The organism is Clostridium sp. NkU-1 (genome assembly GCA_001312405.1).
Genome location: BBDR01000013.1, coordinates 1 through 57,017, shown reverse-complemented (window position 1 = coordinate 57,017; position 57,017 = coordinate 1). Strand labels below are relative to the sequence as shown.

Genomic DNA, 57,017 nt, shown 5'->3' with positions numbered 1-57,017 from the left:
CTTATATCATTATCCTTTTCAATACGGCTTATTGCCTGTTGTGTTAAACCTGTACGCTCACATAATTCTTTCTGTGTTATATCCTGCTCCTTCCTTGCATTTGCTAACTCACGTCTTAAATTGCATTCTGCCTCAAATTGTTCGTATGTTTCTTTTGCTTTGGGATTATTTTCTAATATTTCTTTGATTTCTGTCGCTTCATCGATTAATATAACCTTTGTCGTGTTTACCATTGGCATTTACGTTCACATCCTTTTTTTCTTTTTCCTCAAATAATTATGTCTAATTCAATCTATCTTTGCAGGTGGATTTTACTGCCGCTCAAACAGTAAAACCTTCCTCCTTCGCTCTCTGCAATGCTTTTTCTAATTCAAACTTTTCTGCTTTTCCCTTTTGTTTTCGGCAAGCATGTATAAAATAGATATTATCTTTATCAGCCAGAATATACATGATTCTATTCTTTGAAAATTTAATTTCACATAACTTTCCCCTTAATTGTCTGGTATTAAGTTCATTTAATGCATCAGTTCCATATAAAACCAATTTATGCCTTATACCATAACCTTGAACCCTTTCATCTTCTGGCAAGCTACTTAAATATTCTTTTATTAAATTCTTTCCGCTTGCTGTGCAATAATCAAAAATTTGCAATTTTTATTTACCTCTCTTTAGTATGTTTATACTTTACATCATATTTGATGTATTTTCAAGTATTAATGTTATTTTTTTAATATCGCATTGGATCCAAATAAAAAACTATCATATCGCACACTAAGGAATTATTATAATTTCTTACGGTCTTTTCTTTTAGGTTGTCATCATACCCCTGCTACCCTGCCCTCTATTCTTCGAATGTATAAATCTCATATTTGTTCTTGCGTATAAAATACCGATATCTTATAGAATCATATTTCACACCTACCTGAAAATAAAGAAAACCCCGAAAGTATAAGCACTTTCGGAGTCTTCGCTGTTTTAAATAATTTGCATTTATTATCGCTTTGAGAACTGTGGAGCACGACGAGCTGCTTTTAAGCCGTACTTCTTTCTTTCTTTCATTCTTGGATCTCTTGTTAAGAAGCCTGCCTTCTTAAGAATCGGACGATACTCTGTATCTGCCTGAAGTAAAGCTCTTGAGATACCGTGTCTGATTGCACCAGCCTGTCCAGTGAATCCGCCGCCGTGAACGTTTACAAGAATGTCAAACTTATCAACTGTCTCTGTAGCAACTAACGGCTGACGAACAACAAGCTTTAATGTTTCAAGACCTAAATACTGGTCAATATCTCTCTTATTGATGGTGATCTTACCTGTACCTGGTACTAAATATACTCTAGCGATAGATTTTTTTTCTTCTACCTGTTCCGTAAAATTTTGCATTAGCCATGATAACTTCCTCCTTTCAGCGCCTCTGATTAAAATTTGAACTCTAAAACTTCTGGTTTCTGAGCAGCATTGTTATGTTCTGCACCTGCGTATACGTGAAGTTTTGTTATCATGCTTCTACCTAAAGGTCCCTTTGGAAGCATACCTTTAACAGCCAGTTCAATTACTTTTTCAGGCTTCTTAGCATCATTTCTCTTAAAGTTGTTTCTCTCATACCACCCACATATTCAGAGTGGTTGTAGTAGATCTTCTGATCTAATTTCTTACCGGTTACGGTAATCTTATCTGCGTTTACAACGATCACATAATCGCCGCAATCCATATGCGGTGTGTAGATCGGTTTATTTTTACCTCTTAATACTTTAGCTACTTCTGAAGCCAAACGTCCTAATGTATATCCTGTAGCATCAACTACGTACCATTTTCTTTCAATTGTTGCTGGACTAGCCATAAAAGTCTTCATTGGACAACCTCCTGTAAATTATGGTGTTTTTAAGCATAACTATATTACAAAATGCTCACTCCGGGGCTTTGGCTGAACATTTTCGTCTAACGTCACAGTTATACATTATATTACATTCAGCCGGATGTGTCAACCTCTTTTCCCATAAAATCAAGGTTTTTCGGCTTATTTTTGCGTCACGTACCACTCCTGGTTCTCAGGATCAGCCTGAAAAGTATAAAATCCATAGGGCTTTCCCAAAATGATCCTTCCATCCTTTTCCTCGTCCTGTACAAATATGGTTTTAGCGCCGTTTTGCACCGCCTGATGGACCACACGGATTAAAAGCCTTTCAAAATCCTCTTCCCTGCACCGGTGAATATGAAGCCAGGCCTTTCCTTCCGAAACAATCTTATCCTGGAAAAGAGTATAGCTCCATTCCTTATTCTCTCCCTGGATCTTTTTCTTAAGTTCCTTTTCATAATCAAGGCTTACCAGAGTAAGCCCCTTTGCCGCAGCCTTTGGCCCGGCCACCATCCGGTCCCTGGCATCGAGGATCTCTTCCACATGGGCTGGCGGATACACTCCCATGCCGACCTTCATCAGGGTCCCGGCAATGATCCTCACCATGTTGTATAGAAAACCGCTTCCCTTGATGCGGATTGTGATGAGATCCCCGGTCTTTTCAATGTCCAGGCTATAAATGGTACGTACGGTTTCTTCCGCCTGTCCACGGGCCGTACAGAAGCTTTTAAAATCATGTTCTCCCACCAGGTAAGCCCCGCCTTCCCGCATCCGCTCCACATCCAGGGGAAAATAACAGAAATAGCTGTAAAGCCTCATGGTAGGCACTTCAATTTTCCGGTTCATGATTTTATATTCATAGGTTTTAACGCAGTTCTGCTTTCTCGGATGATAATCCGGCGCTACCTCCTCAGACTGCAGGATCCGGATATCATCCGGCAGCCTCTGGTTTAAGGCAAAGCATATTTTATCGGCAGGCATCCGGTTTTCCGTATCAAAGACTGCTACATTTCCCTCAGAGTGAACCCCAGAATCGGTTCTGCTTGCCCCGATTACGGTTATAGGCTCCTTTAAAAGAGAGGTCAGCCCCTTATTAAGGACCTCCTCAATGGTGATTCCATTATTCTGGATCTGCCAGCCGCAGTAATTGGTACCGTCATAGGCCACAATCATTTTAACCCGTTTCATACATCCTCCTATTTTATGGGAACCTTATCCCATGATCCGAAGTCCTGCGATAGCAGCCAGATATACCAGAAACACCAGATAGGCGATCCCGTCCTGTTTTCCGTACCGGAGAGGCTTCATTTTAGTCCTTCCCTCTCCTCCCCGGTAGCATCTGGCCTCCATGGCCATTGCCAGATCCGTGGCGCGGCGGAATGCGGAAATAAATAAGGGAACCAGAAGAGGTATCATATTTTTTGCCTTCTGAATCAGATTCCCTGTTTCAAAATCAGCGCCCCTTGCCATCTGAGCCTTCATGATCTTATCGGTTTCTTCCACAAGGATGGGAATAAATCTTAAGGCAATGGACATCATCATGGATACTTCATGGACCGGAACTCCCACTTTCTTTAAAAATCCCAGGCTCTTTTCCAGGCCGTCGGTCAGCTGGTTTGGTGTGGTGGTAAGGGTCATGATGGAAGAACCCACCACCAGGTAAATGAGCCGGACTCCCATGAAGAGTGCCGTTTTCACACCTTCCCTTGTCATTTTTAAGAATCCCAACTGAAAGATGGGCTCTCCCGGAGTCAGAAACAGATTAAAGCTGACGCTGATGAGCAGCAGAAACACAATTGCCTTTAACCCCCGTACCATGAACCGAAAGGAACCTGACTGAAACGGATCGCTGTGATAAGAAAAAAAGTGGCGATCAAATACGCCCATATATCATTTGCAATAAAAAGGGATATGATAAAAACCATAGTCCCAAACAGCTTTGTCCGTGGATCCAGCCTGTGCAGCTTTGAGTCCACCGGATAATACTGTCCTAAAGTAATATCTTTAAGCATAATATCTCCCGATCTATTTTCCAAGAAGCCGTAAAATCTCGTCTCTGGCTTCTTCTACGGTTGTAATGTTATCATCAACAGGGACTCCGTGATCCCGCAGTGAATGGACCACATAGGTGATCTGAGGCGCTGCAAGACCAATGGCTTCCAGTTCCTTATAATGCTTGAACACTTCCTTGGGAGTATCATCAAACACCTTTTCCCCATGATTCATAACCAGAATCCGATCCACATACCGGGCAATATCCTCCATGCTGTGGGAAACCAGAATTATGGTCATATTCCTTTCCTTGTGGAGCCGCTCAATCTGGTCCAGAATCTCGTCCCTTCCCCTTGGGTCCAGGCCGGCAGTAGGCTCGTCCAGTATGAGTACCTCCGGCTTCATAGCCAGAACTCCTGCAATGGCGACCCGCCTTTTCTGTCCTCCGGAAAGCTCAAAGGGCGAACGGGCATAAAAGCTTTCATCAAGCCCTACCATAGTGAGTGCTTCCCTTGCCCGTTTCTCGGCATCCTTTCTGGAAAGTCCCTGATTCTTTGGCCCAAAGCAAACATCCGTAAATACATTGATCTCAAAAAGCTGGTGTTCCGGATACTGGAATACAAGTCCTACTTTGCTTCTTAAAGCCCGCAAATTGTATCCTTCCTCATAAATGTTTCTTCCATTATAATAGATGGCGCCGTCAGTGGCTTTCATCAATCCGTTTAAATGCTGGATCAGGGTAGATTTTCCGGAGCCAGTGTGCCCGATAAGGCCAACAAATTCCCCATCCTTTATTTCCAGATTCACGTCCTTTAACGCACGCTGCTCAAAGGCTGTTCCAAGCCCGTAAACATAATTCAAATGCTCTGCTTTAATTGCCATCTTTTACTCCATTCTCCAGGGTCACCTTTCCGGGGAAGCGCTCTGCGAACTTTGGCAGAAGATTTTCCATCAGTTCTTCCAGTGTCAGTATCCCATCCGGTAAGTCCACACCATTCTTCTGAAGCTCATAGGAAAGCTCTGTTACCTGGGGAACATCCAGACGGTAGGATTTAAGCTCCTCAACCCTTGAAAAAATTTCCTTTGGAGTTCCGTCCATGACCACCTTACCGTTGTCCATGACAATGACCCGGTCTGCGTCTGTGACCTCCTCCATATAGTGGGTGATCAGCAGGACCGTGATTCCTTCCTTCCTGTTTAATTCCCTGACCGTTTTCACAACTTCCTTTCGTCCGTTAGGATCCAGCATGGCTGTAGGCTCGTCTAAAACAATGCACTGAGGCCGCATTGCCATAACACCGGCAATGGCAACCCTTTGCTTCTGGCCTCCGGAAAGCTTATTGGGGGACTTTAAACGAAATGCAGCCATTCCAACACTCTCCAGGCTGTCATTCACCCGCTTCCATATCTCTTCCGTAGGAACACCCAGATTCTCAGGCCCAAATCCTACGTCTTCCTCCACAATATTTCCGATGATCTGATTGTCCGGATTCTGGAATACCATTCCGGTCTTTTTCCGGACCTCCCACAAATTCTCTTCCACGGAGGTATCCATTCCCTGAATCCACACAGTTCCATCCGTTGGAAGCAGAATCGCATCCAGCTGCTTTGCAAAGGTAGACTTGCCGGAACCGTTGTGTCCAAGAATGGCTACAAACTGCCCTGCCTTAATATCCAGGCTGACGCCGTCAATGGCACGTTTAATCTCTTCAATATTTTCTTCCTCATCTCTTCTGATATAATCATATATCAGCTTTGAAGTTTTTATTATTCCCATAGCAGACCTTTCTCTGATAAATTCAAACAATCATATGCCACATAATTTTAGATGAATATTTCACAACAGTCAAGCATCGGCGCGAATCTTTTGCAAATTCATATTGATAACAAGACAATATAATGAAGGTTTTGGTGGATTACTGCCGAAGGAAGAGGAATAAAACAGGTAAAAAAAACAGCACAGATGCAGCCATCTGTGCCATTTTTATTACGGAACCCAGAGCCCGGAAGCGTCAATGTGGTAAACACCATCAACCTTCGTATTCACTGCCAGGCTGCCGTCACTATAGAGATAATACCATTTTCCAGGCTGAGGCTGGATCCAGCCGATAGCCATGTCACCGTCAACATTTAAATAATACCACTTTCCGTTTATCTGCTGCCAGCCGATCATCATCTGGGCGTTTGCTCCCATATAATACCATTTGTCACCTATAAACTGCCAGCCAACAACTGCGTAGCCTTCCTTATTAAAATAGTACCATTTTCCGCTGATCATCTTCCATTGGCTGACAACGTAATTGCCGTCCTCGCCCCTGTACTTTTTCCCGTTCTGATACTCAGCCAGGTTCCTGAAGTATCTCCCAGCTCCTGAACCACAGAATCATCAGAGGTGGTCACTTCTCCTTCTTTTAAATAATCTTCCTCAGAAGAATCCTTTAGGATTGCCTTTACGGTATAGTAGTATTTATAGCCACCCTCCATATACTGCAAAAGGTCCACAGAAGTAGACGAAGTGGTCAGGCTCTTGATCCAGATGCCGCCTTCCTTATAAAGAACCACCTGATACCTGGATGCAAAAGGAACCTTTTTCCAGGAAGCCTTCGTCTTTGCGCTGTCACTCCAGCCTGCCCTTTCCGGGCTTTCCAGCATTGCTACCGGAACGTAGGAGACCTTTATTTCGGTTTCCCCATCCTCTGCCTTTACAGAAACCAGGTTTCCACCATAAATAGTGCAATCAGATCTAGTAAACGTACCGTCCACTGTTATGGTGCCGGTGATCTTCTTACCGGGAACCCAATCATCTACATCCGCCTTGCTCCATTTCGGTTTTACCTCGGAATAGTTGACAGTTACATCCGGGACCTGTATTCCTGCTGTCCAACTGATCCTGCTCCCATGATCAAGGCGTATCTTCAAGCTTCCGGAAGCCGGTACAGTCATCCCTGTTCCAAGAACCATGAAAGCGCATAAAAGCACCAGCCACTTCCCTTTCCCCTGCATCCATTTCATTGATATCTACTTCCTTTCCTCCTATTACTTGCGCCAGATACCGTTGCCATCTACCGGGAAACCACTGATTGTGGTATTGACAGCTTTTGAGCCCTCTCCTGGATAGAAGTAGTACCAGTTTCCGTCTACCTGCCTCCAGCCTTCCTGCATGGCTCCGGTGGAATCCGTATAATACCATTTGTTATTGTAATTGATCCAGCCAATGAGCATGGCTCCCTCTACTCCGCTTGTAGTAGATGGATTTAAATAATACCATTTGTTATTAGAAACAATCCAGCCGGTCGTCATTGCACCATCGTTATTTAAGTAATACCATACATTATTTCTCTGCTGCCAGCCAGTGACCATAGCGCCGTTGGCATCAAATAAATACCACTTATTATTGATCTTAGCCCAGTTGTTCTTCTGATAGGTTCCATCAGGATAGCGGTAATACCAGACGTTTCCGGTCTTGATCCAGCCAACCTGCCCGTTTGCTGCAGCATTGTCATCCTGGCCGCTTCCATCAGATACCTTTTCCTGAGGTACATATACTTCGTTAGATTCTGTCCAGTCACTGTTCTTTCCATACTTCTGCTCGCTTTCCGTATATGATACAGTACGGACTTTAAAGCTATAGGTACCCGCTTTCGTCATATAAGGATAGAAATTGTAGCTGGTGGCCTTAAGCTTCTCCACCTTCTTCACCACACTGCTTCCACGGTACAAATAAACATCATAGGCGCCTGAACTATTATCTACAGAACTCCACTTGGCATTGCCGTATCCGGACTCCCTCCAAAAAGCATCCTCCGGTGAATCATAAGTGCCCTTTATTGGCTTAAAAGTAAATGTAACATATAGAGTATCTGATCCTGAACGGCTGGCAGAAACATAGGTTCCTCCCTTAATGGATACGTTACTGGACTGATAGCCGCCCTTAAAAGCATATTCATCGGAGTTTGTGGCTCTTAAAGTTACCTTCATCTTTGGTTCGGAACCAACCTTCATTTCCTTGGTATCAGATGTGACCCAGTCCAAATCCGTCACTTCGTATCTGTCGTTATTGGTATAAACGTAATTTCCAGTTCCTTTATTCGTCTCAAAACTACTCTCCGCTGGCAGAGTCTCTCCTGAGTCAATCTCCTCCAGTCCTGCGTAAATGGTCACTGATGGTATGGTCTTTACAGCAGCCAGGGATTCAAATGGGATACTAAGTCCCAGCAGGCTCACCATAGAAGCCAAAGCAACCAACCGTTTAAAATGTCTCATAAAAAAACCTCCCACTATAAATTAACGTAATTTGACAAAACAGTCATCTACTTCTACTACTGACATTATATCCCTAAAAGCAATTATCCGTCAACTTACGATATTCTTTCTTTATTCTTGCATTTCTGTTTGGATTAGAAGAAAAACAAAAAAATCCCGATATTGGCTGTGTTCCAATACTGGGATGGGGCGCAATGCAAGCTCACGGGCATTCGCCCTATGAAGAAAGGTCCGATAAGATTTTCTTATGTGCAAGCACAACGAAAATTTTATCGGACCTTTCTTCAGCACTGCTCATTGCTTACGTGCAGATTATACCAGTTCGAGAACCACTGCCATAGCTCCGTCACCTTACGCTGGCCGATCTTAACGATACGTGTGTAACCACCGTTGCGGGATACGTACTTTGGTGCAACTTCCTCAAACAGTTTTTTTGGCAGATCAACAGATTTTGTATTTTTCTTTCTTCCTGCAGCCTGTGCCGGAACTTCTGTTACATCATAAAGAACCTTTAACATCTGTCTTCTTGCGTGAAGTCTGGAAGGAAGGTCTTTCTTGATCTCTTTCTCTACTTCATCGTATACGGTAACTTTCTTGCCGTTAACAACTTCTTTTACTCTCTTGCCGTCTTTATCTTTACGTGCAACCTTTGCAGTAACTTTAACAGTCTCAAAGTTGTCTTTCTCTTTTACTGCTAAAGCAATGAGGCCTTCAGCCACCTTGCGGATTTCTTTTGCTCTTGCCTCAGTTGTCACGATTTTGCCATTATATAATAATGCAGTTACCTGGCTTCTGATTAATGCTTTTCTCTGGCTGGAAGTTCTTCCCAGCTTTCTATATCCTGCCATTTTAATATTCCTCCATTTGTGGAACACAGGTACACGCTTCTTCGGACTTACTGTACCGGTGCTTAATCTCCATAAATCAGCTACTTCAAGCGGTCCAGTTATACACTGGCATCATCGCTTGGGTTAAGCTGCAAGCCTAACTCTTTTAATTTGGCCAGCACTTCTTCTAAAGACTTGCGGCCCAGGTTACGAACCTTCATCATGTCTTCGGAGGTACGGTTGCACAGTTCTTCCACTGTATTGATACCGGCTCTCTTCAGGCAGTTGTATGAACGGACGGAAAGCTCCAGTTCATCAATGTTCATCTCCAGAACCTTTTCCTTTTCATTATCCTCTTTTTCCACCATGACTTCTGCAGTCTTGGCGTTCTCGGATAAATCAATAAACAGGTTCAAGTGCTCGCTGAGCACCTTTGCGGCAAGGCTGACCGCTTCATCCGGTGCCGAAGTACCGTTTGTAAATACATCTAATGTCAGCTTATCATAATCGGTAACCTGACCTACTCGGGTGTTTTCTACCGTCATATTGACGCGCTCGACTGGTGTATAGATAGAATCAACGGCAATCACGCCAATCGGTAAATCTTCACTCTTATTCTTGTCTGCGCTTACATAGCCGCGGCCTTTGGTGATAGTAAGTTCCATATAGAATTTGCTGTCAGTGCCGCCGCTGAGTGTTGCAATGATCTGCTCCGGATTCATAACCTCAATATCCGGATCCGCCTGAATGTCCGCAGCCGTTATTACGCCTTCGCCTTCAAACTCAATGTATGCAACCTTTGCTTCGTTGGTATCGCTGTTATTTTTAATAGATAAGCTCTTGATGTTCATGATGATCTCAGTAACATCTTCCTTAACACCTGGAATAGAACTGAATTCATGCAAAACGCCGTCGATTTTTACCTGACTGACTGCAGCGCCCGGTAAGGAAGAAAGCATGATTCTTCTTAAGGAATTTCCTAAAGTCGTGCCATAACCTCTTTCAAGCGGTTCAACTACAAACTTGCCATATTTCTTGTCTTCTGAGATTTCAGCAATCTCAATGTTTGGTTTTTCAAAATCGAACACTAATAGCCCCTCCTTTTGGGTATTTTGTATCGAGGGTCTTATACTCAAACCTTGCCCAGGGGGAACCCCTGGGCGAAAGCCGGCTTCAATCAACAGACTTTCAATTATTTGGAGTACAACTCGACGATAAGCATTTCATTCACCGGAACATCAATCTCATCTCTTGTTGGTAACTCTTTTACAGTACCACGTAAATTCTCATGGTCAACATCAAGCCATGCCGGAACCATACGTCCTGCGGTTGCTTCCTGAACACTTTTGAATCTTGAATTGGCTTTGCACTTTTCTTTTACTTCGACTACATCTCCAGCCTTAATTAAATAGGAAGGAATGTTTACGCATTTGCCGTTTACAAGAATGCTCTTGTGGTCAACCATCTGTCTGGTCTCTCTTCTTGTTCTTCCGAATCCCATACGGAATACTACATTGTCGAGTCTTCTCTCCAGAAGGATCATCAGGTTTTCACCCACAAGACCATTCATTCTGGAAGCTTGGCATAGTAGTTACGGAAAGGTTTCTCAAGAACTCCGTAGATGAATTTGGCTTTCTGCTTTTCTCTAAGCTGAATGCCGTACTCACTCATCTTTCTGTTAGCTCTTTTTAATTCTCTGTTTGATTTTTTTATCTATTCCTAAATAGATTGGATCAAGACCAAGGGATCTACATCTTTTAAGAACAGGAACTCTATCAACTGCCACTGTAATTACCTCCTAATTAGACTCTTCTACGTTTTGGTGGACGACAACCGTTATGTGGAACCGGGGTTACATCCTTAATGCTGGTTACCTCTAATCCGCATGCCTGAAGTGCACGAATAGCTGCTTCACGGCCTGAACCAGGACCTTTAACCATAACGTCTACTGATTTTAAACCATGTATAAGAGCTGCCTTAGTTGCAGTTTCTGCCGCCATCTGAGCTGCATATGGAGTAGATTTCCTTGAACCTCTAAAGCCAAGACCACCAGCACTTGCCCAGGATAATGCATTACCCTGTGTATCTGTTAATGTCACGATCGTGTTATTAAAAGATGACTGGATATGTGCTTGTCCGCGTTCAACGTTTTTCTTTACGCGCTTTTTTGTCACTTTTTTAGTAGTGGACACTTTTTTAGCCATTTTAAACTAACCTACTTCTTTTTACTTGCATCTGAATCCTGTTATTCCTGTTTTTAAAACATGTAACGTGATTCGCTGTTATTGGGTGTGGATATTCTTATCCCTGCTTATTTCTTCTTGTTTGCTACAGTCTTTCTAGGACTTACGAGTTCTTGCGTTGGTCTTTGTCTTCTGACCACGAACTGGCAGACTCTTTCTATGACGGATTCCACGGTAGCATCCGATTTCCTGAAGTCTCTTGATGTTCATAGCGATTTCTCTACGTAAATCACCTTCAACGATCTGAGATTCAGTAATTACTGTTGAAATTCTCTTTACTTCGTCGTCTGTTAAGTCCTTAACACGAGTATCAGGACTAACGCCAGCCTCTGTCAGAATGCGGTTTGAACTTGTTCTGCCGATACCGTAGATATAGGTCAAGCCGATCTCAACACGTTTTTCTCTTGGTAAATCAACACCTGAAATACGAGCCATTTGTGTATTACACCTCCATTATTTTTTTTAACCTTGTCTCTGCTTATGCTTAGGATTTTCACAGATTACTCTGATACTGCCTTTTCTCTTGATGATTTTGCACTTTTCGCAAATTGGTTTGACTGATGATCTAACCTTCACAGCAATTCTCCTTTCCGTTATGCGCCCTTTCCCATTGAGCATTTACCGTCTGTGTTTCAGACGTTTACGCACAAAAGCGCTCCCACACCCGTCCGGCTCTTTTACGAGCCTGGTGGCGATGGAGCTCTTTTTGGAAAGAGCCTTCTGAGTATACCCGCAGTGTGTTTTATCTTAAAACCAGTGCTGCCCGTAAGGGCATAATACACCCAGTATTTCAACAAAGTCGCTATAGCATTATAACACTGTTTATTTTAAAATGCAAGCACTTTTTCCTATATAATTATTAACCTTTACCCTGCGTGTCGCGCCTGAGAAACAGGCAGTGTTTTATAAAACAGCGCCTTATTTGTCTCTCCAGATAATTCTTCCCTTGCTTAAATCATAAGGGGACATCTCAATGGTCACTTTATCTCCCGGTAAAATACGAATGTAGTTCATGCGAAGTTTTCCGCTGATGTGAGCAAGTACCTGATGGCCATTCTCCAGTTCTACCTGGAACATGGCGTTGGGAAGCTTCTCCACAACGGTTCCTTCAATTTCAATAACATCTGCTTTTGACATAAAGCTTACCTCCTAACAACCTGTTCTTCTCTTTTGAAACATCTGATGAAATGTTTGATTTCTTCATCGGTGACTAATTTATTTTCCCGGATCTTCATTCCGGGAGAATGCTTCTCCCATAAAAGGGCTTTCACATGCTTTTTCTTTTTCTTCTTCGGGCAATTTAAACGTCTGCTTTTTCCGTCCACCAGATATATATATTCGCCTTCTTCCCGCAATATGAAGAAATAACCGCCTTTATCATGTCCCGCCGCAGATTTTACAAATGCTCCGGTACTTAACTCCATGGGCATTTCCTCAGCGGACATGGGAAACCAGACTAAGAATCTCCGGTTCACCCTCCGTAATCAATACGGTATTTTCATAATGAGCGGAAAGGCTTCCATCCTCTGTTACCACGGTCCAGTCATCATCAAGCCATACGACCTCCGGTGTTCCCCCATTGATCATGTTCGATGGCCAGGGTCATTCCCGGCTTTAATTTGATTCCCCGTCTTTTCCGTGCAAAGTTCGGCACTTCCGGCTCCTCATGGAGATGAGAGCCGATTCCATGGCCTACCAGATCCCGGACAACTCCAAATCCAAATTTTTCTGCATGGATCTGGATTGCGGCAGATATATCATTGAGATGATTGCCAGATTTTGCAAATTTAATCCCTTCAAAGAAACATTGTCTTGTCACTTCTATGAGCTGCCCTGCCTGGGGAGTGATCTCCCCGATTCCGTAAGTCCTTGCCGCATCGGAATGATATCCTTTGTAAATAACCCCGGCATCCAGGCTTACGATATCGCCCTCCATTAAAACCCGTTTTTTTACTTGGAATCCCATGAACCACTTCATCATTTACAGAAACGCAAATGGAGGCAGGATAACCGTTATAATTCAGGAAAGAGGGTGTACAGCCGTAGCTCCTTATGATTTCTTCTCCCAGATGATCAATATCCCAGGTTGTCATCCCCGGCTTCAAGGCTTTTGAAAGTTCTTCATGAGTTTTACAAAGAATCCTTCCCGCCTCTCTCATAAGTTCTATCTCTCTTGCAGATTTAATCGTAACTGACATAAACTATGCTCCTAATAGGACAGCGATGTCCGAGAACACCTTGTTTAATTCCTGTGTTCCATCAATATTCACCAATACACCAGCTTCCTTATAATATTCGATCAGAGGCTTTGTCTGATCATGGTAGACCGACAAACGCTTTTTAACGGTTTCCGGTTTATCATCATCCCGCAGAACAAGTCCTGCTTTGCACACGTCGCATACATCGGGAACCCTGCTTGGATTATACACAATATGGTATGTAGCTCCGCAGGCAATGCAAGCACGACGGCCTGCCATTCTGTCTATAATTATCTCATCCGGTACATCCACATTAATCGCAAAGTCAACCTTCTGTCCCATCTCTGAAAGCGCCTTTTTAAGGCTTTCCGCCTGGGGAATGGTTCTTGGAAAACCATCCAGCACGTATCCGTTTTCACAGTCATCAGCCTGAATACGGTCCATCAGCATGCCAATGGTCAGTTCATCCGGCACAAGAGCGCCTGATCCATGTATTCCTTTGCCTTCCTGCCTAACTCTGTTCCCTCTTTAATATTGGAGCGAAAAATATCTCCGGTAGAAATATGGGGAATCTGATACTTTTCAGCAATCTTTTTTTGCCTGGGTACCTTTGCCGGCACCAGGAGCACCTAACATGATAATTCTCATAAACAGTCCCTCCCTTACATGAAATAAGTAACTTTCTTAAGGTTAATGATAAGAAGCACGCTTTGTGGGTTTCTTATCATTACCGCGGCAGCGGCCGCATGGACATGCAAGCATGCTCATTGGGCTCGTTACACGCGTAAATAACACAAATTCCAAGAAAAACACGCCGTGCGTGTTTCTCTTGGTTTGTCCTCTAATCGTTTAAAAATCCTTTATAATAGCGCACAAGCATCTGAGATTCAATCGCCTTCAACGTCTCTAAGACTACGCTGACGATGATGATTAAAGATGTACCTCCAAAGGATAAATGGCTTACATTGAATAAACCAGAAACCATGATCGGAACGATACAGATGACCGTCAAGCCACATGCGCCTATAAATACGATATAGTTCAAAATAGAATTGAGATAATCACTGGTTGGTTTTCCTGGACGGATGCCCGGGATAAAACCGCCGGACTTTTTCATGTTATTCGCAACTTCAAGCGGATTAAAGGTAATTGATGTATAAAAATAAGCGAATATAATGATAAGTGCTACGTATACAAGCAGACCAATGGTATACAACGGTCTTTCCGGTTTGAACCAGCTGGAAGAATTCAGCGCCGTTAAAATGTGGCCTCCAATGCCGTTGTAGTTGATCTTTGTCCCGAAGAACTGGGAAATCACTACTGGGAACGACATAATGGAGGAAGCGAAGATAACCGGGATAACACCGGCTGTATTCACCTTTAACGGAATGTTGGTAGCTTGACCGCCGACCATCTTCCGTCCCTGCATCTTTTTGGAATACTGCACAGGAATTCTTCTCTCACCATTCTGAAGGATAACAACAAATACAACTATGGCTACGATAACAGCTATGATAATAATGGCTGCAACTGCTGCTATGGCAACCGCTTTTCCAGAGATAAATCTGGTATATAAGGTTGACGCATCGGATGGAAAGCTGGAAATAATGTTAAAGGTCAGGACAATGGAAATACCATTTCCCACACCTTTTTCCGTAATACGCTCACCGATCCACATCAGAAGAGCACTACCTGCCGTCATGGTTGCAACAGCAATGATAATACTTAATACGTTAAATTCTTTTAACAGACCCTGGCCGCCGAATCCAATCGCCATAGCGACGGACTCGATTAAAGCCAGACCAACTGTTACGTAACGGGTGTATTCTGCAATCTTTTTTTCTCCCATCTTCCCCATCCCGCTGCATTTCCTCAAGCTTTGGAATCGCTATGGTCAAAAGCTGCATGATAATGGAAGATGTGATGTAAGGGGTAATGCTCAGTGCGAATACGGACATATTGGTAAAGGAGCTGCCTGTCATAGCGTTGAAGAATCCAAACGCATCGTTATTCTGCCGAGCAAAAAAATCTTTAAAGAAGCTTGTTTCAACTCCTGGAATCGGCAATTGAGAACCGATCCTAGTAACCACCAGCATCATGAACGTAAAGATGAGTTTCTTTCTTACGTCCTTGATCTTGAATGCATTACGGAGTGTTTTTAACATATTAGATCACCTCGCAGGTTCCACCTAAAGCCTCGATTTTGGTTTTTGCGCCTTCGCTGAAAGCATCTACCTTTACTGTAAGCTTTTTGGTTAATTCTCCATTTCCAAGGATCTTAACACCGTCACGCGGATTCTTAACAATACCGCTCTCTAATAAAGTTTCAACAGTAATAACCGCACCATTGTCAAAGCACTCTAAAGCGCTTACATTGATGCCGATAATTATTTTTGTATTTCTATTTGTAAAGCCTCTCTTAGGAATACGTCTGTATAAAGGCATCTGACCGCCTTCAAAACCTGGTCTGGTTGCACCGGAACGTGCTTTCTGTCCCTTATGACCTTTACCTGCTGTCTTGCCGTTACCTGAACCATGTCCGCGGCCTCTTCTGAAGTTGTCGCTGTGTTTGGAACCTAACGCAGGCTGTAAATTTGATAAATCCATCGCTTGCACCTCCTTACTGTATTCTCTTAAATCTCTTCAACTTTTACTAAATGACGCACGTTAGCGATCATACCTCTTACCGCGCCATTGTCCGGCATCTCAACTGTCTTGTGAAGCTTTCTTAAGCCTAATGCTTCAACGGTTGCTTTGTGCTTCGGAACTGCGCCGATCGGGGATTTCACCAATGTGATTTTTAATTTATCTGCCATCTTCTTATCCTCCTTAGCCTAAAATCTCTTCTACAGATTTGCCGCGAAGCTTTGCAACTTCCTCAGGAGTTTTTAACCTGGTCAATCCTTCAATTGTAGCCAAAACTACATTAGTCTTATTGTTGGAACCTAAAGACTTTGAATGGATATTCTTAATTCCTGCAAGCTCTAAAACAGCACGTGCAGGACCTCCCGCGATAACTCCTGTACCTTCGTTAGCTCTCTTAAGAAGTACGGATGCACTTCCGAATTTGCCGATCAGGTCATGAGGAATACTGTTGTTCTCATCCATGGGAATTGCAACCATGTTCTTAACTGCAGCCTCTTTTCCCTTACGGATTGCTTCTGGAACTTCACCGGCTTTGCCAAGACCTGCACCTACGTGGCCGTTGCCATCACCTACGACTACTAAAGCAGAGAATCTCATGGTACGTCCACCTTTAACGGTTTTAGATACGCGCTTGATAGCAACTACTCTGTCGTTTAATTCTAACTGACTTGCATCAAAAATTGTACGTTTCACGCTGTCATTCTCCTCTCTACTTAGAATTCCAGACCAGCTTCTCTGGCTGCGTCTGCTAATGCCTGAATCTTACCATGATATATAAAACCGCCTCTGTCAAAGACAACTTCCTTAATTCCTTTTTCAAGGGCTCTCTTTGCAACTACGGAACCTACATATGCTGCAGCATCAACGTCGTTAGTTTTCTCTAATTCTGCCTTTACTTCTTTTTCTACTGTAGAAGCAGCGACTAAAGTCTTACCAACTGTATCGTCAATAATTTGAGCATACACATGATTATTGCTTCTAAACACAGCTAAACGTGGTCTTTCTGCAGTGCCTGCAAAACGGTTACGTAATCTGTTGTGTTTTTTTAACGCGAACTTCGCTTCTTGACTGTTTGCTAACCATCTTTACACTCTCCTTAATTATTTCTTACCAGTCTTACCAACTTTACGTCTGATAACTTCGTCAGCATACTTGATACCCTTGCCCTTATAAGGTTCAGGTCTTCTCTTATCTCTGATTTCAGCAGCGTACTGGCCAACTTTTTCTTTATCGATACCTTTAATAATGATGACGTTCTGTCCTTCCATGGTAGATTCGATTCCTTCCGGATCTTCCATCTCTACCGGGTGGGAATAGCCCAGAGAAAGAACAAGCTTCTTGCCCTGCTTCTGTGCTCTGTAACCAACACCATTGATTTCCAGTTTCTTCTCATAACCGTTAGTAACACCAACGATCATGTTATTTACTAATGTTCTTGTCAGACCGTGTAAGGATTTCATTTTCTTTAAATCGTTCGGTCTTGAAACAACGATATGACCATCTTCTTCTTTGATTGTCATCTCAGATGGCAACACTCTTTCAAGAGTTCCCTTAGGACCTTTTACAGTCACTTTATTATTTTCTGCGATTGCAACAGTTACGCCTGCCGGAATCGCGATAGGCATTCTTCCTATACGTGACATGCCGTCTACCTCCTTAAATTTTCGGAAAAAGCTCTGCGCTTCTTCTGTTTTCAGATGTTTCGTTAATTACCAAACAAATGCCAATACTTCTCCGCCGATGCCGATGGTGCGTGCTTCCTTATCAGTAATAACGCCCTGGTTTGTGGAGATGATAGCAGTTCCTAAACCACCAAGTACTCTTGGTAACTCTTCCTTGTTTGCGTATACACGTAAACCTGGCTTAGAGATTCTCTTAATGCCTGTAATGATTTTCTCATTTTTATCTTTACCGTATTTTAAGGTGATCCGGATGGTCTGGAATGCACCGTCTTCTACGAGATCGTATTTCTTAATGTAGCCCTCTTTTACAAGGATATCAGCAATAGCTAATTTCATCTTAGATGAAGGTACATCTACTGTATCATGTTTTGCAGTATTTGCATTACGGATTCTTGTAAGCATATCTGCGATTGGATCGCTCATTGTCATTTTGAAATTGCCTCCTTCCTTATTTTACCAGCTTGCTTTTTTTAACGCCTGGGATCTGGCCCTTATATGCTAATTCACGGAAGCAGATTCTGCAGATTCCGTATTTTCTCAAATAAGCATGTGGACGACCACAGATTCTGCAACGATTGTATTCTCTTGTGGAGAATTTTGCAGGTCTCTGCTGTTTGATCTTCATTGAAGTCTTAGCCATGGATTATTCCTCCTACTATTTTGCAAATGGCATATTGAATAATGTCAAAAGTTCACGGGCTTCTTCGTCTGTCTTAGCGGTAGTAACAAAAATAATGTCCATACCTCTTACCTTGTCAACTTTATCGTACTCAATCTCAGGGAAAATAAGCTGTTCCTTGATGCCAAGAGCAAAGTTTCCTCTGCCATCAAACGCATTAGGATTTACACCTCTGAAGTCACGTACACGAGGAAGTGCAAGGTTGATCAGGCGATCAGCAAATTCATACATTCTCTGTCCGCGTAAGGTTACTTTACAGCCGATCGGCATACCTTCTCTGATCTTAAAGTTAGCAACTGACTTTTTAGCCTTTGTTAAGACTGCCTTCTGACCGGAGATGATTTCTAAGTCTCTGACTGCAGAGTCTAAAATCTTGGCATTTTCCTTTGCTTCACCAATACCCATATTGATGACAATCTTATTTAACTTCGGTACTTCCATGATGTTCTTATATCCAAATTTCTTGATCATAGCTTCTACGATCTCTGTCTGGTACATCTCTTTTAATCTAGCCAATTTTTATTCCTCCTCTCCGAATTAATCAATTACTTTACCGGTTGCTTTTGCAACGCGGACTTTTTTTACCGTCTTTTACCTCAAAACCAACTCTGGTTGCTTTTCCGTCAACAACAAGCATTACGTTAGAGATATCAAGTGCAGCTTCTTTCTGAACGATGCCGCCCTGTGGGTTTCCTGGGCCTGGTTTCACATGCTTTGTGATCATGTTAACACCTTCCACTACCACTTTGCTATTCTTCGTATCTACGTGAAGAATTTTGCCCTGTTTGTCTTTATCTTTTCCTGCGATAACCTTTACCAGGTCGTCTCTTTTAATTTTATGCACAGTCCGATACCTCCTTATAATACTTCCGGAGCTAAGGAAACAATTTTCATGAACTGTTTCTCTCTTAACTCTCTGGCAACCGGTCCAAAGATACGAGTTCCTTTTGGAGTCCTGTCATCTTTGATAATTACGGCAGCATTCTCATCGAACTTGATATAGGAACCGTCTTTGCGGCGTGCGCCCTTAACGGAACGTACGACAACGGCCTTAACAACGTCGCCTTTCTTCACAACACCGCCAGGTGTTGCATCTTTTACGCTGGCAACGATAACATCACCAATATTAGCATATCTTCTTGTAGATCCGCCCATAACACGGATACAAAGAAGCTCTTTTGCACCAGTATTGTCGGCAACCTTTAATCTGGTCTCCTGCTGAATCATGCCTGTTACTCCTTCCTGGAAATAAATTATTTCGCTCTCTCGATAATCTCAACAAGTCTCCATCTCTTGTCTTTGGACAGCGGTCTTGTTTCCATAACTTTTACTGTATCGCCCATGTTGCAGTCGTTGTTCTCGTCATGAGCTTTTAATTTATACGTTCTTTTTACGATCTTGCCGTATAAAGGATGTTCTACATGGTCTTCAATAGCCACAACGATGGTCTTATCCATCTTGCTGCTTACAACCTTACCAGTACGGGTTTTTCTAAGATTTCTTTCCACGTTCTGTATTCTCCTTTCGAGTTTTGGCCCTGGCGGCCGAATCTATAAGTTTACACACACTCGTGTGTGTCATGCTTTTAAAAAAAACTGCAACTTAAGCTAATTTAGCCTTCTCAGTTATAACAGTCTGAATTCTGGCAATGTTCTTGCGAACCTCTTTGATCCGGCTTGTGTTGTCAAGCTGGTTGGTCGCATTCTGGAATCTTAAGTTGAAAAGTTCTTTCTTTGCAGCTACTAATTCTTCATTCAGTTCTGCAGCTGATTTTCCTTTTAATTCTTCAACATACTTATTAATTTTCACTGTCATTCACCGCCTTCTAAATCTGCTTTAGCAGCAATCTTACACTTGCACGGTAACTTATGCATAGCAAGACGTAAAGCTTCACGTGCTGTTTCTTCAGGTACTCCAGCGATTTCGAATAATACACGGCCTGGTTTTACTACTGCTACCCAGTATTCCAGAGCGCCCTTACCGGAACCCATACGGGTTTCTGCTGGCTTTGCTGTTACAGGCTTATCCGGGAAAATCTTGATCCAGACTTTACCACCACGCTTAATATAACGGGTCATGGCAACACGGGCTGCCTCGATCTGGTTAGATTTGATCCAGCATGGTTCTGCAGCGACTAAACCGAATTCACCGTAGCTGATCACATTGCCTCTTAAAGCTTTACCAGCCATGGACCCACGGAACTGTTTACGACGCTTAACTCTCTTAGGCATTAACATTATTTATCGCTCCCTTCCTTGTTTCCTTTAGTTGGAAGTACTTCGCCATTGTAGATCCATACCTTTACGCCGATCTTTCCAAAGGTTGTATCTGCTTCAGCGAAACCATAGTCAATATCAGCTCTGAGTGTCTGTAACGGAATGGTTCCTTCGCTGTAGAACTCGGTACGAGCCATATCAGCGCCGCCAAGACGTCCTGCAACTGCAGTCTTGATGCCCTTTACGCCAGCCTTCATGGAACGGCCCATGGTGGACTTCATAGCCCGGCGGAAGGATACACGGTTCTCTAACTGCTGTGCAATGGATTCAGCTACTAACTGAGCGTCTTTATCAGGTCTTTTGATTTCCTTGATGTCAACAAATAACTTTTTATCTGTAAGCTTCTGAACTTCAGCTTTTAATTTTTCGATCTCAGATCCGCCCTTACCGATTACAACACCTGGTTTTGCGGTGTGAATTGTAAGTTTCACGCGGTCAGATGCTCTCTCAATTTCGATATCGGAAATGCCAGCGCTGTATAATCTCTTCTTAACGTACTTTCTGATTGCATAATCTTCGACCAGGTTATCTGCGAAATCAGCTTCAGCATACCATTTTGAGTTCCAGTCTTTAATAACACCGACTCTTAAGCCGTGTGGATTAACTTTCTGTCCCATTATTTGCCTCCTTATCTTTCATTAAGCACAACGGTGATGTGGCTCATTCTCTTTTCGATCCTGTAAGCGCGGCCCTGTGCTCTCGGTTTTACTCTTTTCATTGTCGGTCCCTTGTTTGCAAAGCATTCCTCTACATAAAGTTTTGCAGGGTCCATACCGTTGTTATTCTCAGCGTTAGCGATTGCTGATTTTAATAACTTCTCTATTAAAGTAGAAGCATATCTGGGATTGTAAGTTACAATACCAAGTGCTGTCATTACATCTTTGCCTCTGATGGCATCTAATACGAAGCATGCTTTCTGAACAGAAACCCTAGCATAGGATAACTTTGCTGATGGTCTGGTGTCCTTCACGGCATTTCTTTCTCTCTTAATCTGGCTTCTATGTCCCTTAGCCATTGGTGAATCCTCCTTTCAACTTAAACGCCCCTGGGAATCCGGAAGAATGCCCGGAGGAGTTTGTTTCTATCTACTTACGGCCTGATTTTTTTCTCGTCCTTACCATGTCCTCTGTAGGTTCTTGTGGCAACGAATTCACCCAGTTTATGTCCAACCATATCTTCTGTAACATATACCGGAACGTGCTTTCTGCCATCGTGAACAGCAATTGTATGTCCAACCATCTGCGGGAAGATTGTAGAACGGCGAGACCAGGTCTTTATTACCTGCTTCTGTCCTGCTGCGTTCATAACATCTACTTTTTTTCAGTAAATGAGCATCTGCAAATGGTCCTTTTTTTAAGTGAGCGAGCCATAGATTCTAACCTCCTTCAATTATTTAACGGTCTTTCCATCTCTTCTTCTAACGATCAGTCTGTTAGACTGCTTGTTTTTCTTTCTGGTCTTTAAGCCAAGTGCTGGTTTGCCCCATGGTGTACTTGGACCTGGGCGTCCGATACCAGTCTTGCCTTCACCACCACCGTGAGGATGGTCATTCGGGTTCATTACGGAACCACGTACAGTAGCCTGAAGCCCATGTGACGTTTTCTACCAGCTTTACCGATATTGATCAGGTTGTGATCGCCGTTGCCTACAACGCCGATGGTAGCTCTGCAGTTGATTGGAACCATTCTCATCTCGCCGGAAGGTAAACGAAGAGTTGCATATTTGCCTTCTTTTGCCATTAACTGAGCAGCATTTCCTGCGGAACGAACTAACTGTCCGCCTTTTCCAGGATAAAGCTCAATGTTATGAACCTGAGCACCAACCGGGATCTTGCTTAATGGTAAGCAGTTGCCGACTTTTGCTTCTGCTGTTTCACCGCTCATAACCTTCATGCCGTCTGTTAAACCAGCAGGAGCAAGGATATAAGCCTTTGTACCATCTTCATAGCAGATCAGTGCGATATTGGCAGTTCTGTTTGGATCGTACTCGATACCGATAACAGTTGCTGCAATTCCGTCTCTGCTGTTTCTCTTAAAATCAATGATTCTATATTTTCTCTTAACGCCGCCTCCGCGATGTCTTACCGTGATCTTACCCTGGTTATTACGGCCGGCTGTCTTATTGATCGTTTTGCTGATTAAGGACTTCTCAGGAGTTGACTTTGTGATTTCACTGAAATCAGAACCGGTCATGTGTCTTCTGGAAGGGGTATATGGGTTATACTTTTTAATTCCCATGATATTTCTCCTTTCTTCTTTACTGTCCATGCGTTTTGGACATAAGGGTTGCCGTTAAGGCGTTCTTTTTTTCCTGTCCATGCTTTTGGACATAAAGGTATGCCGTTGGCGTTTCTGCTTTATTCCCCGTGTTCTCAGGCTAAAGACCAGTACTTCAACGCCGCCTGGCGTATCTCAATTATCGTGATATAATGTTCATCACATAGAAAACCGAAAACCGTTCACGCCGGGTTTGAATAAATTCTCACCAAGCGTCCCGATCTTACAGTCCTTCGAAGATTTCGATGTCTTTGCTGTCAGCTGTCAGCTGAACGATGGCCTTCTTTGTCTTAGAGGTCTTTCCAAAGGTCATACCCCTTCTTTTTGTCTTACCATCTAAGTTCATGGTGTTCACGCTGGCAACCTTTGCACCTGGGAACATCTTTTCAACAGCTTCTTTGATCATAGCCTTATTAGCATCTGTGTGCACAATAAATGTGTACTTTTTGGACGCCATAGCGTTCATGCTCTTCTCAGTTACTACAGGCTTCTGGATTACGTCGTAATACTTAATATCTGCCATTATGCGTACACCTCCTCGATTGCTGCAACAGCAGTCTTGGTAGCAACAACTGTGTTGTACTTTAAGATATCGTATACGTTGATGGTGTTAGCAAAAGCGGTCTTAACAGCAGCGATGTTTCTTGCACTCATTACTGCGTTTGCACTGTCGTCGCCAACAACTACAAGAGCTTTGGATACCTTTAAGTTATTTAATACAGTCTGGAATTTCTTTGTCTTGATCTCATCAAACTTTAACTCGTCAACAACGATGAACTTGTTGTCATTTACTCTACTGGTCAGAGCGGACTTAAGAGCAAGTCTTCTTTCCTTCTTGTTAAGTCTGATTGTATAATCTCTTGGTGTAGGAGCAAAAACAACTCCACCGCCTGTCCACTGGGAGATCTTGTTGAACCCTGTCTTGCGTGACCGGTTCCTTTTTGCTTCCACGGTTTTCTTCCGCCGCCAGATACTTCTGCACGTGTCTTTGCTTTCTGTGTTCCCTGGCGCTTATTTGCAAGCTGGCTTACGACTGCCATGTGTACGAGATGCTCATTTACATCTACGCCAAACACTGCATCGTTTAACTCTAATGTGCCAACTTCTTTACCTTCCATATTGTAAACAGATACGTTTGCCATCTGTGTGATCCTCCTTTCTTAGTAAAAGCATTAGTTAGATGCTTTTACTGTTTCCTTGATTGTTACTAAAGACTTCTTAGGTCCTGGTACAGCACCCTTAACCAGAATCAGGTTGTTTTCTGCATCAACCTTAACGATTTCAAGGTTCTGGATTGTGACCTTCTTGTTACCCATCTGGCCAGGCATCTTTTTGCCCTTGAATACCTTGCTGGGATCAGAAGCGGAACCGTTGGAACCTGCATGACGGTGGAACTTGGAACCGTGAGCCATAGGTCCTCTGGACTGTCCGTGTCTCTTAATAGCACCCTGGAAACCTTTACCTTTGGAGATTGCGGTTGCATCGATCTTGTCGCCTGCTGCGAAGATTTCAGCCTTGATTTCATCTTTTACAGAATACTGGTCAGCATTCTCAAGCTTAAACTCTCTTACATATCTCTTGTAAGATACACCGGCCTTATCAAAATGGCCCTTTACTGGCTTGCTGACAAGTTTTTCTCTCTTATCAACGTAACCAACCTGTACTGCACTGTAACCATCGTTCTCTACGGTCTTTACCTGTGTTACTACACAAGGACCAGCCTGAAGAACTGTTACCGGAGTTAATACTCCATTTTCATTGAAGATCTGTGTCATTCCGACTTTGGTAGCTAAAATACCCTTCTTCATGTTTTTACCTCCTGTTTGTTAATTCTACAGCGGATTGCTTTCGCAATCATCCTAGAACAGCCCAATATACGTGGAACACTATGACTCCGTCTGGCGGTATCATGATTGCACTGCGATCATGACCACCATTCGCCGCTTGCCGAAAGTGTAAACACTTTCTTCTCGCTTTTGCTCATGGAGATGTTGATTCCTTACAGGAAAAAGTGTTGCTTCTATATTAAAACCCTTCAGGACATGCATGGAATAGTTTCCATAATGGTTCTGATGAAGATTATTTATTCTTCATCTTGATATCGATGTACACACCTGCCGGCATTTCCAGTCTGGATAATGCATCAACAGTCTTCTGGCTTGGTGTAATGATATCAATGAGTCTCTTATGCGTTCTCTGCTCGAACTGCTCTCTGGAATCTTTGTACTTATGAACCGCCCTTAAGATGGTTACCACTTCCTTCTTGGTTGGTAACGGCACCGGTCCGCTCACTTTTGATCCTGTCTTTTTTTACAGTGTCGATGATTTTGCCCGCAGACTGATCAACCAACTGATGATCATACGCTTTTAATGTGATTCTCATTACTTGACTTGCCATAAAAAAAGTCGCCTCCTTTTCGCACTTAGTAGAAGTACGACAAGCGGTGACTGTACACGTTCCCGTGTGTGTCCTATAGGATCACACACTGACTTCCTGTTTAAATAAACAGAATTTTAAATTGTACAGTGACTTGTCGCCAGTTTCCTAACTTGACATTCGCTCCACGGAAAACCTGCTTTTATAAGCAGCAACCTCACGCTTCACAGCTATCATGCCACAGCCTTTGTATAATAACATAATTTTTTTTACATTGCAAGCATTTTTTTTCAAAAAAATTGGCGCAAAATCTGATTTTCCAGGTTTTGCGCCATGAATCGCCCTTTTCCTAATTCCATGTCGGTTCTGTGGGGGTTCTGCCTTCTCCGCTTGGGCTTGCATCGTCTACCTTTAATAAATTCCCGTTGCTTCCGGTCTTATATTTCACTCCATCGGCGTTCTTTACGGTGGTGTTTTTGGCTACCTTTCCGGAAGTATTCACCACATAAGTAGTGGTTGTGCTTCCTGTCGGAATGGCAATGGCTTCATATTTGGTTCCTTCATCCGCACATTGAAGCTTTCCCATATAATACAGGGAACCATCCTTGACTCCGGTATAACCGCGACCGCTGTCACTGAAATAATAGGTGGCATCGCTTCCGTCTCCCTCGATCACCTTTACCCTGCCCTTTTGCATGGTGCTGGTTTTCTTATCTCCGAAATAAAATGCCGTATATTCTGAAGAATTTCCAATCATCACCTTCTGCAGTCCATACACAGGGTTGCCCAGGTCATTAAACAGATAGGTTTTATCGTTGATTTTAGTTATATTCTGAGTGGTGGCCTTTCCTTCCTTTGGACCGGTCTTTGGAACACCTGTACTTGAAAAATAAAACCATTCCACGCTCTCTTCATAGCCGGAAATATCATGAGGCGGTTCCACGGAATACCAGCCACTCTCAGCTTTCCATTGCTGTCATAATATTTATAATTCTGGATCTCATACTCGGCATTTTCAATTCCAACGTTCTTCCAGCCGGTCTGAAGCGCTCCCTCTGAGTCAAAGCAATAAGCTACTCCGTCAATCTTATAGGTGGCATAATCCCCGGACATATCCCTTGGTGTATATTTTTTTCCGCTGTCGTTAAAATAATACCAGTATTTTCCATCGTCGTTATCCCCAGGAGTGACACGGTCATTGTCGTAATCACTGTCCGGTGCGAAAAGCTTTTGCCAGCCGGTGCGCATGGCTCCATCGGTTCCGCAATAATACAGGTTATCAAGGACCCAGCCGGTCTGCATCTCGCCATTGGGATCAAAGTAATACCATTTGTTATTGATCTTGGACCAATTGTCCATAATGGCTTTTCCGCTGCTGCCGAAATAATACCATTTGTACTGAGAGCTGCCTGAATCCTGGAACTTCATCCACTTATCCGTAACCAGGATTCCGTTGGAGTCCATATAATAAGTATTTTCCACCCAGGTATTTACGGCCATCTCACCATTGCTGTTTAAATAACGCCAAAGGTTGTCCGCTCCCTTTTTCCAGGTATTTGTAACTCTGTTCCCACTATCATCTTTATAAATCCATGCATTCCCCGAACCAGACTGTTCCCAACCAGCCCAAGCGTCCATGGATGAAGTACCAATTGCCAGCATAGCCGCAGCAGCTAACACAATGAGACCTTTTCTTTTCATATTCTCACTCCTTACAGGGATTTCCTTTTTTGCTATTATTTATTTTAACAATTAATCTTAGATTATTCAACTGTTTTAATCTTTCAATTCTATTACGAAATTATTTCCCCCTGCCTTTTTTGCGTTTTTACCTTAAAAAACAGCAGTCAAAAATATTAAAATACTTCCCGGACCTGTAAAAGAAAGAGATATTTTATAAAGATGAAATACAAACTAATAGGACTGAGTCCTGTACAATACAGAATCCAGTCCTATAAAGCTGTTAATTAAATGATCCGGCAATTTCTAAAACTGAAAGGATTAAGAGGAAATTACAATACGAAAAAAAGTCCTCATAGAATCCTTAAATAAGAATTCTTTTTAAGCTAATTGCAGCGATTATTACAGCCCCAGTTACCACAGCATCGATTACACCGGTTGCAGCAGCCACGATTACAGCAATTATTAAAGCCGTTGCTCCAGCCCCAGTTACAGCCATTGTTCCAGCCCCAGTTACAGCCGTTGTTCCAGCCCCAGTTGCAGTCGTTGTTCCAGCCCCGGTTACATCGGTTACAGCAGTTATTGTTGATTCCCCAGTTCCAGCCGCAGCCGCAGTTACCGGCAGTAAATCCTATATTAAAACAACACATAAATTTTACACCTCACTATTTGGAATTATACTATATTATATAGGACAAAAGACAAGGTGTGATTACAGCCCTTTTTCCATCAATTTTCCCGTACTTGACGCTCCCGGCTCCATCCAGTATAATCAAGGAAGTTCAAATTGCCTTTGGCTCATTGAACGGATAATTTGAGAAAACTACTATTAACTATTTATGGAAAGGGCGGCACCAATTATGTGGATTGCAGACGGCTGGAAAGATTATGAAGTGATAGACTGTTCAGAAGGAGAAAAGCTTGAACGCTGGGGAAAGTATCTCCTTGTTCGTCCTGACCCACAGGTTATCTGGTCCACTCCCAAGAAAGAAAAAGGCTGGAAGAAAATGAACGGCCACTATCACCGCAGCGCTAAGGGCGGCGGCGAGTGGGAATTTTTTTGATCTTCCGGAACAATGGACAATCAGTTATAAGGATTTAACCTTTCAATTAAAGCCTTTCAGCTTTAAGCATACAGGACTCTTTCCGGAACAGGCAGCAAACTGGGACTGGTTCAGTGAAAAAAATAAAACAGGCCGGACGGCCTGTAAAAGTGCTTAACTTGTTCGCCTACACCGGAGGTGCTACCCTGGCAGCGGCAAAAGCCGGAGCTTCTGTCACTCATGTTGATGCATCCAAGGGAATGGTCGGCTGGGCCAAGGAAAATGCCCGCTCCTCCAACTTAGAATCCGCTTCCATCCGCTGGATCGTGGATGACTGCGTAAAATTTGTTGAAAGAGAGATCAGAAGGGGAAACCATTACGATGCGATCATTATGGATCCTCCTTCCTATGGAAGAGGGCCAAAGGGCGAAATCTGGAAAATAGAAGATGCCATTCATCCTCTCGTTCAACTGTGCGCCCAGCTTTTATCCGAAAAGCCGCTGTTTTTCCTCATCAATTCCTATACCACAGGATTGGCTCCTTCTGTATTAACCTACATGTTATCCATTGAGGTGAAACAAAAATACGGCGGTGTTGTAGAGTCCGGGGAAATAGGGCTTCCTGTTACAAGCACCGGTCTTCTCCTGCCCTGCGGCGCATCCGGCAGATGGTGGCTGGACGCTTAATATCCTTTTACCGTCCACCGTTTAACAGACACCACAGGCTCGGAAGGAAACGCCTTAATAACCGCCCTATCTGATAACTGAAGAAAACACAAAAAAAGCGGCATGAGCAGAAACAGTCCAAAGGGCACTGCAGAAACAGTCGGGAGCAGCAATGCTCCCGTTTTGTTCATCAGCCTTACCATTGCAAAGTGAGTTGCATAAAGGAAAAAAATTCTGCTTCATCCATTCCTTTGCCTCTATCAGATGCTTCTCCGGTACCATGAGCCATAATCCCACTGGAACAAGAAGCCGGAAACATACGTCAGAAGCCGCCATCTCCCCTTTGATATCTCCTGGAAAATCAACCAAATAAAGAAAAAAAGGCTGCTATAAGAACCGCGGCACCTGCCTCAAGGTATTTTAAATTCCAGGGTCCTTCTACGATCTTTTTCCCATGAATGGCTGCAAAGGCCCCGAAAGAATAATAAAACAGGGCATCCAGATTTAAAAAGGGAAGCACAGCTCCCATATAGATTGCTGCCAAAATTCCCCCAAGAAACAAACAGCCTGTTTCCTTCCGCTTTACAATGATATAAATAAGGGGAGCCAGAAGGATCAGCTGGATCAGTTGGTTTAAATACCAGAATACATAATTATACTTATAATGAAGGACCGATTCCGCTGCCATGGTAAACGTAAAAGGCACTTTTCCCTTTCCTATGATATCAGAAAGCACCGGAATCCGGCTGCCGATGACATATCCGAGATAATAAAGGAAATTCCATAGAATATAGGGAACCAATACGCTCCGTATCCTGGAATTCCACTTTACCATGAGGCGGTCCAGAGTAAAGCCGCGAAAGAAAAGATAGGAGGAAATCAGGAAGAAGCCCGGTACGGCAATCTGCGCCACCGCGCCTCCTAAAAACCGTTCCATCCAGTCGGTCTTATAGGCCAGCCTTGTGCTGCCTAAGAACAATACAGCATTGTAGGAGTGGACCCATATGACCAGAAAACTAAATAGAAATGTAAACCATGTGATTTTATTTCGAAAATATTTTTCTTCCATGAAAGCCCTCCTCTCTGCATTTTAATATTTTATCACAGGACAAGAAGCTTTATCAAACTATTTTCATCAAAACAATTCTGATTAGCCAAATGAAGGATTTCAGAGAATCTTTAACCAAAATATGTTAAATCTTCAAAATTTTCACATGTTTTTTTTAACCTACCGCGTAGGGTATATGGTATAATAGGAACGATTTCAAAGATTGTTTTATATATAAGGAGATAGAAACCATGAAAAAAATAACTCGCGCTGCCTGTCTGATCCTAGCCCTCCTTCTTGCAGGCCTGCCCTTTTTTTAACAGCCCTGATCCAGGAAAAGGACCCAATAAGACCTTAACCAGCGCACTTCAAACATATTCTTCCGACAGCGGACAAGCCTTGCAGACTATGGCCCTTGGCCCGGGCCTTGTAAACTTATCCCCCTCGGATGAATTTTCCACTTACCAGTGGGGACTTAAAAATGACGGGGAATTCCGCCTTATAGAGTTAAAGTCCAGATTCAAATCAATTGATAATATTTACGATGGAAGGAAATCAAAAGACGGTACAATAAAGCCCGGCCCCGGGGATTATGAATCTACGGTAATCGGCGCTGTCACGGGAATTGATATTAACATACAGCCTGCGTGGAAGCTTTATGACCAGGCTGAAAACAAGCGTTCCGTCATTGTTGCCATCATCGATACCGGCATTGATATCAATCACCAGGAGCTTAAGGATGCCATATGGACCAATCCCGGCGAGATCGACGGGGATGGAATTGATAACGACGACGACGGATATGTGGATGATATTCACGGCTGGAATTTCTATTCCGGAAACAACCAGGTCTTTACCGGCAGTGAGGACACCCATGGAACCCATGCGGCAGGAACCATCAGCGCTGCACGGGGAGCCTACGGCATTGCCGGAATCACGGATAATAACTACGTTAAGATCATGCCCTTAAAGGCCCTTGGAGCGAAGACGGACTGGGATCCCCGGAAGCGGTGATCCAGGCCATCCATTATGCCGAAGCACATGGCGCTTTAATCTGCAACCTGAGCATGGGTACCACTGCTTACAGCGAAGAACTGGCCCTGACCATACAAAATTCCAAGATGCTGTTTGTGGTCCTGCGGAAACGGCGGAATCTCGGGGCTTGGATATGATACAGATATCTACCTGTTTATCCGGCTTCCCTCCCTTATGACAACATCATTTCCGTGGCAAACCTTCTGTTTGACGGAAGCTTGGGCAAGGATTCCAACTATGGCGCAAGCAGTGTTGATATAGCCGCCCCTGGCAGCTACATTTTAAGCACGGTTCCAGGAAATTCCTATGGCTTTATGAGCGGCACTTCCATGGCAGCTCCCATGGTAACCGGCGTGGCCGCCATGCTCTATTCCTACCGGCAGGATATATCCCTGTCTGATGTAAAAAATATTCTTTTAAGCTCCAGCAGGAAGCTGGATACCCTTACAGGAAAAATGGTAAGCGGAGGCCTTTTAGATGCCCATGCCGCCCTGACCTGGAACTCTTCACAATAGCAATGAGCAGTGCGGACTTACGCTGCAATGTAACAGTTAAAAAAAGTCTGTAACCCCGGTTTTACCAACGGTTACAGACTTTTTATTGTAATTTTTTTTTAACAGGAAGAACTATATCAGCTTCACCCCAAGCCCCTTTTGAATAAAGGGCAGATATTTCATATGAGAGTCATGTACCTGTCCTATAACATTTACCCTGTCCTCTCCAGGCAAATCAACTCTGGCAATTTCCAGCTCTCCCATATACCTTAAGTAATCAACATTGGAAATGCAGATGCTTCCCTGCTTCCTCACTTGTGACTGATCCTCAGGATCAGGCTTGATTTCCTGCTTATATTGTCTTGATTCCTGGGAGCGGAAAACGTATTCGCTGGAATCCGGCCTGTCATGATGGATGATGTCTCTTACAAATTCATAGGAAGGAAGTATGTCTGCCTTAAGCTCCACATAATCATGGCTTAAGCATTGGATATCCTTCCAGTCCTTTTCTTCCACATCCACATCGCCGATCAGAACCACGTCGCAGGAACCTTCATAATAAAGCTCCAGCATGTTCAAAAGCACCTGGTCTTTCCTTTCCCGGTGTTCCTCCACCGTAGGAAGACCCTCAAACAAGGGTCCTCTAAGCTCCAGATTCCCAGGCACAAAGGCCATGGTAGTAAATCCAAGATATTGAAGCCTCTGATTCATTTCCCTTGTCCGTTTTAAGGACAGGGCCGTGAACTGCTTGGGATAAAAATTATGGCAGGCTGCAAATCTGGTAAAATCAGCCCCATACTTTTTCCACTCCAAAAGTTCCTCCTCCATAATGGTGGAGGCATTAAATACCACATGAAAGTCCTTGGAAATCTCTACCGTTTCTTTTGCATCAAAGCCATAATCAAGGCGGACATGGGTGATCCCAAGTTCCTTCAGCTCTGCAATGCTTTCTGTTCCAAGCTTTTCAAGGGTTTCCGGGCCAACATCCACAATGAGATTTAACCCGCCTTCCCTGCACATACTAAGAAGCTTTTGAACATCCGAACGGTAATCGACTCCTGTCTCCTCCGGAATGTGGAGCGAAGTAAATGCATACTTCACTCCGTTCTTTACCGCCTTTTTTATTAAGCGTTCATTTTTTTTCCATTCCGTTTGAAAAATAGATTGAAATTCCTGTATTCATTTATTCTCCATATACCTCGTTAATTCTGTCTTCATCCACTCCGAAGAAATAGGTTACCAGGAAGCCGCCTGCATAAGCAATGAGCATGGATATTATATAGCCGATCTGCTGACCTGGCTGGACAATCAATAACCCAAACAAACCGGATACTCCCTGAGATACGGTACCAAGGTGCATAAGAGCTGCAACAGCGCCTCCAAATCCTGAACCAACACAGGCGGTGATAAAGGATTTGCCAAGAGGCAGGGTTACTGCATACATCATGGGCTCACCGATTCCAAGAATACCTACTGGTATGGAATCCCGGATATATCTCTTTAATTTTACGTTCTTAGTCTTTACATACAATGCAATACCGGCACCCACCTGTCCGCCGCCTGCCATCATAAGGATGGGGAGGAGATAGTTGATTCCTTTTGTTGCTCCTGCCGGATCATTTAACAGGGCATGGATGGGGGTTAAGGCCTGATGTAAGCCTACTGCTACCAGCGGAAGGAAACCTGCTGATAAAATGTATCCGCCTACAACGCCCATCTTTTCATATACAAAGCTTAAAACAGCAAAGATCACCTTTGTTAAACCTGCACCCAAAGGCTGGATTACCAGCAGTGCAACAATACCGCCAATGATAAGCACTAAAAGAGGGCTTACAAAGGTATCAATTAAGTCAGGCATACGTTTTCTGATATTCTTCTCAAGGAAGGCGAAGAACGCACCTGCGATCAAAGCAGCTAACAGTCCGCCGGAAGCCGGATTAAATGCCGTATTAGTTATAGGAAGAAGAATCTGGGCATCATTTACCGTTGCAAGCAGTGGCATACCCGGATTAGCAATGGACATGGCGCCTGCAATGGCTCCAAGAACTCCTGAACCGCCGAATTCCTTTGCAGCATTGTATCCAACCAGAATGGGCAGATAAGCAAACAGCGCCCAGCCCATAGTCCGGATGCATTGATACCACCATACTCCTGAAAGTGCTCCGCCTGAAGAAACATTAATAACATTGCAGATACCATTGATCAAGCCTGCTGCAATAATGCCGGGAAGCAATGCTACGAAAATATTGGAGATCTTCTTTAAAAATCTCTGTACCGGCTTATCATATTTTGCCTTTTGAAGAGCCTTGTTTTCCTTTGCGACCTCATTGATGCCCTGGTCCGGGCCATTCTCAGCCTGTCCCTTTGCAAGCCCTGTAAGCTTATAAAATTCATCTAATACCTTATTTACTTTCCCCGGTCCAAATACAATCTGGATCGTGTCACTTTCAACCACTCCAAGAACTCCCTCTACCTTTTTCACACCTTCAATATCTGCCTTGGATGTATCTCTTAAACCGACACGAAGCCTTGTCATGCAGGCAGCATTGGAAGTTATGTTCGCTTTTCCCCCAAGCAGCGTTAATAATTGTTCACTGATTTGCTTGTAATTCACGATTATCCTCCTTTAAAAATGTAATGATGTTGCTTAAAATGCTTTTAAACCCCTTTTTATCTTAAAGCCTTTCGGATCTTTCCTCCGGCTTGTGATAACTTTTGTCTTGCGTCCTCTGGATCACAGTTCAGCAAAATCATGGTAATTGCAGTTTTAACATGCCCTTCTGCCTGTTTTAATACCTTTTCGGCATCTTCCCTGGTACAGCCTGTTGCCGCCATCACAATGTTCTGTGACCTCACCACCAGCTTTTCGTTGCTCTGCTTTACATCTACCATGAGATTTTCATAGGCTTTCCCGATTCCAACCATGCTTCCTGTTGAAATCATATTGAGGATCATCTTTTGTGCTGTTCCTGCCTTTAATCTGGTTGATCCTGTCAATACCTCTGGCCCGGTCACCGGTTCAATGGCAAGCTTTGCTTTTTTTCCTATATCAGATCCTTTATTGCATGCAATAGCTACGGTATGACAGCCTGTTTTATTGGCATAATCAAGGCCGTAGATTACATAGGGCGTTCTGCCAGATGCCGCCAGGCCGATCACAATATCCTTTGAGGTAAGGCTGATTTCCTTTAAATCCGCCTCACATAAGGTCTCACTGTCCTCAGCTCCTTCTACCGCCTCTACAAAGGCTTTGTCTCCGCCTGCAATCAGGCCTACTACCAGTTCTCTGGGGACACCGAAGGTGGGCGGACATTCTACCGCATCCAGTACTCCCAGACGTCCTGATGTTCCTGCACCAATGTATATGATACGGCCTCCTGCTTTCAGGCTGTCGGTCGCCCATTCAATCGCTGTGGCAATCTGGGGGAGGACTTCCTCTACGGCTTTTACGGCTTTTTCATCTTCCTGGTTCATGATGGCCGCAATTTGAAGTGGTGTCATTTCATCCAGGTTCATGGTATCCGGATTACGGGACTCTGTTGTCAGCACTGACAAATCAATCATGCTCTGTACTTCCTTTCCTAATTATTGTCCATGCTTTCTAGACATAAAGGTATCCCCGTAGGGGGGTCCTTAATTATTGTCCATGCTTTCTGGACATAGAGGTATCCCCGAAGAGGGTTTTTTTCTGTATATAATTTTTAGTGAATTTACTCATACATACCTCATAATTTCTATTAACATAAGCAGTAAAAAAAATGTCAATTACATTTAATTGTGAAATACGGGAAGACATGGCGCCGCTCCGGTGTATCAGCTCTGTTGCCGCAACGGGAAGGACGAAATCAGCCTCCGAGGCCAGCTCTGATTCCACTGCCCTTGTTATGGCAATCACCTTTGCCCCATTTCCTTTTGCTTCTTTCACACATTGAAGTATTTCTTCCGTAAGTCCTGAGTAGCTGATAGCAATGGCCAAGTCATCTTTTCTTAAATTTCTGGCAGCCAGCAGTTGTGTATGCCAGTCATCACAGACATTGCACAGCACATCAGCTAAGGAGCTTCAAGTATAAATCTCTTGCCGCCAAAAGGGAGGTTCCCAGTCCAAATAAGGTAACGCTTCTGCAGTTTTCCAGCAGCTTCACACATTCTATTACAACCTTGGGTTCAATAAGCTTTTGGGTGGTTTCCAATGATTCAATATTTTTCTTTGTGACCTTATAAATAATATCCTCAATGGAATCTTCCCGTGTGATCTTCTGAAACGCAATTTTCCTGCTCTCCTGGAATAATGCTACCTCATAAGCAAGGGTATTCTGAAAATCCTTATATCCTTTACAGCCCAGCTTCTTGCAAAGCCTTACAACGGTTGCCGGAGAGGTATAAGTTTCCTTGGCAATCTCCTTAATACTCTTTCGCAGGACAGATTCAGGATTTTTGTGCAGTCTTTTTATCAGCTCTTTTTCCGCTTCTCCAGCCTCCTGGAGATAGCTGTCAATCCTTACAAGCAGACCCTTCATTTCTTCTCCTTTCTTTAAAGCCAGAAGAAACCCCCTTTGGGGATACCTTTATGTCCAAAAAAACGTGGACAATAACGAGGAAACCTTCACATATTTTTTTACCTAATATCATTCTAGCTTTGTTGCATTATTTTTTTCAATATATCTAGTGTTTTATGAAACTTTTTTTTCATATTATGATGCTTTAAAAAGAAAAAAAATGGATATATTTCTGATCTTTTAAAAACCCAGAGGCTTAAAATCAGAATTTAACCGAATCAGGCAGCGATAACTGTATTCGATTCTGCGGTGGAGCGGGACACGCTGTGAGCAGGCAGGGTCGCGGATTGCGAATATCTGCTTGCCCAGATAATTAGAACTGATCAGTGAAGCAAAATGGAGGCGGAAACATTCCGTTCCCACCTGTTTTTAATATGCAGAAACCGCCTTTAAAATAATTTTAAAGGCGGTTTCATGCTTAAAAAGCTAATGATTCGTTGCACAATTTACTATTATTATTTCTCCAGAGATCTCCAACGGAAGTTTGGAACCACATCAGACCATTTCTCAATTCCTATAATGGATTTAGCGAACTCCGTTGATTCCAGCGTGTATTTCTTTTTATCAATATCCCTGAATACCTGCCAGATTTTACGGCGCCTTGTAGCTACAATGTCATCTCCCCGGTCCATGGAACATTCCCAGAGTCCGAAGGATAAACCGCTTCTCACTTCCAGAGGGGCATCTACCTGACGGCTTAAGATATAAGCATCAATATAAGGATTGCTGTCAACCATGTAATAGGAATAAGCATAAGCGGCAGCCTGAATCTGAGCTACATTGCCTCTTGTCTGGCTTGTCGCCGTAAATCCCTGTTCTGTCAGAATGATGTGGCGCACATGGCCGGCAGGGGATTTTAAGGGATCCTGAGCCATGTAATCAGTCAGTGTGGTTAAGTTTTTAAAGTTAATGACCGGAGAGTTGAAATCATTGGTGATCAATCCGGTCTGTTCATCATCCCAGAATTCCGGTTCTGTCATCGGACAGGGATAAGGATGATAGGATAACCCCCAATCCATCTGCCCCTGTTCATTGGCAATGGAATTAAAGGTATCTACAATTGCTCTTCCACCGTATTTCAGCTTATTATCGATTTCATTATTCCAGTTATAATCCAGGGAGTAATATACCCGGTCATTGGCACTGGTGCTCTTAATCGCTGTGTAGAAAATCCGGAACGCATCCTGGTAAGCCTGTACGTAGCTGTGAATATCCTTAGGCCCCATGTAATTCCACTGCTGGTTGTTGATCTCATTGCCAATGATCCAGTTGGATATTTTTCCATGGTTTGGATTGGTACCATTGTACCGTTCCGCTAAGAAAGCGGCAATGGCTCTTGTCTGATCCAGCCCTTCCTGGGTCGCCGGATTGAACATGTAGTAAAATGCATTGGCATTTTTCTTTGTTCCCGGATAGATCAGATTCGGCTCGGCATCATTCCACCCATTTAAAATAATGGCTGTTACCGTCATTCCCTTCCCGGATAAAGCGCTGATCGTCTCGTCATAGCTTGTGATGGCATTCTTATCAAAATGATAGGTCTTTCCATCGTACTGGTAATCAATTCCCTGGCCCAGGATCTGATGGAAAGAGATATTGGTGGCAACGTGCTTCACGCCTAATTCAAAAGCATCACCAAGCATGTTAAGCTGAATGTTTAAGCCCTTCTTGGTAAGAGGATCATTAAATGGCTGGGTATTTGCCGCTACCATTTCAGGGTTTGTAATATAATGAGGTTTGCTGATTTCAATATATTTTGTTCCATCCCAGACAGCAATGACGAATTTGCTGTAAAGTCTGTCCTGGTCCGTATTACGGTTTAATGGAAATGTAAAGGTAACCCTGCTTCCCGGTGCTGCAGAAGCCGCATAATCCGTTCTGCCGTCCAGATTGTTCTGGTAAGCTGAAGCTCTACCAGGTAGAGAACGCCATCTGTTCCTGCCATATTCGCATTGCTATCTGCCTGAACCGTCACGCTGTTCTTGTCAGAATTGACCAAACAGGACTGAATCGTTGCCTGTACACCGGCTGCGCCTACATCTGCCAGCGCAACAAAGGCAGAGGCACAGCATAAAAATGCAGCGGTAAAAAGTCCGGTCATGACCCTGCCTATATTTATTTCCTTCATCTTCGCATCCCTCCATGTTGTCTTAATCAGGTTCCATACAATAATAACCAATTTTCCTGCTTTTTACAATAACGTTTTTATTACGTATTCGTAAAAAAACCGTAAGGACCAAATGTTCCGGATAATAAGGAAGCATTCTGTAAGGTTTATCTCAGGATATTACAATCCGCTTCGCTGCTTGATTTGGTTTAAAAATCCGCATTAAATACTTGACAAATTAAATATCACCTGCTAGACTGATAATCACATTATCGATAATCTAATTATCAATTCTGTAACAGGAGGTAAAATAGATGGCCAGACCTGATCATTCCATTGATCCCCGGATTCTGAGCAGCGCTAAAAAGGTATTTTTAACACATGGGTTTCAGAATGCATCCTTAAAGGAAATCTGCGAGGATGCCGGTATCACTACCGGTGCCCTGTATAAGCGTTACAAAGGAAAAGAAGCCTTGTTTAACGCCGTAACGGCGGATACGGTTGCTGCACTTGATGACTTTTTAGAACAGCGATGCACTGTGGAGGCCGGATTGCTGTCTGATGAGGCACTGATAAAGGCATGGGATATGGACGAAGAATACATGTTGGGGTATTTTCGATTCTTACAGGAATACCGCGAAGGTTTTATTCTGCTCATAAAATGCGCAGAGGGAACGGCGTATTCAAACTTCCAGCACGACTGGGTTGAGAAAATGAGTGTAAAGACCTACGAGTATTTTCTGGAAACGCAAAAACGAGGACTGACCAGCAGAAGCATCTCCATGGAAGAGCTGCATATCCTGCTTTCCGCATTCTGGACGACGATCTACGAGCCGTTTATCCACGACTTTACATGGGAACAGATAGAAGCCCATTCCAAACTCATCTGCGGCCTGTTTAACTGGTATCAGGTTCTGGGGTTTTAGCACCCTGCATCCCCTCCGATGAAGGGGTTCCTATTTGCTTGTTAGTTAGTCAAAACTAACCTACATAAAATCATAAAGGAGGTAACGATCTTGTTTCAAAAAGTACTGGAATATGCCGGTGATTACCGCAAAACAACCTATGGCGCCATTGCCGCCATGCTGGTCGGCATGGTCATGAACGTACTGCCGTTTTGGTTCATTTACCAAATCATCCGTCCGCTGCTGATGGGGGAAAATATGACGGCAGCCTATGTGGCCTGGCGCATTGCCGCCATCGCAGCCTGTGGACTGATGTATGCTGTATTCTATCTCTGGGGACTTTCCCTCTCCCACCTTTCGGCGTACAATACGTTGAAAAACCTGCGCATCTCCCTGCAGGGCAAACTGGAGAAGCAGCCCCTGGGTGCTATTGAAGAAAAAGGCGTCGGCACCATCAAAAAAATGTTTATTGACGACATTGAGACCATTGAACTGCTGCTGGCCCACGCTCTCCCTGAGGGGATTGCCAACCTGGCCATCCCGGCACTGGTATTCGCCGGAATGTTCCTTGTAGATCCCAAGCTGGCGCTTCTTGCCCTGTGCTCTTTGCCGCTTGGAATGATTGCCATGATGGTGATGTACCGGATCGGCATGAAAGACATGGGCAATTACTATGGGGCGGCCCAAAAGATGAACAATACCATTGTGGAGTATATCAATGGCATGGAAGTCGTCAAGGTGTTCAATCGTGACGGCGAGTCTTACCACCGGTTCGAGGGGGACGTAAAAAGCTACCGGGACTTCACCCTGGCATGGTATAAGGCCTGCTGGCCATGGATGGCACTTTATTCCAGCCTTGTTCCCTGTGTGGCACTTTTTGTCCTGCCTGTGGGTTCCTATTTTGTCATTCAGGGGTATTCAAAGCTGCCGGATCTGGCACTGGTTTTGTGCATGTCCTTCGGGGTGGGGGGACCGCTTCTTAAGGCCCTTAGCTTTATGTCCACCCTGCCTCAGATCAATCATAAGATCTCCGGCCTGGAACAGATGATGAACACACCGCCGCTTCAGCAGTCCAACAAGCCCTTTTCCGGAAGAATCATGGAGTGCAGTTTGAGGATGTACGGTTCGCTTACAAGGATACCCAGGTGCTGCACGGTATCACACTGGATGTGCCGGAGGGCACTCTGACCGCGCTGGTAGGGGAATCGGGCGGCGGCAAATCCACCCTCGCAAAGCTGCTCGTCCACTTTTACGATGTGACAGGAGGTGCGGTCAAAATAGGCGGGCAGGACATACGCAGCATGAGCCTGGAAGCACTTAACGACCAGATCTCTTATGTTGCCCAGGAGCAGTTTTTATTCAACATCAGCCTGCTGGAAAATATCCGCCTCGGTAAGCCGGAAGCAACGGATGCTCAGGTAATGGAAGCGGCAGAAAAAGCACAATGCGGCGAATTTCTGGCCCGGCTTGAAAAGGGCATATACACCATGGCAGGCGATGGCGGAAAGCAGCTTTCCGGCGGTGAGCGCCAGCGCGTCTCCCTGGCCCGCGCCATTTTAAAAAAACGCGCCCATCATTGTTCTCGATGAAGCCACGGCCTTTATGGATCCGGAAAATGAGGAAAAGATGAATGAAGCCATTGCCCAGATCATCCAGGGGAAAACCGTCATTGTTATCGCCCACCGCCTGCACTCCATTATGGATGCGGACCAGATTTGTGTTATGGATTCCGGTAAACTGCTGCCGCCGGAACCCATGAGGAGCTGCTTAACAGCTGCCCCGCTTATCAAAAGCTATGGCAGGCCGCCGAGGGCAGCGCCCAGTGGACGGTCAGTACGGCGAAAGGAGGAAATGTACAATGATTGCTTTAATGAAACGCATTCTGGCTGTTTCCGGGGATTATCAGGCAGGATCAAACTGGCCTTAGTATTTTCCTTTTTAAAATCAATTCTGGCGAAGGCGCCCATTGGCTTTGCATTTTTTTTGCTCTGGCCTCCTTTTATCACGGTACGGCAACGGCTGAAATGTGCCTGCGGATCGGTTTTGCCTTGGCAGCCTGCCTGTTGCTGCAAATGCTGTTCCATCACATTGCAGACCGTCTGCAGTCGGCTGCCGGCTTCCTGTTGTTCGCAGAGAAGCGCATGGAACTGGGCAGGCATCTGCGTAAAATGCCCATGGGGTATTTTACCGAGGGCAATATCGGCAAAATCAGCTCCGTACTTTCCACGGACATGGTATTTATCGAGGAAAACTGCATGACAGTCCTGGCGGATATGATGAGTTATATTTTCGCACAGGGCATTATGCTCCTGTTTATGCTCCTGTTCAATGTATGGCTGGGACTTGCGGCCATTGGAGTTGTGGTGCTTCTGCTCCTGACGGCAAAGGGCCTGGAAAAAGAGGCTCTGGCGGATTCCGCCATCCGGCAGGAACAAAGTGAAAACCTGACCGAAGCCGTTCTCGGCTTCACCGAGGGAATCGGAATCATCAAAGCCTATAATCTGATGGGCGAAAAGTCAAAGGCGCTCTCCGACAACTTCCGAGAGACCTGCCGTACCAGCATTGCGTTTGAAGAAAACCACGCCCCCTGCAACGCCGGCTGAATATCCTCTACGGATTTGGTGCAGCCGCCATAATCGCCCTTTCCGTGTACTTAAATTCCCGTGGTCTGCTGGATGTGACCTTCCTCGTTGGCATCATGCTCTTTGTATTCGATCTGTTCGGTCCCTTGAAGCACTGTACGGCCAAAGTGCACGGCTCACTGTCATGAACAGCTGTATGGATCGCATTGAAGCAGTATTTAGGGAACCGGAACTGCCGGACAATGGTACAGACATCATCCCGGAAGCCGGAGATATTCCTGAGGTACAGTTTCAGCATGTCAGCTTTGCCTATGGGGAGAAAGAGGTGCTGCATGACATCTCCTTTGACTTATCAAAAAATCAGATGCTTGCGCTGGTCGGCCCTTCCGGCGGCGGAAAATCCACCATCGCAAGCCTCCTGACCCGATTTTGGGACGTTAATTCCGGAAAGGTGCTGATTCGCGGCAAGGATGTGCGGGAAGTGAGCTTAAGCGATCTGATGGATCATATCAGCATGGTATTCCAGCGGGTATACCTGTTTCAGGACACAATTTATAATAACATCAGCATGGGGCGGCCTGCTGCCAGCCGGGCTGAAGTGATGGAGGCGGCGAAAAAGGCCAGGTGCTACGACTTTATCATGGCACTGCCCCTTGGCTTTGACACCGTGGTGGGCCAAGGCGGTGCAACCCTTTCAGGCGGTGAAAAGCAGCGCATCTCCATTGCCCGCTGCATTTTAAAGGACGCCCCCATCGTAATTCTGGATGAAGCCACTGCCAGTGTGGATGCGGACAACGAAAGTTACATTCAGCAAGCCATCAGTGAGCTGTGCGCAGGAAAGACCCTATTGGTAATCGCCCACCGGCTGAATACCATCCGCCATGCCGACAAGACACTGGTGATCTCGGACGGCCGTATTGCCCAGCAGGGAACCCATGAGGAGCTGATGGAAAAAAGCGGAATCTACAAAAACTTTGTAACAGCCCGGGAGAATAACAGGGGCTGGAGCAGCCGCCTGAAGCGGCCACAGGGAACCTATATGACTACTGCAAAATAACTGCCATTAAGAAGCATTTTCAATTTTAAAAGGCGGCTGGGGCATTTCCTGCCCTATCCGCCTTATTTATCTGATTTTTCCGGCAACAATCCACCCTGGTTTATTTATCAGTTTCCAAAGAAAACATTTCCTTACACTTTTTCCCATCAAAAATGTGGTTATACACCAGATATTCATAGTTTGAGATCAAGTCCCTGTACGGACTTTCCGGATCCCGCAAAGCTTCCCAGGAATAGTAGGTTCCTTCCTTATTAAAGCAGCCGATGGGGTGTACCACTGGAAAGGTCTCTTCCATTGTCAGCAGAAACTGCTGATAAGGCGTCATATTGACCCCGGCTCTCTTTAACAGCTCTGAAGAGAGATAAATAGCTCCCATTTCCCCTTTTTCCTCTGCCTGTGTTTCATAATTAGTCCAGATCATAAACGGGGTCTGGTACCACATCAGCCGGTCCTTATTCTCCACAAGGCTGCTGGGCGTCCCTGAAATATCATCAAAAAAATTCATCTTCCACACTGGGCTGATGATCCCCAAAAAGAACGATCATGGTAGGCTCCTGGCTTTTCTCAAAATAAGAGAGCAAATATTCCAGCGCTTCATCCGACCGCTTCATAAGAGATAAATACTGATCAGCCTTAGGATATTTTCCCTTCAGTTCTCCGGTCAGCCATACTTCCTGGTCAAAATTATCATACAGGGTTTCATAGCCTCCATGATTCTGCATGGTCACATTAAAAAGGAACAGCTTATCATCCGGATTCTCCTTGGATTCCACCTTTTCTATCAGTTTTTCGTAATCTGCCCGGTCACTGACATAGTTTCTGAGCAGCTCACTGCCTTCATAATCTTCTATATCCAGAAATTCATCAATGCCCATGTTCCGGTAGCACTCCTGACGATTCCAATTTTCTTTTGGATAAGGGTGCATGGCAACTGTCTCATAGCCCTGGGATTTTAAAGTGCTCACAAGGCTATATGTATTAGGCTTGACATTAAACTGGTACGCAATGCTGTTAGCCGGAAGCAGGGAAACGGAATCTCCCGTAAGAAATTCAAATTCTGAGTTGCTGGTCAAAGAACCGAATACAGGAACGCTAAGGCTCCCCTTCACCGTATTCTCCTTCAGACTGTTTAAAAAAAGGAAAATATTCCCGGTTGGTTTTGAATTCTCCTGCCACTTTTAAATCGGAAAAGCTTTCATTCATAATACATATAATATTGACCGGCGTTGTCTTACCTTCTCCCTCTACGTCTATATCTCCGGCAGAAGCTAAAAGAACCTGATTGTCCGCTATCACAGAATCATAAATCTGCTTTACTTTTGAAAAGCTGTAGCCCTTCGGCTTTTTCTTCACCGCATAATTAAATGAAACAGCCGTTGAAAGCACATATCCGTATTCCTGATAGGTCTCACCTACCTCCCACATATTGATTTCAAGACCTTTGTTCGGGATTAAGCATGTATAAAACCATAAAATAAAGCTTAAGACAGCACCTGTACTTCCCCCGGCAAAAACCAGACGTTTGTTCCTGCCCTTTACCCTTTTAGGGAATATCAGGGCAAAGATGCAGATTGCCTGGACTCCCAGACAGGCAAGGTACATTTCCTCTGTCAAAACAAATTCATAATTTCCTGCCACACTCATGGCGGTACGCAGAGCCAAAACGTCCCAGATCATGATTGGCCTTCCCCGAAAGCCTGCAACCAGATATTCTGCAACAGAAACAATATACAGAAAAACTGCAGTCAGCGGGATCCTATTCTGGTGCTTCCGCTGACTGCAAAAGCTGCAAGATACAGCAGATAGATCCAGCTTATATTTAAAACAGCCATGGATATGGGGATTGTCAGCAAATTGCCGGTCACATATTCAAACAGAATATAAGATACGCAGGGAATCAAAAGCATGATGACAGTGGTTATAAACATCCCTGCGGTTTTACACCACTTAAACAGCCGTTCTCTTATCACTTAAAACATCCTCTTTTTCCTTATTTAGAATGATTTAATGGTACCACAAAGTGGCCTGGCCAGCAATATACAATTTATGACAACATTCCCTTTTATTGAACCACATCTGCTGCCCGCTGTTTTCGATCAGCCTAAGATTGTCAAAATACTTTGCAGCAGACCTCTTACCTTCCGGTTCTTAAAACAGGCGTTGCGGCAGTTATCTCCGCTGCACCAAAAGCAGCGCCCTCGTCCTGTTAAGATGAGGTGCTGCTTTTAGCAATCGATTCATTTACCAATCAAAGGTTACCTGACCTGTACCCGTCTGAGGAACGGTATAGGTACGATTGTTTCCCCCCTGCCAGGTCACATTTCCTGACCCATCTTTCTTGATTGCCTTAAACTCTATGGCCGTTCCTGGCATAAGGTTGACCGTAAGGATCCATGAAGGATAATTCGGGCAGGCTGCCGGGCCTGCTCCTGCAGCCGGGTTCCAATTTCCAAGTTCTGCACAGTTTCCGGCAATATAGATGTTCTCTCCCCAATTTGTTGTTGCATGATTCACTGTAAATGTAACCGGAACCAGCCTCTGTGCATTTTCATCTGCCTTATAAATCTTGGAATTATTTCCGGTAAGTGAAATTGTAATCTTTCGGTCTTGCGTTACCGTAATCTTATCATTTGGATTCATCACATTTACCAGTGTGGTACCTGACGGGATACTGCTTTCTGCCCGCAGGGACATGGTTGTGCTTTCTGTCCCTTCCGCATTGTGGAATGCGCATATCAGTTCCTGTCCTTTGTCCTCACCGGAATCTACCCGCCTGGAAAAAGCATACGTGTGCATCGACGTCCACATTTCTCTCTGTGTTCCATCTGCCAACGCCCTGTACTGGCTCCTTAAACCATTCAATTTCGCTATTAACTGATAAGTATCGGTCGAGGTGTTAAAATACTCATGAAGCACATTCCCGTTCCCAGCCTTTGTTACCATAGACCAACGGTTCCAGGTATCTGCAATCCCACTGATCACCTGGCCATTTGCATTCCCCCGGTTCTGCTCTGTACCCTGGAATACAACCGGGACTCCCCGTGCTGTGAACAGGAAGGTCAATGCATTATGAAGCTTATCCTTATTTCCTCCAGCCTCTGTCAGAAACCGGTTCCTGTCATGATTATCGATGAATGTCACCATGTCATTTAAATGGGAACCATACAATTCATCCTGATCAAAAATCGCCTGAATCGATATCTCTGAAGTATTGTTAAAATTCTTTCCATAGGCGAAATCATTCACAATGGCCTGAAAGAGCGGAAAATCAAGCATGCCTGTTTCCGCATTGGCACCAACCCAGTCCTTCACGAAATTGACATGCATATCAAAGTTCTCTCCAAAGGTTGCCACACTCAGATACTCCTGCAGTTCGTGGATGTCCGATGGCTTCATACACTTTGCCGCATCGACTCTGGCTGCATCTGCACCTGTATAGGTAAACCAGTTCTTTATGGAATCAAATACTGCTGCCTTTGCCTCTGCATTGTCAAAATCGATGTCATCTAAACCCCCAAGGTCGTGATCTTCCAGCATCTGGGTACTTGAAGGGGTATGTGGATGTTCCAGATCCCAATTAATATCGCCATTATTATGATACCACTGGACATTATTAAATGGTGCAACCGGCTGTACCTGTGAACCTGGTTTAAGTCCTGTATTCGTAATATAATGCGCACTGCTTCCCGTTCCCTGCAAATAGTCGCCTACGTGGTTAGGAACAATGTCAAAAATGACTTTAATACCATTCTCATGGCAAACATCTACCAATTCTTTTAGCTTTTCCTTACTTTTTTTCTGGGTCTTCCGCTCCGAAATACCGGTTTGCCCGGTTAGGATCATACATATTATACCCATGATATGCAGTGGGCCATTGCTTGCCATTGGAATCAGGGACACTCCATAGCTGAGGATCCGTTACCGGAGAAATCCAGATAGCGGTATACCCCATATCCTTGATATAGGAGATCTTATCAATAATTCCCTGCCAGTCACCGCCATGCATATACCTGAAATCATCCTGTGAGTTCTCAGTATAACGAAAGGCCTCTCCGGTTGCATTATTTGATGCATCTCCGTCATAAAAGCGGTCTACCATAATTTGATAAATAGATTCTCCCCGCAGGCTGTCCGCCGCCGAGGCAGTTACCGGAGGGATTACCGATAAGGAAATAACTGCACACAGCGCAGCAGCACATATTCTTTTTAACACTCTTTGCAATTTCATACATTCATTCCTTTTTCCAAATTTTTATTTTATAAAAATTACTAAATACCGATATTTATATCGTAATTATAACAATATATCTATGTAAAACAAACTTTTTTTTATACAATTTGCTTGATTTTTTTAGGTAAACGTTATACCATAAGTGGCATAAAGCTTAAAAAGAAGAAAGTGGTGAGTTGTATGTCTATCACAATTAAAGATGTCGCAAATGAGGCAGGTGTCTCGATTGCAACTGTGTCAAAAGTAATCAATAACAGGCCTTCCATATCAGAAACTACAAGGCAGCATGTTCTTCAGGTTATGGAGCAGCTAAATTACCGTCCCAATGCACAGGCCAGCAATTTTGCAAGAAAAAGATCTGAAAACATTATTTTTCTTGCCGTCACAGAAGCCCATACCCCTTACCATAACCCCCATATGTTTGAAATTCTCTGTGGTGCACAGAGCAAAATCAGGGAAAAGAAATACAATTTCAGTTTTATCGGTTCCCCGAATAAAGAAACTGCTTACAAAGAAGTGGAAGAGATTATTGGCAGAAAAGCAGCCGATGGACTTTTGATCCATGGTTCCACTACATCACGTCCTCTTGCCTCCTTGCTTACCAATACCGGCTTCCCCCACGTAATCATCGGCAGACCCCCTTTTTCCAACACCACCTGCTGGATTGACATCAACAACCATGTCTCCGGGGAGATGGCAACTAAACACTTAAATAACTGCGGCTACTCAAAGATTGCCTTTATCGGCGGCCCGGCTGCTGATGAGATATCCAGACACCGCCTGAAAGCCTTTGTTTCTTCCATGAATATCAACGGCTTTTCGGTACCTGACTCTTTTATCAAATATGGAACCTACAGCAAAGCAAGCGGCTTCGCCATGATGGAGGAAATTCTCCGGGGGGATCATCTTCCTGATGCGGTAATCTGCGAATACAATCAGATTGCCATGGGGGCTGTCAGTGCCATAAAAAAACGCGGACTGTCAATTCCTGAGGATATTGGGGTAATTACCTTTGATGATTACCCATTATCCCAATTGATTGACCCTCCGCTGACAGTGGTAGACATTGATGTACATGAAATGGGACGGTATGCTGCTTCCATATTATTAAAGAAAATCAAGAACCCCGCATTGCAGATTCAGTCTTTTGCCATACTCCCATCGTTGATTGTCCGTTCTTCCACGCGAAATCAGAAAACACTTTAAAATGCCCTGGGACTGCTTCCTTGCTTCCAGCAGCACCAGGGACTTAAAACCTCTTATTGCGTCCGACAGATCAGGTATCCATTTTCTTTCAAAATTCCCTGTCCGTATCCTTTTTCCATCAGCACCTTCCCATTCCCAAACTCTGGTATTTCTTTTTCGGGCCCGGCATTTATAATAACCATGATTTCCTTTTCCTTATTCTTCCTGCAAAATGCAAATAATCCTTCCCCAATCATGTGCCACAGTGGCCGGTAATCCGTTGATATATCAATGTAATCCTTTCGAAGCCGAATCAGCTTTTCTATGAATCCGCAGAAATTTTCCTTTTCCTCCCAGATCATTGCCTGCCGGTATTCTGACTCTGTTACCCCCATCATTCCCTGCTCATCCCCATAAAACAGGCTGGGCACTCCCGGCATCAGCATTAACAGAATACATGCCTGTTTCCATCTGTCCGTATCTCCCCGGCACAGGGACAAAAAGCGCGGCACATCATGACTGTCCAAAAGATTCAGCTGTCCATTTACAATATTGTTGGGGTATCTGAGCCGCATCTGTTCAAATTGATAAGCAGCAGCCATTGCATTAGGGGCATCTGATGTAAGGTATTCCCTGCAAATCCGGCGGAAGTCGTAATTCATGACCGAATCAAATGCATCCCCCCGTAGCCAGGTTTCAGCATTTTCCCATACTTCGCCGATCAATACTGCCTCTGGGTTTTCTTTTTTTACCGCAGACCGGAATTGCCTCCAGAAATTCCGGTCAATCTCATTTGCCACATCCAAACGCCAGCCGTCCACATGGTATTCTTTTATCCAGTAGACACCTACGTCTGCAAAATACATCTGCACAGTCTGCTCTCCCGTATTAAGTTTCGGCATTTTCCTTTCGTAGGCAAAACAGGTGTATTCTGGTATTGTATCGGGAGTTTCCGGCTTCTTTACCGGAAATTCCAGGTTGTAAAACCATTTGCAGTAACGGGAGTTTTTTCCCTTTGCAATCACATCTTCAAATGCAAAAAAATCCCAGCTGCAGTGGTTGAATACCCCATCAATGACGATTTTCATTCCCCTCCCATGGAGTTCTTTCACAAGCTCCCTGAACTCTTCTTCCGTTCCCATACAGGGATCGATATGATAATAATCCATCACATCGTATTTATGGTATTCCCCTCCCACAAAAATCGGATTCAGGTAAATACATGTAAATCCCATTTTCTGTATATAATCAAGATTTTCGGTGATCCCTTTGATGGTTCCTCCAAGCCTCCCACGGCATACCCTTCCATCCTCCAGATACTGTATCTTCTTTTCCTTACACAGGAACCTTTTCCCACTTGCAAAGCTGTCCGGGAAAATATTATAAACCACCGCTGTCTTAAACCAGTTTGGAACATCCGGTATTTCTTCCCTTAAAATAAACGGATACTGATAATATTCGCTTCTTCCATCCACAAGCTTTCCATCCACATAAAACTCCGGCAGACTTTGTGTAAATCGGTCTGCATAATAGTAAATCCACTCCTGCCCTTTCACCAGCTTAAAATAATAACAGATCCGATTATAAGAAGATTCTACTTTTGCTTCGAAGTATTCAAAATACTCATCTTCTGCACAAACCTGCATTGGAATCTCTTGAAATTCAATGGGGGACTTCCTGCAGACACGGTCTGCATAGTATAAAAGGCACTTGGATAAATCCTTCTTTTTTGCCCTGATACGTATGATCAGACTGTGTTCCGACTCTGCAAACGCATACTGAGATAAGGGGATATGTAACACTGCCCCACGGTCTATTTTTTCTTCTGTACAAATCATCCTTTCACACCTCCTGCCGTCAGTCCCGATATCATATACTTTTGAATGCAAAAAAAATACAATCAGAAGCGGAATCGAAACCAGTATCGCTGCCGCCGAAAACAGCGGCCAGCTTGTACTGTAATCATTAGACTGCAGCTGGTACAGTCCCACTGCCAGTGTATAGTTGCTTTGATTCATCATAAATGTAGTGGAGAATAAATATTCATTCCATACAAAAATCAACACCATCACTGCCGTTACAATGATCGCAGGTCTTGCAAGGGGAAGCACCACCTTAAGCAATATCTGGCCCGCACCTGCTCCATCGATCCGTGCTGCTTCTTCAATTTCCACCGGTATGCTGTCAAAATATCCTTTCATATTCCAGATGCCGAAGATACACATGCTGCCCGCATACACAATAATCAGCCCCACATAAGAATTTAACAGATGAAAGGTTTTGAACAGACGGAATATGGCAAACATGGACAATATCTGGGGAAATGCATTTAGTATCAGGAACATCTTCAATACTCCATTTCTTCCCTTAAAACGATATCTGGAAAATGCATAAGCAGCAGTGATGGCGGTCCCCATGGCAACAACCATTGTCCCGCCGCTTAAAATGGCAGAGTTTTTGATCCATAACACAAATGGTTCTTCCAGTAAAATGGCTGAATAGTTTCTAAACATCGCCTCTTTGGGCCAAAACGAAAGCCCGGAACCAAGCGCGGCGTTCCCATTGCTCAAAGACAGGGAAAACGCATACAGAATCGGAATCAATGCAACAATGCAGATAACGGTAAACAGAACATTCAGGGCAGTAAGTCCCACCGCACGTCTTATTTTCCTTATTCTCATGGCTCCTCCTTAATTCCCCGGTTCATAAATAATGAAAAGATAATAATAAAGCCGAAAACAACTATGGAAACTGCCGAGGAAAGTCCATAATTATTTGATACAAAAGCATTTTGATGTACGTAAGTAATAATCGTCTGCAAGGTGGATCCTGACAAAGCCCCCTTCTGCATCGTCAGCAGGTATACAATATCAAATTGTTTAAATGTTGTAAATGTTGTCATGATAATCGCTGGAACCAGCATTGGTTTTATTGCCGGAACCGTAATATACCGGTTTTGCTTCCAGAATCCAGCTCCATCAAGCTTTGCACTCTCATAATAGCTCCTGTCTACACTCTGCAGCGCCCCGTCCATCATCATGATCATAAACGGAAGCGCCATCCAGAGATTCAATACCATACAGGAAATAAAAGCCAGGATATTGCCCGACAGGAAATTTATTTTCCCAACTCCCATTGCCACCAATATCTTATTTAAAAAACCAAATTCCGTATTGAACATCCCCACCCGCCATAATAATATGGAAACATATGCAGGCATTGCCCACGGAAACATCAGCAGGGTTTTATAAACTCTTGCAAGTTTAAGCCCTTTGGCATTTAACCCAAGTGCAATGAAAAAAAGCCACGCCAACCTGTATCACCATATTCAAAATAGTCCAGATAATCGTTGTCATAAGTGCGCTTAAGAACCCATAATCCACCTTCAGCAAAGCCCTTCTGAAATTCTCCAGCCCGATCAGATGGTAGTTATCCCAATGGTACATATTCATGTTCGTCAGCGATATGTATCCTGTATACAGGATCGGGAAAATCACAATCACCCCGACTAAAATCGACCCTGGCAGGATGTACAGCCATGGAAGAAATTTATGTTTACTCTTCATCCTGTGTGTTCCCCTCTCCCCATATATTACTTCATATCCGCAATTGCTGCTTCCGCTTCTTTCTGATACTGCCCTGCAGAAGAATCCAAATCTTTATCCGATTTGTTTACCGCTGCCAGCAAGGCTTCTGCCGGCCCCCACATGACACTCATCTCCGGAATGTTGGGCATCGGCTCTGCTGTATCTGCTGTTCGCTTCATGGCCGCAATCATTTCATCCTTAGCAACAGTCTCTGTTTCATAAGATTTTTGGTTTGCTGGTGTACAGCTTGCCTTTTCTGCAATTGCAGCTCCCACCTTCGGATCTGCCAAAGCTGTAAGCACCTTGCCTACGGCATCCTTTTTCTCTGCAGCCGCATGTTTTAAGACACCGACTCCCTGAACACCAGAATACGGTGCCAGTTTCTTTCCATTTGGCAATGTGAAGTCTGACAGGGACTTGATCCCCAGTTCTATCCCTGCATCCCTGATGCCGGATACCAGCCATGGCCCGCTAATAATCGCTGCTGCCTTTCCTTCGTTGAACAACGTTGTTACCGTGTTATAATCCCCATCTGCCTGAAGCTTGGCGAACTTCTTATTATATTGGATTCCTTCCATGGTTTTTTCATTATTCAGTCCTGGATTTGCATCTTTATCAATAATATATCCACCAAATCCATTGATAAAGGGAGCTACATTATATGCCGTTGAATGCTGGTTTACAAGCGCATAGGTACCGGCTGCAGTATCGGTATGTTCCAGCATATAGGCATATAAATCTTCAGTTGTAGAAGGCACCTCTCCTTCCCACAGATCTTTGTTATACATAAACAGCAATGTTTCAAAATAAACCGGCAGCAAATATTGTTCCTCCTTATATTTTCCTGCCTCTATTGTCATTGGAAGCATATCCTCATACACGCTTTCATCAACTAAATCTGAAATCGGCGAGAGCACGCCCATCTCTACAAACATTCCCAGAGAATCATGTGCATACATATAAAGATCCGGGCCGGATTTCTCATCGTTCCCATATAATTTTATCTGATCTGTCAGCCCGCTCCTTTTTTCAAATTTTACGGTAATACCATCGTCGCTAAGAGATTCATTTACTTGTTCCTCAATCACGTTCATAATTGCCACATTGCCATCATGCCAGATGCTGATTTCCTCTTTATCCGAAGAATTTCCATAATCAATGCTGCTGTCAGAACCTGCTTCTTTTACCGGTCCACAGCCGGCAAACAAGGTTGAAACCATTACCATACAAAGGACCACTGCGATTTTTCTTTTCATACAACCTCCTCCATTCCTTAAATAAACTTTTTTTATTTCCATATTTTCACCAAATAGATGCCTTGGGTAATTTTTATCATATACTGCTGATAAATTCAAGAAATACGGTGTATCTCCCCTGGTAAAACTAAGAAAACGTTTTCCTTATAAACTTCTTCCGGATGCAAAAAAAAGAGCCGAATCCTTTAAACAAAAAAAGGCTTCGGCTCTAAATTTTAATGATTCAACGATAAAAAAACAACTCTTATCCGGATCCTTTGCAATCCCATAAATGCGGTAATCTTATAGATTTTTCGGTCCGAATCCCATGGGCAGCAGCTCCTTTAAATAAAATATCTTATACTCTTCTCTACCGGATGCTAATATAATTCGAAATGTTTCCGGGTCGCAAAACTCCATCATTACCTGACGGCAGACTCCGCAGGGCGCTGTAAGCCCTGTAGGGATCCCCTCTTTTCCTCCAACGATGCAGATTGCTCTAAATTCCTTTTCGCCTTGGCTGACTGCCTTAAAAAAATGCCGTTCGTTCCGCACAGTTACTGGGAGTATAGGCTGCATTTTCGATGTTGCAGCCTTGATACAAAGTGCCGTCAGCTGATAGAAGCGCCGCTCCCACCTTAAATCCCGAATATGGAGTATACGCTTTTCCCATAGCTTCAAATGCCTGATCAATCATTTCCTTTACAGGAAGCTCTGTCTCGGCCAAAGCCTCGCTCTGCCCAGCACTTTTCATTGTTTTTTCTTCCATTTCCAACCTCCTGGCCACCACTCTCTCTCAAAATCGGAGCCGTGTTTTTCTGCAATCTACAATTCCAGGGCGATTTCTATCATTTTTCCAAATCCAAGCTGCCGCTCCTCTGCGCTCAGTTTTTCCTCTCCAAAAACAAGATCGGAAATCGTCAGCATGCAGAGAGCCTTTTTACCGGCCGCAGCCGCATTCATATATAAAGCTGCTGTTTCCATCTCAACAGCCAGAACTCCCATATTGCGCCACTTGTCATTAACCCCGCTGTCAGCATTATAGAAAATGTCACTGGAAAGCACATTGCCCACAACCACTTTCCTTCCCTGCTTTCCGGCCGCTTCTGCCGCTCTGGCCAGGAGCTCATAATCGGCAATAGGCGCGAATGTACCCGGAAGTCCATACTGGTAAGCATAATTGGAATCCGTACAGGCCCCCATGGCGATCACCACATCCATAAGCTCTACCTTATCCTGCAGGGAACCTGCGGAACCGATGCGGATAATCTGGTCCACATCATAAAAATGGTACAGCTCATAGGAATAAATTCCCATGGACGGCATTCCCATTCCGCCTCCCATAACGGAAATTTCCTTCCCCTTATAGGTTCCGGTAAATCCAAGCATGTTCCGGACCGACGTTACCTGGACCGGATTTTCCAGATACGTTTCCGCAATATACTTTGCCCGTAAGGGATCCCCCGGCATCAAAACTGTTTTTGCTATTTCTCCTTTTTTTGCCCCATTATGGGGAGTTGGTGTCATCTCCATTTTATCTCCTCCTCTTTTATGATTCATCCTGCCGCATCATTAGACGAATGGCTTCTACTGCTGTTCGTATGGCCCCATCCGTATCATGGACAATCGGATTTTCAAGACCAAGTCTTGCCCGTTCCTGGTTCGCTAATACAAGGAATATGGAACCGACCCTCACCTTAAGCGCACTGGCTGCAACAAACAGAGCCGCCGACTCCATCTCCGAAGCCTTGCAGCCCAGCTTCATCCAGGCTTCCCATTTGTTTAACAGTTCATGGGACACTGGCTTTGTTTCCGGAGAATGCTGCCCATAAAAGGAATCCTTACACTGGACAACTCCTACATGATAGGACTTATCCAGGGCCTTTGCCGCAGCCGCCAGGGCGCCTGTCACTTCAAAATCCGGGACTGCCGGAAACTCAATGGCGCGTACTCCCGGCTGGTTCCTTCCATGCGGATAGCTCCGTTCGCAATGACTAAATCCCCGCTTTTTACCTCCACATCCATTCCGCCGCAAGTACCGACGCGGATGAAGGTGTCTGCACCGGACATCACCAGTTCCTCCAGGGCAATAGCAGCCGAAGGACCGCCGATCCCCGTAGATGTAACGCTGACTGACTTACCGTCTAACGTACCGGTATAGGTCACGTACTCCCGGCTGTCCGCGATCAGTCTGGGATTTTCAAAATACTTTGCAATAAGAGCACAGCGCTTGGGGTCTCCAGGCAGAATGACATACTTGCCCACGTCCCCTTTCCCAACCTGGATGTGATACTGTTTTCCTTCTGTTTCTGAATAATTTGTCATACTTAATCCACCCTTCTCTATATCTCATTTTCATCAATTTTTTCTGCAACCACGGCCTTAATCCGCCGGTACTGCTCTTCATTGATAATAATGGTCCTTCCTTCCCTGGAAATATACCCTTTCTCCTCCATCTGGCTGACGCACCGGTTCACGGTCTTTATGCAAAGACCGGTGCTGTTTGAAAGATCTTTTCTTGCAAGCTGTATGCGGCAGGTCCCCCGGTGGGATGATTTCCGGTAAATCTCCATAAAGAGCAGGAACAGCCTGTCGCTTCCCTGTAAAAATAAAAACAGACGTTCCTTCCTGACCTGCTCTAAAAGATAGACACCCATGGCCTTTACCTGTTCTAAAACCGCATGGATATCCGAAAGCATCCAGCGGCTGAACTGATCCTTGGATACACAGAGGAACCGGCAGTCCGTTTCTGTCACCAGAGTGGTCCGGTATAAGTCAAAGCCCATGAGAAATTCCATGGCTCCAAACACCTCCACCGGATAGAATCTGGTATAGTCGTAGGCAATTTCCTGAACCCGGTAATCCGTAGCCTTTACGACACCTTCCACCAGAATATATATGGTATCCACGGTTTCATTTTCGTGAATAAAGGTGGTGCCCTTTTTTTAAGTTTACTATTTTAAAGGCTTCCAGGAGCCATTTAGGCGCATTGGCCAGATAATTATTTAAGTATTCCCGCGGCTCACTGTGAAGTTCATTGATTAAAGACATAGCATCGTTCACGGTCTTGCTCCTTTTCGTTTCTTTCTCTTTGATTTCATCATATCATATTTATGATCCGCCGGGAATCATTACTTGTCTCAAAACTCTTATCTTGCATCCTTTTCGTATGGCTGCCCGCTGGCTTTCGGCGCAGAGGATTTCCCCACAAACAGGATCAGGATCACGATTGTAATGAGATACGGAAGCATTGCCAGAATGGACGAAGGAACTGCGAATCTTCCCCCTCCCAGAGTAACGGTAAGGGCCTGGGCTGCTCCGAATAACAGACAGGCGCCATAAGCCCCGTGAGGAGTCCATTTTCCAAAAATTACAGCCGCCAGTGCAATAAATCCCTGACCGCTGATGGCAGTGGGCGTAAACTGAGGGATAATAGCCAGAGTCATGGACGCCCCGCCCAGTCCGGCTAAAATGCCGGAAACCAGCACACAGATATACCTGATTTTATAAACGTTAAGTCCCATGGTATCTGCTGCTGCCGGATGCTCTCCGACTGCCCGGATATGAAGTCCCCACTTTGTTTTATAAAGAAAGAACCAGATAAAAACAGCCAGTACAAATGCGATGACAACCGTCACATCCACATTTAAATTCTGAAACGCCTTTGAGTTTAAACTTCCAAATACTTTTGGAATCTTATGAGGCACCGGCAGTGACATGGTAGCACCGTCAAAAAGCAGGCGGCAGACAAACAGAGCCACACCGGGGCCGATCAAATTAATGGCAATGCCGGAAATCGTCTGGTCCGCCTTACATGTAATTGACGCAAAGGCATGGAGAAGTGCAATAACGCCTCCTGCCAGACCTGCCGCAAAAAAATCCTGCCCAGGCATTTCCTGAATAATAGCCCACAGTAGCCCCTGTAACCGCTCCGATGGTCATCATTCCTTCAATACCGATATTGGTAACGCCGGACCGTTCCGACACCACTCCACCTAATGCTGCAAATACCAAAGGAGTGGAATACATAAGTGTAATGCCTGCAAATAGCATCAGACTGTTAAGCATGTTTCTTACCTCCCTTCGAAAACCGGTCCACCAGCGGCGGAATGATACGGGTCAGCGCCACAAAAAAATACGATGACACCGATAACGATATTGATGATTTCTGACGGGGCTCCCACCTCGTACTGCAGGGATTGGCCGCCATAAATCAGACCTCCAAACAGCAGTCCCGCAAAAATACAGCCGATTGGCGAACTTGCCGCGATGAGACAAACGGATAATCCGTTAAAA

At 44.3% G+C, this 57,017-nt stretch carries 58 protein-coding genes and 22 pseudogenes (1 of these 80 running past the window's edge); 8 read left to right on the top strand and 72 right to left on the bottom strand.

Annotated elements, in window-relative coordinates:
• From JCM10519_RS17880 to JCM10519_RS31420, 46 genes and pseudogenes are all read right to left on the bottom strand, one after another.
• Positions 1 to 239: the 5' portion of a helix-turn-helix domain-containing protein gene (locus tag JCM10519_RS17880; RefSeq protein WP_054740833.1), read on the bottom strand. The gene continues 79 nt to the left of window position 1, outside the view; 239 of the gene's 318 nt are visible here — the first part of the coding sequence; the start codon lies at positions 237 to 239; the stop codon falls past the left edge of the window.
• Between the two features lie 82 nt (positions 240 to 321).
• Positions 322 to 651, bottom strand: coding sequence for a type II toxin-antitoxin system RelE/ParE family toxin (locus tag JCM10519_RS17875; protein ID WP_054740831.1), 330 nt, complete (start codon positions 649 to 651; stop codon positions 322 to 324).
• Between the two features lie 342 nt (positions 652 to 993).
• Positions 994 to 1,387 (bottom strand): annotated as a pseudogene (rpsI, locus tag JCM10519_RS17870) (30S ribosomal protein S9).
• A 28-nt stretch (positions 1,388 to 1,415) separates the two neighbouring features.
• A pseudogene (gene rplM, locus JCM10519_RS17865) lies at positions 1,416 to 1,849 on the bottom strand (50S ribosomal protein L13).
• A 165-nt stretch (positions 1,850 to 2,014) separates the two neighbouring features.
• Complete coding sequence (truA, locus tag JCM10519_RS17860; protein ID WP_054740825.1) at positions 2,015 to 3,040, bottom strand: tRNA pseudouridine(38-40) synthase TruA; 1,026 nt, start codon at positions 3,038 to 3,040, stop codon at positions 2,015 to 2,017.
• A gap of 24 nt (positions 3,041 to 3,064) precedes the next feature.
• A pseudogene (locus tag JCM10519_RS17855) lies at positions 3,065 to 3,864 on the bottom strand (energy-coupling factor transporter transmembrane component T).
• A 13-nt stretch (positions 3,865 to 3,877) separates the two neighbouring features.
• The gene (locus tag JCM10519_RS17850; RefSeq protein WP_054740823.1) at positions 3,878 to 4,726 is read right to left on the bottom strand and encodes an energy-coupling factor transporter ATPase; all 849 of its coding nucleotides are present in this window, start codon (positions 4,724 to 4,726) and stop codon (positions 3,878 to 3,880) included.
• The gene (locus JCM10519_RS17845) at positions 4,716 to 5,621 is read right to left on the bottom strand and encodes an energy-coupling factor transporter ATPase (protein WP_054740821.1); all 906 of its coding nucleotides are present in this window, start codon (positions 5,619 to 5,621) and stop codon (positions 4,716 to 4,718) included. The genes JCM10519_RS17850 and JCM10519_RS17845 overlap by 11 nt, the downstream gene beginning before the upstream one ends.
• Positions 5,622 to 5,831: 210 nt before the next feature.
• Positions 5,832 to 6,122 carry a hypothetical protein gene (locus JCM10519_RS31440; protein ID WP_347844643.1) on the bottom strand — a complete coding sequence of 97 codons (291 nt, stop codon included), beginning with the start codon at positions 6,120 to 6,122 and terminating at the stop codon, positions 5,832 to 5,834.
• A complete protein-coding gene (locus JCM10519_RS17840; protein WP_347844642.1) occupies positions 6,119 to 6,856 on the bottom strand; it encodes a hypothetical protein in 738 nt (245 codons plus the stop codon). The genes JCM10519_RS31440 and JCM10519_RS17840 overlap by 4 nt, the downstream gene beginning before the upstream one ends.
• A 24-nt stretch (positions 6,857 to 6,880) precedes the next feature.
• The gene (locus JCM10519_RS17835; RefSeq protein ID WP_054740819.1) at positions 6,881 to 8,107 is read right to left on the bottom strand and encodes a cell wall-binding protein; all 1,227 of its coding nucleotides are present in this window, start codon (positions 8,105 to 8,107) and stop codon (positions 6,881 to 6,883) included.
• A 312-nt stretch (positions 8,108 to 8,419) separates the two neighbouring features.
• Positions 8,420 to 8,955 (bottom strand): annotated as a pseudogene (locus JCM10519_RS17830) (L17 family ribosomal protein).
• Positions 8,956 to 9,053: 98 nt separating this feature from the next.
• On the bottom strand, positions 9,054 to 10,022 hold the full coding sequence (locus JCM10519_RS17825; protein WP_054740818.1) for a DNA-directed RNA polymerase subunit alpha: 969 nt from the start codon (positions 10,020 to 10,022) through the stop codon (positions 9,054 to 9,056).
• 104 nt (positions 10,023 to 10,126) lie between these two features.
• Positions 10,127 to 10,720, bottom strand: a pseudogene (gene rpsD / locus JCM10519_RS17820) (30S ribosomal protein S4).
• A 16-nt stretch (positions 10,721 to 10,736) separates the two neighbouring features.
• Positions 10,737 to 11,138, bottom strand: coding sequence for a 30S ribosomal protein S11 (gene rpsK / locus JCM10519_RS17815; protein ID WP_024834894.1), 402 nt, complete (start codon positions 11,136 to 11,138; stop codon positions 10,737 to 10,739).
• 107 nt (positions 11,139 to 11,245) lie between these two features.
• A pseudogene (gene rpsM, locus JCM10519_RS17810) lies at positions 11,246 to 11,612 on the bottom strand (30S ribosomal protein S13).
• Positions 11,613 to 11,639: 27 nt separating this feature from the next.
• On the bottom strand, positions 11,640 to 11,753 hold the full coding sequence (rpmJ, locus tag JCM10519_RS31435; RefSeq protein WP_003497809.1) for a 50S ribosomal protein L36: 114 nt from the start codon (positions 11,751 to 11,753) through the stop codon (positions 11,640 to 11,642).
• 342 nt (positions 11,754 to 12,095) lie between these two features.
• The gene (infA, locus tag JCM10519_RS17805; RefSeq protein ID WP_013274317.1) at positions 12,096 to 12,314 is read right to left on the bottom strand and encodes a translation initiation factor IF-1; all 219 of its coding nucleotides are present in this window, start codon (positions 12,312 to 12,314) and stop codon (positions 12,096 to 12,098) included.
• Between the two features lie 5 nt (positions 12,315 to 12,319).
• Complete coding sequence (locus tag JCM10519_RS17800) at positions 12,320 to 12,601, bottom strand: hypothetical protein (protein WP_054740953.1); 282 nt, start codon at positions 12,599 to 12,601, stop codon at positions 12,320 to 12,322.
• Positions 12,602 to 12,611: 10 nt separating this feature from the next.
• A pseudogene (map, locus tag JCM10519_RS17795) lies at positions 12,612 to 13,375 on the bottom strand (type I methionyl aminopeptidase).
• A gap of 3 nt (positions 13,376 to 13,378) precedes the next feature.
• A pseudogene (locus JCM10519_RS17790) lies at positions 13,379 to 14,023 on the bottom strand (adenylate kinase).
• 193 nt (positions 14,024 to 14,216) lie between these two features.
• Positions 14,217 to 15,540 (bottom strand): annotated as a pseudogene (secY, locus tag JCM10519_RS17785) (preprotein translocase subunit SecY).
• Position 15,541: 1 nt separating this feature from the next.
• Positions 15,542 to 15,982: a 50S ribosomal protein L15 gene (gene rplO / locus JCM10519_RS17780; RefSeq protein WP_054740811.1), complete on the bottom strand. Its 441-nt coding sequence runs from the start codon at positions 15,980 to 15,982 to the stop codon at positions 15,542 to 15,544.
• 26 nt (positions 15,983 to 16,008) lie between these two features.
• The gene (gene rpmD, locus JCM10519_RS17775; RefSeq protein ID WP_054740808.1) at positions 16,009 to 16,191 is read right to left on the bottom strand and encodes a 50S ribosomal protein L30; all 183 of its coding nucleotides are present in this window, start codon (positions 16,189 to 16,191) and stop codon (positions 16,009 to 16,011) included.
• A 13-nt stretch (positions 16,192 to 16,204) separates the two neighbouring features.
• Positions 16,205 to 16,714: a 30S ribosomal protein S5 gene (gene rpsE / locus JCM10519_RS17770; protein ID WP_054740807.1), complete on the bottom strand. Its 510-nt coding sequence runs from the start codon at positions 16,712 to 16,714 to the stop codon at positions 16,205 to 16,207.
• Between the two features lie 20 nt (positions 16,715 to 16,734).
• Positions 16,735 to 17,104, bottom strand: a pseudogene (rplR, locus tag JCM10519_RS17765) (50S ribosomal protein L18).
• A gap of 17 nt (positions 17,105 to 17,121) precedes the next feature.
• The gene (gene rplF / locus JCM10519_RS17760) at positions 17,122 to 17,664 is read right to left on the bottom strand and encodes a 50S ribosomal protein L6 (protein WP_054740803.1); all 543 of its coding nucleotides are present in this window, start codon (positions 17,662 to 17,664) and stop codon (positions 17,122 to 17,124) included.
• Positions 17,665 to 17,730: 66 nt separating this feature from the next.
• The gene (rpsH, locus tag JCM10519_RS17755; protein ID WP_054740801.1) at positions 17,731 to 18,132 is read right to left on the bottom strand and encodes a 30S ribosomal protein S8; all 402 of its coding nucleotides are present in this window, start codon (positions 18,130 to 18,132) and stop codon (positions 17,731 to 17,733) included.
• A 19-nt stretch (positions 18,133 to 18,151) separates the two neighbouring features.
• A complete protein-coding gene (locus JCM10519_RS17750) occupies positions 18,152 to 18,343 on the bottom strand; it encodes a type Z 30S ribosomal protein S14 (RefSeq protein ID WP_054740799.1) in 192 nt (63 codons plus the stop codon).
• A gap of 15 nt (positions 18,344 to 18,358) precedes the next feature.
• Positions 18,359 to 18,898, bottom strand: a complete 540-nt coding sequence (rplE, locus tag JCM10519_RS17745) for a 50S ribosomal protein L5 (RefSeq protein WP_054740798.1) — start codon at positions 18,896 to 18,898, stop codon at positions 18,359 to 18,361.
• A 21-nt stretch (positions 18,899 to 18,919) separates the two neighbouring features.
• Positions 18,920 to 19,226, bottom strand: a pseudogene (gene rplX / locus JCM10519_RS17740) (50S ribosomal protein L24).
• A gap of 14 nt (positions 19,227 to 19,240) precedes the next feature.
• Positions 19,241 to 19,609 (bottom strand): 50S ribosomal protein L14, encoded by a 369-nt coding sequence (gene rplN, locus JCM10519_RS17735; RefSeq protein WP_038281352.1) that lies wholly within the window; start codon positions 19,607 to 19,609, stop codon positions 19,241 to 19,243.
• A gap of 26 nt (positions 19,610 to 19,635) precedes the next feature.
• Entirely contained in the window at positions 19,636 to 19,890 is a 255-nt protein-coding gene (gene rpsQ, locus JCM10519_RS17730; protein WP_054740796.1) for a 30S ribosomal protein S17, read from the bottom strand.
• A 94-nt stretch (positions 19,891 to 19,984) separates the two neighbouring features.
• Entirely contained in the window at positions 19,985 to 20,191 is a 207-nt protein-coding gene (gene rpmC, locus JCM10519_RS17725; RefSeq protein WP_041709469.1) for a 50S ribosomal protein L29, read from the bottom strand.
• A gap of 2 nt (positions 20,192 to 20,193) precedes the next feature.
• Positions 20,194 to 20,619, bottom strand: a complete 426-nt coding sequence (gene rplP / locus JCM10519_RS17720; protein WP_054740795.1) for a 50S ribosomal protein L16 — start codon at positions 20,617 to 20,619, stop codon at positions 20,194 to 20,196.
• On the bottom strand, positions 20,619 to 21,275 hold the full coding sequence (gene rpsC, locus JCM10519_RS17715; RefSeq protein WP_054740794.1) for a 30S ribosomal protein S3: 657 nt from the start codon (positions 21,273 to 21,275) through the stop codon (positions 20,619 to 20,621). The genes rplP and rpsC overlap by 1 nt, the downstream gene beginning before the upstream one ends.
• An 11-nt stretch (positions 21,276 to 21,286) precedes the next feature.
• Positions 21,287 to 21,673, bottom strand: coding sequence for a 50S ribosomal protein L22 (rplV, locus tag JCM10519_RS17710; RefSeq protein ID WP_054740793.1), 387 nt, complete (start codon positions 21,671 to 21,673; stop codon positions 21,287 to 21,289).
• 74 nt (positions 21,674 to 21,747) lie between these two features.
• Positions 21,748 to 21,982 (bottom strand): annotated as a pseudogene (gene rpsS / locus JCM10519_RS17705) (30S ribosomal protein S19).
• Between the two features lie 65 nt (positions 21,983 to 22,047).
• A pseudogene (rplB, locus tag JCM10519_RS17700) lies at positions 22,048 to 22,895 on the bottom strand (50S ribosomal protein L2).
• A gap of 262 nt (positions 22,896 to 23,157) precedes the next feature.
• Positions 23,158 to 23,457 carry a 50S ribosomal protein L23 gene (rplW, locus tag JCM10519_RS17695; protein ID WP_054740792.1) on the bottom strand — a complete coding sequence of 100 codons (300 nt, stop codon included), beginning with the start codon at positions 23,455 to 23,457 and terminating at the stop codon, positions 23,158 to 23,160.
• Positions 23,457 to 23,974: pseudogene (rplD, locus tag JCM10519_RS17690) on the bottom strand (50S ribosomal protein L4). The gene rplW and the pseudogene rplD overlap by 1 nt, the downstream one beginning before the upstream one ends.
• Before the next feature lie 132 nt (positions 23,975 to 24,106).
• On the bottom strand, positions 24,107 to 24,742 hold the full coding sequence (gene rplC, locus JCM10519_RS17685) for a 50S ribosomal protein L3 (RefSeq protein WP_054740791.1): 636 nt from the start codon (positions 24,740 to 24,742) through the stop codon (positions 24,107 to 24,109).
• Positions 24,743 to 25,013: 271 nt separating this feature from the next.
• Positions 25,014 to 25,332, bottom strand: a pseudogene (gene rpsJ / locus JCM10519_RS17680) (30S ribosomal protein S10).
• Between the two features lie 328 nt (positions 25,333 to 25,660).
• Positions 25,661 to 26,215 carry a hypothetical protein gene (locus JCM10519_RS31430; RefSeq protein ID WP_347844641.1) on the bottom strand — a complete coding sequence of 185 codons (555 nt, stop codon included), beginning with the start codon at positions 26,213 to 26,215 and terminating at the stop codon, positions 25,661 to 25,663.
• Positions 26,137 to 27,012 (bottom strand): hypothetical protein, encoded by an 876-nt coding sequence (locus tag JCM10519_RS31425; protein WP_347844640.1) that lies wholly within the window; start codon positions 27,010 to 27,012, stop codon positions 26,137 to 26,139. The genes JCM10519_RS31430 and JCM10519_RS31425 overlap by 79 nt, the downstream gene beginning before the upstream one ends.
• A gap of 365 nt (positions 27,013 to 27,377) precedes the next feature.
• On the bottom strand, positions 27,378 to 27,641 hold the full coding sequence (locus JCM10519_RS31420; protein ID WP_347844639.1) for a hypothetical protein: 264 nt from the start codon (positions 27,639 to 27,641) through the stop codon (positions 27,378 to 27,380).
• A gap of 210 nt (positions 27,642 to 27,851) precedes the next feature.
• Between JCM10519_RS31420 and JCM10519_RS17670 the strand changes: the two are divergent.
• Positions 27,852 to 28,720, top strand: a pseudogene (locus JCM10519_RS17670) (class I SAM-dependent methyltransferase).
• Positions 28,721 to 28,786: 66 nt separating this feature from the next.
• Here JCM10519_RS17670 and JCM10519_RS31415 read toward each other — a convergent pair.
• The gene (locus JCM10519_RS31415) at positions 28,787 to 29,068 is read right to left on the bottom strand and encodes a hypothetical protein (protein WP_347844638.1); all 282 of its coding nucleotides are present in this window, start codon (positions 29,066 to 29,068) and stop codon (positions 28,787 to 28,789) included.
• On the bottom strand, positions 29,061 to 29,768 hold the full coding sequence (locus JCM10519_RS17665; protein WP_347844637.1) for an acyltransferase family protein: 708 nt from the start codon (positions 29,766 to 29,768) through the stop codon (positions 29,061 to 29,063). Before JCM10519_RS17665 ends, JCM10519_RS31415 begins: the two co-directional genes overlap by 8 nt.
• Before the next feature lie 387 nt (positions 29,769 to 30,155).
• Here JCM10519_RS17665 and JCM10519_RS31410 point away from each other — a divergent pair, with 387 nt between their 5' ends.
• Genes JCM10519_RS31410 through JCM10519_RS31400 form a run of 3 tightly spaced genes read left to right on the top strand, consistent with a single transcriptional unit; the run spans position 30,156 to position 31,297 of the window.
• Positions 30,156 to 30,761, top strand: coding sequence for a S8 family serine peptidase (locus JCM10519_RS31410; RefSeq protein WP_347844676.1), 606 nt, complete (start codon positions 30,156 to 30,158; stop codon positions 30,759 to 30,761).
• On the top strand, positions 30,758 to 30,919 hold the full coding sequence (locus JCM10519_RS31405; RefSeq protein ID WP_347844636.1) for a hypothetical protein: 162 nt from the start codon (positions 30,758 to 30,760) through the stop codon (positions 30,917 to 30,919). The genes JCM10519_RS31410 and JCM10519_RS31405 overlap by 4 nt, the downstream gene beginning before the upstream one ends.
• Positions 30,920 to 30,973: 54 nt before the next feature.
• Positions 30,974 to 31,297 carry a S8 family serine peptidase gene (locus JCM10519_RS31400; RefSeq protein ID WP_347844635.1) on the top strand — a complete coding sequence of 108 codons (324 nt, stop codon included), beginning with the start codon at positions 30,974 to 30,976 and terminating at the stop codon, positions 31,295 to 31,297.
• A 111-nt stretch (positions 31,298 to 31,408) separates the two neighbouring features.
• Here JCM10519_RS31400 and JCM10519_RS17655 read toward each other — a convergent pair whose 3' ends face one another.
• The 7 genes from JCM10519_RS17655 to JCM10519_RS31385 all read right to left on the bottom strand — a co-directional run bounded on the left by JCM10519_RS17655 (position 31,409) and on the right by JCM10519_RS31385 (position 37,960).
• Positions 31,409 to 32,377, bottom strand: a complete 969-nt coding sequence (locus tag JCM10519_RS17655; protein WP_347844634.1) for a MupG family TIM beta-alpha barrel fold protein — start codon at positions 32,375 to 32,377, stop codon at positions 31,409 to 31,411.
• Between the two features lie 82 nt (positions 32,378 to 32,459).
• Complete coding sequence (locus JCM10519_RS17650) at positions 32,460 to 33,890, bottom strand: PTS transporter subunit EIIC (protein ID WP_054740790.1); 1,431 nt, start codon at positions 33,888 to 33,890, stop codon at positions 32,460 to 32,462.
• 56 nt (positions 33,891 to 33,946) lie between these two features.
• Complete coding sequence (gene murQ, locus JCM10519_RS17645; protein ID WP_054740789.1) at positions 33,947 to 34,840, bottom strand: N-acetylmuramic acid 6-phosphate etherase; 894 nt, start codon at positions 34,838 to 34,840, stop codon at positions 33,947 to 33,949.
• A 73-nt stretch (positions 34,841 to 34,913) separates the two neighbouring features.
• Positions 34,914 to 35,321 carry an SIS domain-containing protein gene (locus tag JCM10519_RS31395; protein ID WP_347844633.1) on the bottom strand — a complete coding sequence of 136 codons (408 nt, stop codon included), beginning with the start codon at positions 35,319 to 35,321 and terminating at the stop codon, positions 34,914 to 34,916.
• Position 35,322: 1 nt separating this feature from the next.
• The gene (locus JCM10519_RS31390; protein WP_347844632.1) at positions 35,323 to 35,793 is read right to left on the bottom strand and encodes a MurR/RpiR family transcriptional regulator; all 471 of its coding nucleotides are present in this window, start codon (positions 35,791 to 35,793) and stop codon (positions 35,323 to 35,325) included.
• A gap of 494 nt (positions 35,794 to 36,287) precedes the next feature.
• Positions 36,288 to 37,544: a DUF5722 domain-containing protein gene (locus JCM10519_RS17635; protein WP_347844631.1), complete on the bottom strand. Its 1,257-nt coding sequence runs from the start codon at positions 37,542 to 37,544 to the stop codon at positions 36,288 to 36,290.
• 107 nt (positions 37,545 to 37,651) lie between these two features.
• On the bottom strand, positions 37,652 to 37,960 hold the full coding sequence (locus tag JCM10519_RS31385) for a hypothetical protein (RefSeq protein WP_347844630.1): 309 nt from the start codon (positions 37,958 to 37,960) through the stop codon (positions 37,652 to 37,654).
• A gap of 293 nt (positions 37,961 to 38,253) precedes the next feature.
• Between JCM10519_RS31385 and JCM10519_RS17630 the strand changes: the two genes are divergently transcribed.
• From JCM10519_RS17630 to JCM10519_RS17620, 3 genes and pseudogenes are all read left to right on the top strand, one after another.
• Positions 38,254 to 38,865: a TetR family transcriptional regulator gene (locus JCM10519_RS17630; protein WP_054740787.1), complete on the top strand. Its 612-nt coding sequence runs from the start codon at positions 38,254 to 38,256 to the stop codon at positions 38,863 to 38,865.
• 90 nt (positions 38,866 to 38,955) lie between these two features.
• Positions 38,956 to 40,706, top strand: a pseudogene (locus JCM10519_RS17625) (ABC transporter ATP-binding protein).
• Positions 40,703 to 42,483: pseudogene (locus JCM10519_RS17620) on the top strand (ABC transporter ATP-binding protein). The pseudogenes JCM10519_RS17625 and JCM10519_RS17620 overlap by 4 nt, the downstream one beginning before the upstream one ends.
• Before the next feature lie 100 nt (positions 42,484 to 42,583).
• Here the strand turns inward: JCM10519_RS17620 and JCM10519_RS31380 are convergent.
• From JCM10519_RS31380 to JCM10519_RS17605, 6 genes are all read right to left on the bottom strand, one after another.
• Positions 42,584 to 42,988, bottom strand: a complete 405-nt coding sequence (locus JCM10519_RS31380; RefSeq protein ID WP_347844629.1) for a hypothetical protein — start codon at positions 42,986 to 42,988, stop codon at positions 42,584 to 42,586.
• Entirely contained in the window at positions 42,975 to 43,592 is a 618-nt protein-coding gene (locus JCM10519_RS31375; RefSeq protein ID WP_347844628.1) for an LTA synthase family protein, read from the bottom strand. The genes JCM10519_RS31380 and JCM10519_RS31375 overlap by 14 nt, the downstream gene beginning before the upstream one ends.
• Entirely contained in the window at positions 43,576 to 44,160 is a 585-nt protein-coding gene (locus tag JCM10519_RS31370) for a hypothetical protein (RefSeq protein ID WP_347844627.1), read from the bottom strand. Before JCM10519_RS31370 ends, JCM10519_RS31375 begins: the two co-directional genes overlap by 17 nt.
• 68 nt (positions 44,161 to 44,228) lie before the next feature.
• Positions 44,229 to 44,453, bottom strand: coding sequence for a hypothetical protein (locus JCM10519_RS31365; protein ID WP_347844626.1), 225 nt, complete (start codon positions 44,451 to 44,453; stop codon positions 44,229 to 44,231).
• 271 nt (positions 44,454 to 44,724) lie between these two features.
• Positions 44,725 to 46,326: an alpha-amylase family glycosyl hydrolase gene (locus JCM10519_RS17610; protein WP_347844625.1), complete on the bottom strand. Its 1,602-nt coding sequence runs from the start codon at positions 46,324 to 46,326 to the stop codon at positions 44,725 to 44,727.
• Entirely contained in the window at positions 46,271 to 46,711 is a 441-nt protein-coding gene (locus JCM10519_RS17605) for an alpha-amylase family glycosyl hydrolase (RefSeq protein WP_054740783.1), read from the bottom strand. Before JCM10519_RS17605 ends, JCM10519_RS17610 begins: the two co-directional genes overlap by 56 nt.
• Positions 46,712 to 46,894: 183 nt before the next feature.
• Here JCM10519_RS17605 and JCM10519_RS17600 point away from each other — a divergent pair, with 183 nt between their 5' ends.
• Positions 46,895 to 47,920: a substrate-binding domain-containing protein gene (locus tag JCM10519_RS17600; protein WP_054740781.1), complete on the top strand. Its 1,026-nt coding sequence runs from the start codon at positions 46,895 to 46,897 to the stop codon at positions 47,918 to 47,920.
• 53 nt (positions 47,921 to 47,973) lie between these two features.
• Here JCM10519_RS17600 and JCM10519_RS17595 read toward each other — a convergent pair whose 3' ends face one another.
• The 11 genes and pseudogenes from JCM10519_RS17595 to JCM10519_RS17555 form a co-directional block, all read right to left on the bottom strand.
• A complete protein-coding gene (locus tag JCM10519_RS17595) occupies positions 47,974 to 50,580 on the bottom strand; it encodes an alpha amylase N-terminal ig-like domain-containing protein (RefSeq protein WP_347844624.1) in 2,607 nt (868 codons plus the stop codon).
• Complete coding sequence (locus JCM10519_RS31360) at positions 50,577 to 51,134, bottom strand: sugar ABC transporter permease (RefSeq protein WP_347844675.1); 558 nt, start codon at positions 51,132 to 51,134, stop codon at positions 50,577 to 50,579. Before JCM10519_RS31360 ends, JCM10519_RS17595 begins: the two co-directional genes overlap by 4 nt.
• 28 nt (positions 51,135 to 51,162) lie before the next feature.
• Positions 51,163 to 51,465 carry a hypothetical protein gene (locus JCM10519_RS31355; RefSeq protein ID WP_347844623.1) on the bottom strand — a complete coding sequence of 101 codons (303 nt, stop codon included), beginning with the start codon at positions 51,463 to 51,465 and terminating at the stop codon, positions 51,163 to 51,165.
• A gap of 26 nt (positions 51,466 to 51,491) precedes the next feature.
• Entirely contained in the window at positions 51,492 to 52,742 is a 1,251-nt protein-coding gene (locus JCM10519_RS17585) for an extracellular solute-binding protein (protein WP_054740779.1), read from the bottom strand.
• Between the two features lie 282 nt (positions 52,743 to 53,024).
• Positions 53,025 to 53,475: pseudogene (locus JCM10519_RS17580) on the bottom strand (cytidine deaminase).
• Positions 53,476 to 53,546: 71 nt separating this feature from the next.
• The gene (deoD, locus tag JCM10519_RS17575; RefSeq protein WP_054740777.1) at positions 53,547 to 54,254 is read right to left on the bottom strand and encodes a purine-nucleoside phosphorylase; all 708 of its coding nucleotides are present in this window, start codon (positions 54,252 to 54,254) and stop codon (positions 53,547 to 53,549) included.
• Positions 54,255 to 54,270: 16 nt separating this feature from the next.
• Positions 54,271 to 55,046 (bottom strand): annotated as a pseudogene (gene udp / locus JCM10519_RS17570) (uridine phosphorylase).
• Between the two features lie 17 nt (positions 55,047 to 55,063).
• Entirely contained in the window at positions 55,064 to 55,630 is a 567-nt protein-coding gene (locus JCM10519_RS17565) for a Crp/Fnr family transcriptional regulator (protein WP_347844622.1), read from the bottom strand.
• Between the two features lie 4 nt (positions 55,631 to 55,634).
• On the bottom strand, positions 55,635 to 55,784 hold the full coding sequence (locus JCM10519_RS31350; RefSeq protein ID WP_347844621.1) for a hypothetical protein: 150 nt from the start codon (positions 55,782 to 55,784) through the stop codon (positions 55,635 to 55,637).
• Positions 55,785 to 55,870: 86 nt separating this feature from the next.
• Positions 55,871 to 56,789: pseudogene (locus JCM10519_RS17560) on the bottom strand (ABC transporter permease).
• Positions 56,782 to 57,017, bottom strand: a pseudogene (locus JCM10519_RS17555) (ABC transporter permease); the annotation flags it as partial. The pseudogenes JCM10519_RS17555 and JCM10519_RS17560, both read right to left, overlap by 8 nt.

Bases quoted from the DNA above. Each gene is read 5' to 3' on its own strand.
- rpsH (WP_054740801.1), bottom strand. From the start codon at position 18,132: ATGACAATGAGCGATCCAATCGCAGATATGCTTACAAGAATCCGTAAT.
- rplP (WP_054740795.1), bottom strand. From the start codon at position 20,619: ATGTTAATGCCTAAGAGAGTTAAGCGTCGTAAACAGTTCCGTGGGTCC.
- JCM10519_RS17750 (WP_054740799.1), bottom strand. From the start codon at position 18,343: ATGGCTAAGACTTCAATGAAGATCAAACAGCAGAGACCTGCAAAATTC.
- JCM10519_RS17845 (WP_054740821.1), bottom strand. From the start codon at position 5,621: ATGGGAATAATAAAAACTTCAAAGCTGATATATGATTATATCAGAAGA.
- JCM10519_RS17835 (WP_054740819.1), bottom strand. From the start codon at position 8,107: ATGAGACATTTTAAACGGTTGGTTGCTTTGGCTTCTATGGTGAGCCTG.
- JCM10519_RS17630 (WP_054740787.1), top strand. From the start codon at position 38,254: ATGGCCAGACCTGATCATTCCATTGATCCCCGGATTCTGAGCAGCGCT.
- JCM10519_RS31390 (WP_347844632.1), bottom strand. From the start codon at position 35,793: ATGAAGGGTCTGCTTGTAAGGATTGACAGCTATCTCCAGGAGGCTGGA.
- JCM10519_RS31385 (WP_347844630.1), bottom strand. From the start codon at position 37,960: ATGAAGGAAATAAATATAGGCAGGGTCATGACCGGACTTTTTACCGCT.
- JCM10519_RS31380 (WP_347844629.1), bottom strand. From the start codon at position 42,988: ATGAATTTTTTTGATGATATTTCAGGGACGCCCAGCAGCCTTGTGGAG.
- rplV (WP_054740793.1), bottom strand. From the start codon at position 21,673: ATGGCTAAGGGACATAGAAGCCAGATTAAGAGAGAAAGAAATGCCGTG.
- deoD (WP_054740777.1), bottom strand. From the start codon at position 54,254: ATGGAGATGACACCAACTCCCCATAATGGGGCAAAAAAAGGAGAAATA.
- infA (WP_013274317.1), bottom strand. From the start codon at position 12,314: ATGTCAAAAGCAGATGTTATTGAAATTGAAGGAACCGTTGTGGAGAAG.
- JCM10519_RS17665 (WP_347844637.1), bottom strand. From the start codon at position 29,768: ATGGAAGAAAAATATTTTCGAAATAAAATCACATGGTTTACATTTCTA.
- JCM10519_RS17610 (WP_347844625.1), bottom strand. From the start codon at position 46,326: ATGATCCTAACCGGGCAAACCGGTATTTCGGAGCGGAAGACCCAGAAA.
- JCM10519_RS17840 (WP_347844642.1), bottom strand. From the start codon at position 6,856: ATGAAATGGATGCAGGGGAAAGGGAAGTGGCTGGTGCTTTTATGCGCT.
- rpsC (WP_054740794.1), bottom strand. From the start codon at position 21,275: ATGGGACAGAAAGTTAATCCACACGGCTTAAGAGTCGGTGTTATTAAA.
- rplO (WP_054740811.1), bottom strand. From the start codon at position 15,982: ATGGATTTATCAAATTTACAGCCTGCGTTAGGTTCCAAACACAGCGAC.
- JCM10519_RS17635 (WP_347844631.1), bottom strand. From the start codon at position 37,544: ATGGTAGCGGCAAATACCCAGCCATTTAATGATCCTCTTACCAAGAAG.
- truA (WP_054740825.1), bottom strand. From the start codon at position 3,040: ATGAAACGGGTTAAAATGATTGTGGCCTATGACGGTACCAATTACTGC.
- JCM10519_RS31440 (WP_347844643.1), bottom strand. From the start codon at position 6,122: ATGATCAGCGGAAAATGGTACTATTTTAATAAGGAAGGCTACGCAGTT.
- JCM10519_RS31410 (WP_347844676.1), top strand. From the start codon at position 30,156: ATGGCCCTTGGCCCGGGCCTTGTAAACTTATCCCCCTCGGATGAATTT.
- rpmD (WP_054740808.1), bottom strand. From the start codon at position 16,191: ATGGCAGATAAATTAAAAATCACATTGGTGAAATCCCCGATCGGCGCA.
- JCM10519_RS17585 (WP_054740779.1), bottom strand. From the start codon at position 52,742: ATGAAAAGAAAAATCGCAGTGGTCCTTTGTATGGTAATGGTTTCAACC.
- JCM10519_RS17595 (WP_347844624.1), bottom strand. From the start codon at position 50,580: ATGAGAATAAGGAAAATAAGACGTGCGGTGGGACTTACTGCCCTGAAT.
- rplN (WP_038281352.1), bottom strand. From the start codon at position 19,609: ATGATTCAGCAGGAGACCAGATTAAAGGTTGCCGACAATACTGGTGCA.
- JCM10519_RS17605 (WP_054740783.1), bottom strand. From the start codon at position 46,711: ATGAAATTGCAAAGAGTGTTAAAAAGAATATGTGCTGCTGCGCTGTGT.
- rplW (WP_054740792.1), bottom strand. From the start codon at position 23,457: ATGGCAGATATTAAGTATTACGACGTAATCCAGAAGCCTGTAGTAACT.
- JCM10519_RS31420 (WP_347844639.1), bottom strand. From the start codon at position 27,641: ATGTGTTGTTTTAATATAGGATTTACTGCCGGTAACTGCGGCTGCGGC.
- JCM10519_RS31370 (WP_347844627.1), bottom strand. From the start codon at position 44,160: ATGATCTGGGACGTTTTGGCTCTGCGTACCGCCATGAGTGTGGCAGGA.
- JCM10519_RS17800 (WP_054740953.1), bottom strand. From the start codon at position 12,601: ATGGAGTTAAGTACCGGAGCATTTGTAAAATCTGCGGCGGGACATGAT.
- JCM10519_RS31425 (WP_347844640.1), bottom strand. From the start codon at position 27,012: ATGAAAAGAAAAGGTCTCATTGTGTTAGCTGCTGCGGCTATGCTGGCA.
- murQ (WP_054740789.1), bottom strand. From the start codon at position 34,840: ATGATTGATTTGTCAGTGCTGACAACAGAGTCCCGTAATCCGGATACC.
- rplF (WP_054740803.1), bottom strand. From the start codon at position 17,664: ATGTCACGTATAGGAAGAATGCCTATCGCGATTCCGGCAGGCGTAACT.
- JCM10519_RS17600 (WP_054740781.1), top strand. From the start codon at position 46,895: ATGTCTATCACAATTAAAGATGTCGCAAATGAGGCAGGTGTCTCGATT.
- JCM10519_RS17850 (WP_054740823.1), bottom strand. From the start codon at position 4,726: ATGGCAATTAAAGCAGAGCATTTGAATTATGTTTACGGGCTTGGAACA.
- rplC (WP_054740791.1), bottom strand. From the start codon at position 24,742: ATGAAGAAGGGTATTTTAGCTACCAAAGTCGGAATGACACAGATCTTC.
- JCM10519_RS31355 (WP_347844623.1), bottom strand. From the start codon at position 51,465: ATGAAGAGTAAACATAAATTTCTTCCATGGCTGTACATCCTGCCAGGG.
- JCM10519_RS31360 (WP_347844675.1), bottom strand. From the start codon at position 51,134: ATGTTTCCGTGGGCAATGCCTGCATATGTTTCCATATTATTATGGCGG.
- rpsK (WP_024834894.1), bottom strand. From the start codon at position 11,138: ATGGCTAAAAAAGTGTCCACTACTAAAAAAGTGACAAAAAAGCGCGTA.